Below are 56678 nucleotides of genomic sequence, written 5' to 3'. Positions count from 1 at the left end.
AAAGCACGGTGCCCGACATTCACATGGACGCCTTGGCGAGAGAGTCAGGCCTGGCGCTGGCAGGCCCGCTCTACATCGATACGCTCAGCGAGGCCGATGGCCCTGCCTACAATTACCCTGCCTTGCTGCTGCACAACGCCGAGCTGCTTCATGAGGCGCTGGGGGGCGCCCGCGCCGATCACTGACGCCTAAGCGTCAGAGCCGATCAGCTCAGCCAAGGACTCGATCAGCACATCCGGCTGGCTCTGTTCGATGGGGTCGCCGTGATTGTAGCCGTAAGGCAGCGCCACCGTGGCAAAACCCGCCGCTTTGCCGGCCTCGATATCGTGGCGTGAGTCTCCGACCATCACGCAGGCACTCGGCGCAACGTCCAACAAACGTGCGATATGTAGCAGCGGTGCGGGGCTGGGCTTTTTCTCTGGCAGCGAGTCGCCACCCACGCAGTGGGCAAACAGCGCCAGCAGTTCGAAATGCTCCAGAATGGGCGCAATGAAGCGCTCGGGCTTGTTGGTAATGAGTGCCAGCGTGAAGCCTGCGTCATGCAACTGCTGCAGCGCTTGCGCCACGTGCGGGTACAGCACGGTGCGTGCGTTGGGCGCCGCCGCATAATGGCGCATGAACGCCGCCAGCGCAGCCTCGACAAGCCCCGGCTCCGGCGCTGACGAAGTCGCCCAACTGAGTGCGCGCTCCACCAACACCTGTGCACCGTTGCCTACCCAGTGGCGCACCTGCTGCTCTTCGGGCAGCGGCAGCGCCATCTCCCGCATGGATTGCTGTACGGCCACGGCCAGGTCGGGCACGGAATCGATCAAGGTGCCATCGAGGTCGAAGGCGATAAGTTGCTTCTGCTGCAGAATGGTATGCACACGGGCTCCTTGGTCATGGCACTGGACGCGATAATCTCGATCAATTTTATCATCTTATCGGCCTGCGATTACCCATACCGCGTGGAAGCTTCTATGCTGAGGCTATATTAGCCAAGGAGAGAGTAATGGCCACTCCCCGAATCGTGATTGTGGGCGGCGGCGCCGGAGGCCTGGCCCTCGCCACCAAGCTGGGGCACACGCTGGGCAAGAAAAAACGCGCCGAGATCGTGCTGCTGGACCGTAACGCCACCCATGTCTGGAAACCGCTGCTCCATGAGCTGGCTACCGGCGTGTTGAACTCGAGCATGGACGAAGTGGACTATCGTGGCCACTCCACCGCCCATCACTACCGCTACCAGCGGGGCTCGCTGAGCGGGCTGGATCGTGAACAGAAGGTGATTCACCTGGCGGCCATCGTCGATGAAGAGGGCGAAGAAGTGCTGCCCGCTCGGCAGATCACCTATGACTACCTGGTGCTGGCACTGGGCAGCGTTTCCAACGACTTTGGCACTCAGGGCGTGGCCGAGCACTGCCACTTCATCGATTCGCCCCAACAGGCCAAGGCGTTCCAACGGGACATGATCAACACCTTCCTGCGTTACACCGACCCATCGCTGCGCCAACATACCCAGCTCACCATCGGTATCGTCGGCGGTGGCGCCACAGGGGTAGAGCTGTCGGCGGAGCTGCTGGATGCCTCACGTCTGTTGAACGCCTACGGGGTGACGGCGGTGGACCACCAATCCATCAGCGTACACTTGATCGAGGCCGCGCCGCGCCTGCTGCCGGGTTTGTCCGAACGCATCAGCGGCACCGTACAGCAGGAGCTGGAAAGCCTGGGCGTCACCGTGCACGTCAACACGGCCATTCAGGAAGCGAAGGAGTATCATCTGGTCACCAACGATGGCGAAGTCATCGATACCGACCTGAACGTCTGGGCCGCGGGCATCAAGGCGCCCGAGTTCCTCAGCGAGCTGGGGCTCACTACCAACAAGCGCCATCAGGTCGCCGTGCACCAAACCCTGCAAAGCGTCGATGACCCTGCCATTTTTGCTCTGGGCGACTGCGCCAGCTGCCCACAAGGCGAGGATGCCACCGTGCCGCCCCGCGCCCAGGCCGCCCATCAGCAGGCCAAGGTACTGGCGAAGAACATGATCAATTGCCTGGAACAGAAACCCCTGGCCGCGTTTCACTACCGTGACCACGGCTCACTGGTATCGCTGGCACGCTACGATGCGGTGGGCAACCTGATGCGCAGCTCCGCTTCTCGCGGGCTGTTTCTGGAGGGCTGGCTGGCGCGCCAGGCGTATGCTTCCTTGTATCGTATGCATCAGCTGTCGATACATGGCGCGCCAAAGACGGGTCTTGCCTGGCTGGTAGATAAACTGAACCGCTACCTCAAGCCACGCATGAAGTTACATTGAGCGCCTGCCTCGATCAGCGGACGCTGGCCAACGCAGCTCGCATCTGCTGAATGACGCTATCGTATCCGTGGGGGTCGCTGGCTTGGTGCGCATTGAAAATGGCCGAGCCAGCCACGAATGTATCGGCACCGGCAGCGGCAATCTCGGCGATGTTATCCACCTTGACGCCCCCATCGATCTCCAGGCGGATCGGCAAGCCCGAAGCATCGATCCTTGCCCGCGCCTCGCGCAGCTTGTCGAGGGTCGTCGGGATGAACGACTGCCCACCAAAGCCCGGGTTGACGCTCATCAGCAGCACCATATCCACTTTGTCCATCACGTAATCGAGATAGGAAAGCGGCGTTGCCGGGTTGAAAACCAGCCCGGCCTTGCAGCCGCCATCGCGGATCAGCTGCAAAGAGCGATCGATATGCTCGGAGGCTTCGGGGTGAAAGGTGATGTAGCTCGCGCCCGCGTCGATGAAATCACTGATCATGCGATCCACCGGCTTGACCATCAGGTGCACATCGATGGGCGCGGTCACGCCATGCTGGCGCAGCGCCTTGCAGACCATTGGGCCAATGGTCAGGTTGGGCACGTAGTGGTTGTCCATGACATCGAAGTGCACCACGTCTGCACCGGCGGCCAGAACGTTGTCTACCTCTTCCCCCAAACGGGCGAAGTTGGCCGACAAAATGGAAGGGGCAATCAAGAAATCCTGGGCAGTGCTCATCATGGGGTCCTTAGCGCGGATTAACGGTATCGCGCTATCTTACCAGAGCGCCGCGCCCAGCCCCACGCAAGGATGATGCCCTTAGGCGGCATGAAAGGCATGTATCATTGCCTAACCTTCCTCATATATTCACAAATAGAATATAAAACACAATTGTAATTCCACAATGACAGGTTTAACCTTAGCACCATCGCGACTATGTCGCCCCCTGCTATCAGGAGCCTGCCATGACACGCCATACTCTACTCCGCACCAGCCTGCTTCGTAATGGACTGCGCCGCAGCCTGCTGGCCGCTGCCGTCGGCACCGCCGTTGCTGGCATGACGCTCTCCACCAGCGCCGTGGCCCAGGAGCGTGAGCTGCTCAACTCTTCCTACGATATCGCCCGTGAGCTTTTTTCGGCCATCAACCCTGAGTTCCAGGCCTGGTGGCAGGAAGAGCACGGCGAAGAGATCGGCATCAGCCAGTCTCACGGCGGCTCCTCGGCTCAGGCACGGGCCATTCTGCAGGGTCTGCGCGCCGATGTAGTGACCTATAATCAAGTCACCGACGTTCAAGCGCTGGCGGATGCAGGCCTGGTCGCGGAAGATTGGCAGCAGGCGTTCGACAACAATGCGTCACCCTACTATTCCACCACCGCGTTCCTGGTGCGCAAGGGCAACCCCAAGGGCATCGAGAGCTGGGACGACCTGGTACAGGAAGACGTCCGCATGGTCTTCCCGAACCCGAAAACCTCCGGCAATGGCCGCTACACCTATTTGGCCGCCTGGGGCTTCGCCGATCAGGCTTTCGACGGTGACGACGAGCAGATTCAGGACTTCATGCGCACCTTCCTGCGCAACGTCGCGGTATTTGACACCGGCGGTCGTGGTGCCACTACCAGCTTCATCGAACGCGGCATTGGCGATGTGCTGATCAGCTTCGAGTCCGAAGTCAACAATATCCGCACCGAATACGGCAGCGACGATTATGAAGTGATCGTGCCGCCGGTCAGCATCCTGGCCGAATTCCCGGTCGCCGTGGTCGGCCCCAACGCCGAGCGCAACGGCAACAGCGATCTGGCACAGAGCTACCTCGAGTACCTCTACAGCGAAGAGGCTCAGCGCCTGCTGGCGGGCTTCAACTACCGTGTGCATAACGAGACCGTGGTGGCCGAGTTTGCCGACCAGTTCCCCGAGACCGAACTGCTTCAGGTCGAAGACGTGTTTGGTAGCTGGGAAGAAGCCATGGAAGCCCATTTCGAAGGCGGCGCACTGCTCGATCAACTGCAACGTCGCTAACGGAGCCCCATGAGCCAACTTGCATTCTGGCGATCCGGCAGCACACGCGTGCTGCCGGGTTTTGGCCTTTCCATGGGTATCAGCGTGCTGTTTATCTCGCTGGTACTGCTGCTGCCCATCACCGGGTTGTTTGGCCAACTGGCGGGGCTCAGCCTCAGCCAGTACTGGGCCATCATCACCGATGGCCGCGTGGTGGCCAGCTACACCGTGACCATTGGCGCTGCCGCCGTGGCCGCGCTGGTCAACGCCGTTTTCGGGCTGCTGCTGGCCTGGGTGCTGGTGCGCTACGAGTTCCCCGGCAAGCGTCTGCTGGATGCGCTGATGGACCTGCCCTTCGCCCTTCCCACGGCGGTGGCGGGCATCACCTTGGCCACCCTGTATGCCGGCAATGGCTGGATGGGCCGCCTGCTCGAACCGTTAGGCTTTCAAGTCGCCTATACCTGGGTCGGCATTGCCCTGGCCATGGCTTTTACCAGTATTCCTTTCGTGGTGCGCACCGTGCAGCCGGTACTCGAAGACCTGCCCGCCGAGATCGATGAAGCCGCCATGTCGCTGGGTGCTACCGACAGCGTAGCATTTCGCCGGGTGATCATGCCCCACCTGTGGCCAGCGCTGGTCACCGGTACGGGGCTGGCGTTCGTGCGCTCTCTGGGCGAGTTCGGGGCGATCATCTTCATCGCGGGCAACATGCCCTACGAAACGGAGATCACGGCATTGATGATCTTCGTTCGGCTTCAGGAGTACGACTACGCAGGCGCTTCGGCCATCGCCTCGGTGGTCCTCTTCGTGTCGCTGGCACTGCTGCTGGTCATCAACATCTGGCAGGGGCGCTTCGTGCGCCGCTTGCATGGAGGAAAAGGCTAATGCATCGCGTAGGGGATGCGCCGCTGGTGCGGCGCGTACTGATCGTCAGCGCCCTGCTGCTGTCGGCGCTGTTTCTGCTGCTGCCGCTGGTCGCCATTTTTGCTCAGGCCTTTTCTCAGGGCGTGGCGGTGTTCTGGGCCAACGTGACCAATACCTTCACCCTGCACGCCATCGGCCTGACGCTGGTCATCGCGCTGATGACCATTCCGGTCTGCCTGGTCTTTGGCGTCGCGCTGGCCTGGCTGGTGACCCGCTTCAGCTTCCCCGGCCGCCGCATTCTGCAAACCCTGATCGACATACCCTTTGCCGTTTCGCCAGTCGTGGCCGGTTTGATCTACCTGCTGCTCTACGGCCGCAATGGCTGGATCGGCAGCTGGCTGGATACCCATGACATTCAGCTCATGTTTGCCTGGCCCGGCATTCTGATGGTCACCATCTTCGTCACCTGCCCCTTCGTCGCTCGGGAACTGATTCCATTGATGCAGGCCCAGGGCTCCCGCGAAGAAGAAGCCGCCGTGACCCTAGGCGCCTCAGGCTGGACCACGTTCTGGCGCGTGACGCTCCCCAACATCCGTTGGGCACTGCTGTACGGCATCATCCTCACCAACGCTCGCGCGGTAGGTGAATTTGGCGCGGTCTCCGTGGTCTCAGGGGCTATTCGCGGGCAGACCAATACGCTGCCCTTGCACCTCGAACAGCTCTATCAGGATTACAACGCCGTGGGGGCATTTGCCAGCGCGGCCTTGCTGGCGCTGATTGCCCTGTTAACCCTTGCGGCCAAGGCAGGCCTGGAATGGCGCGCATCGCGCCGGGAGGCACTCGTATGAGTATTCGCTTAGAGAATATTGCCAAGCATTTTGCCAATACCCAGGCCCTCGAACCCATCGACCTGGACATTCATGAGGGCGAGCTGGTCGGCTTGCTGGGCCCCTCCGGGTCGGGCAAGACGACCCTGCTGCGTATCATTGCAGGGCTGGAGAGCGCTGACCGCACGCCAACGCCCGGTAAAATTCTGTTTGGCGATCGCGATGTCACCCATGTGCACGTGCGTGACCGGCGCATCGGTTTTGTATTTCAGCACTATGCGCTGTTTCGCCATATGAGCGTCTACGACAACGTGGCCTTTGGCCTGACCGTGATGCCGCGCAAGCGTCGCCCCTCCAGCGGCGAGATTCGTGCACGAGTATTTCGGCTGCTGGAAATGGTTCAGCTCCAGCATTTGGCCAACCGCCTGCCTGCGCAGCTCTCGGGCGGCCAGCAGCAGCGTGTGTCGCTGGCCAGGGCACTGGCCGTAGAACCCGACGTGCTGCTGCTGGACGAGCCCTTCGGCGCGCTGGACGCCAAGGTACGTCAGGACCTTCGCCGCTGGCTGCGTCGCCTTCATGATGAGCTGAACTTCACCAGCGTATTCGTGACCCACGACCAGGAAGAGGCGCTGGAGCTTTCGGATCGCGTCGTGGTGATGAGCAATGGCCGTATCGAACAGATCGACACGCCGGAAACCCTCTACCGCTCGCCGAAGAACCGCTTTGTGTTCGAATTCCTCGGTGACGTGAACCACCTGGAGGGCAGCGTGCAGCAAGGTGTGCTGACCTGCGGAGATGCGCGCCTGCAGGTAGACCTGCCAGACGGTGACGAAGAGCTGCTGTTGCGCCCCCACGAAGTGCGCCTGGCTGAAGCACCCAGCCCGGAAAGCCACCTGCCTGTCACGGTCACCGCGCTTTCCCCTGTGGGGGCCGAAGTACGAGTCGAGCTGGAGGCGGACTGGCTTGCCAAGCCCTGGCTGGCCACCGTGCGTCATGCCGACTTCGAACGGCTGAACCTGCAGCGCGGCCAGCGGCTGTTTGCGCATCCGCGCCAGTGGCATCGTTTCAAGGAAGAGACCGCGCCCCAGCCGCAGCCTAGCCGGGTCACGTAAGCCGCTGGCCTCGCCTGTCGCAGCAGGGCTATACTGTACCGACCCTGGACAGCAATGCCTTGTTACGACAGGCTTTTACTATCCAGGCAAGTGACTACCCAATCAGGTTACTATCCAAGCAAGTTACGCCCCAAACAAGTAGAGTGTGGAGAGTTGTATGCGTCGGCGTCATTTTTTACGTATTTCCGGTGCGCTGTTGGCCACCGCCCTGCTGGCCGGCTGCGCCAGCCCCCAGTTCCTGCAGCTGAACCCTTCCCGCACGGCCAACGTGCCGCAGGTAGGCTCCGGGCAGCAGGTGACCGTGGTGGCCGTGGATGCCCGGCCCAGTGAAGTCATTGGCACACGGGCAGGCGGCAGCATGTCGACGGCGCAAATCACCGTCAACCGACATGAATTGATTCCGAAACTTCAGGCCGAAGCAGAGCGTGCGGTGCGCGACATGGGCTTCAACCCCACCCGGGAAACCGCCCAGGGCCGCCCCACTCTGACGCTGGAACTCGCCAGCCTAGCCTACCTGCGGGGCGATAGCGGCCAGCCGCTCATCGACGAGGCCCGTATCGAGGGTGTCTTCCGCGCCATCGCGCAGCATCAGGGCACGACCTACACCGGCACCTATACATCACGCCGTACGCAGGGCTACGCCATCAAACCTGGTGAAGACAGCAATACCCGCATGCTGAACGACCTGTTGAGCGATGGTTTGAACCGCGCCTTCAGCGACCCGGAACTGGGCCGCCTGCTGGCGCGCTGATCTGGGTCAACTCACACGCGAGGGCCGCGCCGCTCCAATGCCCAAAGGCTCTCGCGACGGCCACGCTCATCGGCGGGCTCCGTAGAGAGCCGATCAACGCGAAAATTGGGCGCCAGCAGGCGCTCTATTTCTTGGTCGGGCACGTTGAAGGGCGGCCCTGCTTCGCCTGCCTGATGGGTCAGCGCGACGAGCAATCCCTTGGCACCAGGCGGTATCAGCTGTGCCAGATGGAACGCATAGCGCTCACGAGTGGCGGGTGGCAGGGCAATCAACGCCGCCCGGTCATAGAAGGCCCCGACTTCGGCAGCCTGTTTGATATGCAGATGAAAGAAGTCCCCGCACCAAAGCTCGACACTCCCCTGACGAAACACCTCGAAACCTGACTGGCGGTAGCGTGAAACGCCCTCTTCCCGCTGAGCCAGAAACTGCTCGATGGCTTCCGGGGCCAGCTCGACGCCCAGCACCGGATGACCCTGCTCGGCCAGCCAGCGCATGTCCAGGCTCTTGCCGCACAGCGGCACCAAGACCTTGGCGCCCTCCTCCACCCCCAGCTCGGGCCAGTACTGCGGCAGCGCGGCGTGCGTTGCCGCCAAATGAAAGCCAATGCGCCCTTCCTGCCAGCGCAACCGCCAGGGGTTGTCCATGTTACTTACCTCGTCAGGCCGTGATGGATGATGACCAGCAAGACGCTTAGAACCAGCGGTCACGTTTCTTGCGGCGACGCGGCAAGTGCGGCACGACCAGCCCCACCAGCAGGCCTGCACCGGCCACACCCCCGCCGTACATGAAGTAGCGCATCAACAGATCCTCTTCCTGGGTATCCAGGCGGGCCTGCAGCGCACGCACCTGGCGGCGAGCCTGCTCGGATTGGGCGTCCAGTTCGTGATTACGCGCTTCCAGCTCGGCAATGCGCTGCTCACGGACATCCAGAGTTTCCGTCATCGAAGAGACCCGCTGCTCCCAGGTATCGTTGATGCCGTCAAGCTCCTGGGTCAGCTCTTCCACCTGCGCCTGAAGCTCAGGCAACTGCTGACGAGCACTAGGCGTTTGCTGCAGTTCGCTGCTCAGCACCCACACGGTATCGCCGCTGTTGCTGCGCACTCGGGTGTAGTTCCCGCTGGTTTCCAGTACGTCTACCTGCTCACCCGCATTCAGAGTTCCCACAATGCGATAGCCATCCGTGGGCCCACTGCGCACATAGGTGCTCAGCTCGTCACTGACCCAGGCTTGGCTATCGGATTGAGCAAACGCTGAATGACCACTGGCACTCAACAGCACGCCCATGGCGGCGGCGTAACAATTCCTGCGAAATTTCTCTACTTGCATGACGTCATGTCCTGATCATAAAAACGCAGCTGACCGACGAAGCCAGCCTGCGTATCGCTATAGCGTTGCGCGTTCTTGGGCGCTTACCCTTCCCCCCTGGGCGGTAACGGGAAGGGACGAGGAAACTCTGCGACGCGAGCATCACTTTTCACTGCCTTCAAGGGGCCTTCACGCTCTACTTCGTCAATGCGCACAATGGCATTGAGCGGCAGGTAGCTGCGCTTGACGCCTTCGAAGGTACGCTGCAGTTTTTCCGCTCCTGGATCCACCACGACTCGCGACGCATCGTCAAAGACAAACTCCTCGACTTCAATAAAGCCCCAGAGTTCGCTCTGAAAGATCTCTCTTACGTATAAATCCCAAATTTCACCATGCTGGTGAACCACCACACGGTAGATCGGCTTGGCCGCCATCTTGGCCTGTTCCTCTTGACGCTTGAACGTATCCAACAACGGGGTAGCCTACCACACTCACAGGGCAGCCCCTTAGCAGACATCATCAATGCCCACTAATTCCCTCCCGCCCTTCAGTGGGTGCTAATTAGCCCCGGGTCGCTTGGGTCGTGTATGGTGAGGTGAGTGGTTGGCACGATCATTCATCTACCCAACAGGAGTCACCACCATGCAGAAGGATCCCAACAAGGGCTATATCGCCCTCCTCGGCTGGAGCCTCAATGCAATCGAAGCAGCCGAGCAATTCGACCGGCGCTACATCGTGGTTGCCCCCGACTGGGCAGAAGAGCACTGCCAGAAACACGACATCCCCTACGTTCCCTGGAACTTCGAGCGCCTAAACGATCGCTCCATGGAGATTGCCGAAACCCTCAAGGAAAAAGGCGTGGATGTCGCCATCCCGCTGTTCGAGGAGACCGTCGAATGGGCCGGTGCCATCAACTCCGTGCTGCTCGACAACCCCCGTCTTTACGGCCAGTCCCTGCTCCTGCGTGACAAGGCGCTGATGAAGCGGCGAGCCCAACTGGGCGGGATCCGCGTGGGCATTTTCGAAGAGGCCCACGACAGAGACGATGTCATCCGTTTTCTGAAGCGGGTCAACCAGACCCTGCTCAAGCTGGACGGCGACCCCAACGATCCAATCCACCTGAAGGCCTTCGACAAGGCGGGCTGCCTGGGGCACCGCGTCATCCGCACCCCGGACGAGGTGGATACCATTCCGGACGAAGAGTTTCCCGTGCTGATGGAGTCGCACCTCGATGGCTGGGAATTTGCCGTGGAAGCGTGGATTCACGATGGCAAGATCGCCTTCCTGAACATTTCGGAATACGTCACGCTGGGCTATTCGGTGTTCGTTCCCGCCTCGCCGGAGCTCGAGCAGTATCGCCAGCAGATCACCGCCCAGATCGAAAAACTGATCAAGGCCTTCGATATCGAGTTTGGCCTGATCCATCCGGAGTATTTCGTCACCAGCGATGGCGAGATGTACTTTGGTGAAGTCGCCTATCGTCCGCCAGGGTTCAAGGTGTTCGAACTCCTTGAGCGCGTCTATGGTTTCAACGCCTATCAAGCGTCGATGCTGGTCTTCGACCCCAAAGCCACGGCAGAAGAAGTGGCCGAGTTCTTTCCCAAGGAGATCGTCGATGCCAACGGGTTTGCAGGCTGCTTTGGCGTCTATCCACGCCGCCGCGTGGTCAGCCGCCTGGAGATACCCGAAGAGACCGAAGATCATGACTACTTCGAGTCCCATGAGCTGACCCCACCCGTCGAAGAGACCGTCACCAAGCGCACCGCGTTTGGCACCCACTGGGGGCTGGTCTATTTCAAGGGTGACGATGCTCATACGCTTCGCGACCTGCTCAAACGCCAGGAAGCACTCGACTTCTATGTTTAACTCTCCCCCTTGCCGGGATAAGGAGTCAGCGTGACCAATCAGCGTTCCACCCCTGAGGGGAAAGAAGGCAAACTCGAGGGGCTGCTGAGCAAGTTCGATGAAGCCGTGGCGCTGCTTGCCCAGGCTCCCGCCGTCTCCAAGCTGGCCAAGCTACCCCGTGTGATGGACACCGCCAGGCGCATCCTGATGCTCAGCGGAGGCTGCGCAGCGCTGGAAGCACGCGCTGCCTGCTTCGAAGCCGCAGGCGTGTTTGCCGGCTCGGACTGGGACACACCGCAGTACCTGATCCCGACCCTGACGCCCTTTGCATTGAAAAGCGCCGATGCCAATGTGGTGGTGATCGAGACGCTGAGTGAACTGCGGCTGCTGGCGGTAGCCAAGGGAGGCTACGAGCATCCACAGGTATCGCCAGAACACGCCCATCACTACCTTACCCAGGTCATGGCCATCAACTTGGGCCTGCTGTTCAACGCCCCCAGCGAGGCCGAGCGCGAAACCCAAGGGCGGCTGGCGACCATTCCACGCCAGCTGTTTCAGCACCTGGCCGAGCGGGTCGGGCACGAGCACGTCATCGATCAACTGATCGATGAAATCTGGCGGATTCTCAAGCAGCGGCCCATCCAGGTCGACTCGATCAAGCAGATGATCACCCAGATCGCGCTGTGCCAGGCCAACCCGGAGATCGACCTGGGCGCCAGCGGCCAAGGCGCCGACCGGTTGGTCAGCTCGCTCTATGGGCCCACCCAAGCCTGCCGAGAAGACCCTGGCATCGAGATATACCAGGCACGCCTGGAGCGCATGGACCACGCGACGCTTCAAGCGGAGTCCACCGGTTTTGCACGCGCCATGCACGATACCGGCCTCGTATCGCCCTACCATGCCGTGCTGCTGCGCTTCCTGCTGGAAGAAGCCGACCAGCTGCTTTCCGAAGCGCTGGGGCTTTCGTCCACGGGGCGCGACTGCCTGCTGTGCTATCGCGAATTGGCGCACACCTTGATTCGCAGCGGCGTCTACCCTGCCACCGCCCAAGCCGTCTATGGTCTGGCGTTACTGCTGGAGCGCGGGATTCTCTATCAACCGCCGGTGGCTCCCGCCATGTGGCGGCAGCTTAGCCTGCCGCTCTCCGACTGGGCCATTTCGCGCTTGACGCTGGCGTATGGCGATACGGCATCGCCCAGAGCACGCTTGATCGAGGGCGTGCTGTGCATGCTGGGGCTACCGCTGGGTGTGGGCCAAGGCAACAACCCTACCTGCCAATCGGCGCGAGCGCTGTCGATGTGGGCCTACAACGACCCGGACTACCTGCTCCAGATGGTGACCTGGGCCGCCCGAGACGATGAAATCATCATGCATTTCGAAGGCCAGCCCATCTCCTCCCAGGAGAGCGTGGCAGGCCTGGCCAGCGAACTGCCCCTCGACCTCGACCCTGTGTCATTGGTCGTCGTCCCGCACCTGGATCGCATTTATGCGGAAATGGGCCGACGCTGCATCGGCCGGGAAGGCGACCCGCACCGCTGGGTCAACCCTGAGTTTCACGGCTGGTGGTCTGGCCGAGGGTTCAGCATCAATGTGGACGTGGCCACCGGGCAGTTGGACGACGTCGACACCTTCATTCGCCACTTCTACGCCAGCTATCACCCTTTCTACAACGGTAATCAGCCGCTGATCCACCCCCAGCCTGCCGGCATTGCGGTCACGGACAGCGCTGCGCGGTTCATCGGTTGGCACGCCATCACCATTTTGCGCGCCTCGCTCGACCCCAGCGATGTCATGCGCGTCTACTTCTACAACCCCAACAACGATAGCGGCCAGGACTGGGGAGACGGGCTGAAGGTCAGCACGGCTGGCAACGGCGAGCGCTTCGGTGAGGCGTCACTGCCCTTCGAGCAGTTTCTCTCACGGCTATACATCTACCACTACGACCCTCTGGAGAGCGGCAAACTGGCCACCGTCAGCGAGGAGGAGCTGGAGCGCGTCAAGGGCTATCTGCATCGTAGTTGGGGGGCCACGCGAATCCCACCCACCGAGCTGCAGGCAGAGCCAGGCGCAACATGACATAATGCGCGGTCTTTCAAAGATCCTGATACCCCGCCATGATACGACTCGATCAACTGCTGGTCAGCCAGGCGCTGGCCAGCTCACGCACCCGCGCCCAGCGCCTCATCAAGAACGGGCGTGTCTTCTTGGCCGACGGCACCCCGCTCACCAAGCCTTCCGAAAAGTGGCCCGCCGACACATCACTGCGCGTCGAGGAAGACCCCGAGGAGCGCTACGCCTCCCGGGCCGGGCTCAAACTCGAGGGGGCGCTCTCCACGCTGGGTATGCGGCTGGAGGGCAAGGGGGTGCTGGATGTGGGTCAGTCCACCGGTGGTTTTACCGACTGTGCCCTACGCTACGGTGCCCGCCATGTGGTGGGTGTCGAGGTAGGCCATGACCAGTTGGCCGAAGCGCTGCGCCAGGACCCGCGGGTAGTGTGCCTGGAAGGCTTGAACGCACGCCACATGAGCACCTCGGCCGCCTTGCGGGAGGTACTGCAAGCATTTCCCATCGAGATGGCCATCATGGACGTGTCGTTTATCTCCCAAACGCTGATCCTGCCGGAAATCGCCGCCCTGCTACCGGCCCAGGGCCAGCTTATCTCTCTGGTCAAACCGCAGTTCGAGCTGGAGCCCAGCGCGCTGGACAAGCGCGGCGTGGTGCGCGATCCAGCCCGCTACAGCGAGGTGGAGCACAAGATACGTATGGCCTGCCAGGCCTGCGGTTTGCGCATCGCCCACTGGCAGGAGAGCCCGATCACCGGCGGGGACGGCAATCGGGAATTTCTCATGCTGGCCTGCAAATAGACGCCTTAGCCCAGGTTTTCAGGAGGCAGCGGCTTGCGGGTCTGTACTTTCACCGACTCCCCCTGATCTCGGTGAAGCCATACGTCCATCTGCTCGAAGGCCACCCGCACGCCCGCTTCGCGGAACAGCTCATCCACACGGCAGTTCACTTCGTCGGCTGCAAACAGCCGGTCCAGCAAGTCGTTGACGAAGATGCGCAGCTCGAAATTCAGGCTGTGCGGGCCATAGTTGAGGTAGAACACCTGAGGCTCCGGGTCCGCCAGCACGCGTGGGTTTTCATCGGCGGCCTGGCGCAGCAGCTGATGCACCAACGGCAAATCAGAGCCGTGCGCCACGCCATAGGTCAGCACCACCCGGGTGACATTGTCCGACAGCGACCAGTTGATCAACTGGTCGGTGACGAACGTCTTGTTGGGTATGATGATCTCCTTGCGATCGAAGTCGGTCACCGTGGTGGCACGGATGCGGATACGGCTGACGGTGCCATGCAGGTTGCCCAGCGTGATGGTGTCGCCAATCCGAATCGGGCGCTCGAACAGAATGATCAGGCCAGAGATGAAGTTGGCAAAGATCTCCTGCAAACCAAAACCCAGCCCCACGCTCAACGCGGCCACCAGCCACTGCAGCTTGTCCCAGGAGACCCCCAGGGTGGCCAGCGACATGACGACTCCCGTCCCCACGATGGTATAAGAGAGCAGCGAGCTGATGGCGTAGGCGCTGCCCTGTTTCAGGGCTAGCCGCGACAGCACCATGACTTCGAGCAACCCTGGCAGGTTGCGCGCCATGATGAAGGTGATGGCGACCACCAGCAAGGCCGTGAAAAAATCAGAGAGCGAAAGCGAATTGTCCACCAGGTCGCCTTCATCGGCATCCCACAGCGCCACCTGATCCAGATACCCCAACACCGCCAGCAGGTCCGACCAGACCAGATAAAGCAGCAGGCTGAACCCGATCAGCAGAATGAGCTTGGAGAGCCGCAGCGACTGGGTGTTGATCTTCTCCATGTCCAGGGGTGGCTCTTCGACCACTTCCAGCCCGCCCTCGGCCCCCTCCTGTACCTGGGCTCGCCGCCGCGCCAGGGCTCGGCGATACGCCAAGCGGCGAGCGGCCACTGCCAGGCTGCGAACCACCGTGGCTTCCACCACGACCCACAGCCCCAACAGGTAAAGCGTCATCGCAAAACGTGCCACCAGCCGCAGCGCCGTGTATTCATACCCCCAGGCCACCAGCCCCAGCATGACCAGCGGCACGCTGGCCATGGCCAGTCCCAGGACCAACCGGAACAGCCGAACCCCAAAAATCGGCACGTGAGCCAGAATCAGCTGCATCAACCACCACGCCATGGCCAACAGCCCCAGCATGAATAGCCCCATGGCTACCGGACGCATGGCCAGCGGGGTTTCCATCTGCTCTGACATGGCCGCGATCCCCACCACAGGCACCAGCGCTATGCCCAGGCCCCCCAGCAGTTGACGTAGCCGCGCATTGTAGGCAGGCGCCCAGGTAAAATGACGCTCAGCAACGCCATCGGGCACCAGCAGGCGGCGCCCCAGCGCGACCACACCCCAGCTCAGGCTCAATTGCAGCAAGGCCGGTGCCAGCCCCATCGCCAGGGCACCTTCTGCCGTCCGCAGGGCAACGCCCGCGCCCGCCAGCGCCAGCGGGCCTGGCAGCGCCAGCAGCGCATTCATCAGAACCGCTTTGGGCGTATGCAGCTGCGTATCACTCTTCAGACGACCTATTTGCGAGTGCAGCCGCGCCAAGGCGGCCTTGATACGAGAGCGCAGCCCCAGCAAGGTCAGGCTCAGCAGCAGTAGCGGCGCACCGACCAGCATGTCCCAGCCAAGGCCCTGCCAGCGGTTGGGCAGCACGGCTCGCCATTCGCCCTGCTGCCACTCCTGCTGCAGGTAATTGGGTAACTGGCGCACCCAGTTGAGGTCCAGCGGACGACTGTTGGCTACCCAGAAGAGCTGTTCATCGATGGTGGCGCGCAGGTCGTGGGTGGTGGTCAAGAGCTGTTGCTGGTTCAGCTGAAGCTCGATGGCGGCGCTCAACAGGCTGCCATAGGACTGCTCGAGCTGCTCCACCAGCTCACGGCGAGATTGATAAAGCCGCGTCAGGGAGTCCACCAACCCAGGCGTCACCTCGACACCCGCTTCCTGCAGCCGCTGGGTGGCCAATCGCTCCCCCTGGCGCAGCTGATCACGTTGACGTATCAGATCGAACTGCTTGAGGCGCAAGTCGGCAATTTCATCCTGCAGGTCCCGGCGCGGCACGATTACCGGCAGCGATTGACGCTGCTCACGGAGTATCCGCGATAGCAGCTGGCTGCCGCGAATGGCTTCCAACTGCTCATTGAGACTACGCTGCAACTGACGCACCAGCTCCAATTGACGCTGGGCTTCGATATTCTCGCGCACGATGCTGTTGGCGCGGTCAGTGGCCCGCAGTAGCTCGAGACTCAAGGTCTGGTTCATCTGCTGGGCGCGCAGCACTACCGGATGCCCTTCGGCGATCAGCGGGTCATCCCGCGCGGCATCGGCAATCGCCTGCTCGGACTGCAAGCGCCGCTGGCGATCGATGACCCCTTGCAGCAGGTTAAGCCGCTGCTCCTGATGATCGATCTGCAAAGCCAATAGCTCACGCCGCTGCTGAGCCAGTTCCCGCAGTCGGCTGTTGGCACTGAGCTCACGTTGATTGAGGGAGACTTCCTGCTCGGCCAGGGAGCGTTCCAGACGCCACTGAATCAGCTGTGCATCCTCGCGAGCCGAGAGCTGGCGGTCGGCCAACAGCGCTTCGCGGGTGTCGTGCTCGCGGCGCAAGGTCTCGGCCCGCTGCAGGGCTTCGGAGATGGCCTGCTGGGCACGTTCGGGCAAGGTTTGCGCAGCCAACAGCTGTGAGTTGACTTCGGCCAACTGGCTCTGCAACTGCTGGAGCTCGATCACCGCGCTGCCCTGCTGCGCCTCCAAGGCTTCCAGCGGCATGTCGCTGAGGCTATCCACGGAGAGCTGTTGGCTCTCTTCCTCGGCTTCTCGCAGCTCTCGTTCGAGTTGCAGCAGCTGCTCAGGGGCCTGGCTGACACGCTGCTCCAGCGCCCGTTGGCGCTCTTCCAGCGCCGTAAGCCGCTCATAGGCTTGCAACGCGGCACTCAGGGCCGCCTGCTCACGCTGCTGTGCGGCGGTAAGCTCCCCTTCCTGGGACTCGAGCGCAGCCAATCGCTCGTTCAGGGCGCTTTCAGAAGGCGCCCGCTCACCATCTTCTGCCCACCCCATGGGCGACACGCACAACAACACGACACACAGCAATATTCCTAGCGCGCCGCTCACCGCCTTCATGGCATTCTTCACCACGTATAGAAGCCTCATTGACTGGTCGACCCGTATCATCGGGCAAGGCATCATTGTCAATCGTAAGGCCCGGCGGCGCAATCCAGCCCGGCACGAGAATATTGGCAGTTGACTTACCTCATCCGCCTGTATAGAACGTCGCTAACATTTATCTACTTTTCATTGCGAGCCATATCAATGGTTATCCGACCCCTGATGTTCACAGGCCTGCTGGTTGCCTTGGCCACACAGTCGGCCATGGCCGAGACGCGTGGCGATATCGAAGCGCGTATTCGCGCCTTGAATACCGAGCTCTATCAGCTCCGCCAGCAGCTGCAGCAAATTGACGCACCCGAGGCTGCCGCCCAGGGTATTCCACCGACGCCGCTGCCAGAAGAAGTGGCCCTGGAGGACCTGTCCGAACGCCGCCAGCTGGAACAGCAGTCGTCGCGGAACCCGTTCTCCATCACGACGCATCGCACCAATTACCTGTTTCCCGTGAGCTACAACACCAATCAGGACTCCAACAACTTTCGTGAAGTGACCGATGCTTCAGGCCCCAACAACAACGAAGTGAAGTTTCAGTTCAGTGCCAAGTTCAACCTGGCCGAAGACGTGTTTGGCGACATTGGCGACGTCTATTTCGCCTATACCCAACGAAGCTGGTGGCAGGCCTATAACACTGATGCCTCTTCCCCTTTCCGGGAAACCAACTACGAGCCCGAGGTGTTCATCGATTTCGATAACGCCTGGAGCGCCTTGGGCTGGGTGAATACGCGCAATCGTATCGCCTTCAACCATCAATCCAATGGCCGCTCGGACCCGCTGTCACGGAGCTGGAACCGCGTTTATCTGGAAAGCACGCTGCAGCGCGGCGACTGGGCACTGACCCTGGCACCCCACTGGCGCGTGCCGGAGTCCGACGGTGACGACGACAACCCGGATATCGAGCGTTACATGGGGTATGGGGATATTCGTCTGGCCAAGCGCCTGGACAACAATCACGAAGTCGCCGGACAGCTGCGTGGCAATCCTAGCCCCGGCAACCTGGGTACTCAGATCGATTACAGCTGGCCAGCCTTCAATGGGGTGCGAGCACACGTACAGTATTATTACGGGTACGGCGAAAGCATGATCGATTACGACAACCGCGTGCATCGCCTGAGTCTTGGCTTCAGCCTCAACCCGCTGTTCAGCGCCACGGGCCTGAACCGTTGATGCGGAACCACTAAACTTTGGGGTTGTCTATGGAGTGACGGCTGCTATGCTGAAGCTGTCACTCATTCATTCGTCAAAGGAAGACATCATGGCTAAACGTAACACAGACGCCTCCGCACGTGCCGACCAGCTGAAAGAAGACCTGCGCCATCTCAGCGAGACGGTCGAAGAGCTGATGAACGCCACATCGAAAGATGCCAGCGGTGAAATGCGCGACCTGCGTGAGCGTGCCGAACGTCGTTTGAAGGATACTCGTGCCCGCCTGGAAGCCCGCGGCGAGCGCATCTATGAAGACACCCGCGAGTCACTGGCTCAGCAAGCCGATTGCTGCGACCGCTATGTACATGAGAACCCCTGGACCAGCATCGGTATCGGTGCCGCAGCTGGCCTGGTGGTAGGTATGCTGCTCGGTCGTCGCTAATGGCATTGGGGCCAACCCAACGCGTCTTTTCTGCCGCCAAACGCTTGTTGAGGTCACTGTTAGCCAACGGTGAAACCCGCCTGCGTTTGGCGGTGTTGGAATTGGAGGAAGAGCGCGCTCGTTTATTGGTACTACTGCTGTTGGCTGGCGCCAGTTTGCTGCTGCTGCTGTTGGGCGTTGCCACACTGACGGCGCTGGTAGTCGTTCTGTTCTGGGATACCTATCGGCTGACGGCCATTGGCGTGAGTGCTGGCGTACTGATGGCACTCAGTCTGCTGCTGGCAGTGATTGCCATACGTCAGGTAAAGCGGCACTCGCTGCTCAAGGAAACCTTGAAACAGCTGGCAGCCGATCGCGCCCTGCTGGAGGCCAATGATGAAGAACTCACCGACCGTCGACGTTAAGACCACAGACAAGCCGTTGAGTCGCCAGCAACGCAAGGCGGCGTTACTGGCCGAGCTGGAGCAGCAGCGTATCGATATACTGGTGAGCAGCGATACGTTGCAACGCACTTCCGCGCCGCTCGATCGGCACTGGCGAAGCCTGCGCTTACCGCTGTACGTCGTGGGCGGGCTCGCTGCCCTGCGGCTGGTTCGCCATCCTGGTGGCGCCATGGCCGTCGGCAAACGCGCATTGGCAGGCTATATGCTGCTTCGCAAGCTGAAACTGCTGGCCAAAGTCGCCAGCTGACGAGGCGTTTGCCTGTTCAAAGCCGTCGGATGCCTTGCATCAGGCGGCTTTTTCAATGGTGATCAACACGCTTGGCCACAGGCGACGCCACTCGCCCAGGCCCACTGGAAGTTGTAACCACCCAACTGGCCAGTGACATCCAGCACTTCGCCAATGAAACGCAGCTGGGGTAAGCCTCGTACTTCAAAATTCTTCGACGAAATGGCCTCGGTACTGATCCCGCCCATGGTCACCTCTGCCGTACGCCAACCCTCTGTGCCCGCCGGTTTCACCTGCCACTCATTGAGGTACTGTGCCCAGCAGTCGATCGCCTCGTTGCTGTACTGTGCCAATGGCATGGCGGTGGCGTGCTCGGGGTACCACTCCATTATCGCCTGTGCCAGACGTTTGGGAAAACGCTCGCCCAGCCAGGTAGACAGCATGCGCTTGGGAGTTTGCTCACGCGCATGACGCAGCGAAGCCGCCACCTCCTCACCCGGCAATAAATCAATCGTAATGGCGCTACCGGGCTGCCAGACGCTCGAAATCTGGAGCATCGCCGGCCCCGACAGCCCCCGATGGGTAAACAGCATGGGCTCATTGAAGCGCCCTTGACCACAGCTGACCGATACCGGCACGCTGAGCCCTGACAGCGTTTCAGCACGCGCTTTCCAGACATCACTGAGCGTGAAGGGCACCAACCCAGGCCGGGTAGGCAACACCTCAAGACCAAATTGTCGGGCGAGTTCGTAACCAAAGCCCGAAGCCCCCATGGTGGGGATGGAGAGCCCCCCCGTGGCCACTACCAACACGCCACAGCTGATGGTGCCCATCGAAGTAGTCAACTGCATTCCCTCGCCCAGGCGCTCCACCTTGGAAATGGACGTCTTCAATGCCAGTTCGACACCGGCCCATTCACATTCGGTCAGCAGGACTCTCACGATCTCCTTGGCGGAGTCGGCACAAAAAAGTTGCCCCGGCGCTTTTTCCACATACTCCACGCCATGGCGCTCCACCAGAGATACAAAATGTTCTGGACGGTAACGTTTCAACGCAGAAATGCAAAAATAAGGATTTTCCGAATAAAAATGGCTTGGTGAGGCATCAAGGTTGGTAAAGTTACAGCGGCCTCCTCCCGACATGAGGATTTTCTTGCCCGGTTTATTGGCATGGTCAACCACCAGCACGCGCCGCCCTGCATAACCTGCTTGAGCCGCACACATCAACCCGGCGGCACCTGCGCCAATGACGACGACGTCGTAAACCATCTTGGAAGCCCTACATGAAAAGCTGACTATCTTAGCAGCAGTGAGGCTGCTCAGCACTTTACAAACCCAAAATAGATGTACATATAATGTACAACAAATATCTTTTCATTCCGTTATCTTGCCGTTTGCCCTTATCACGGCAGTCGATTTCAGGATAATGCAGGTCACCTCTGTTTACGTTGAGACGCCAATGCTTGTTTACAAACGCCTCTTCTGCTGTCTGCTGCTGGCCGCCTTGCCGCCATACGCCATAGCACAAACCCCGCCACCCGTGATCGGTCACTACGCCACGGCCACCGCCTGGTCCGACCCATTAGAAGCCCTGGGCACCCTGCGTGCCGACGAGAGCGTCACGCTGTCAGCCACCGTGACCGATACCATTGCCGAAATCACCTTCGAAGATGGTGCCCAGGTCGAACAGGGCGAGCTGCTGATACGCCTTGAAGATGCCGAGGAACAGGCGCTGCTGAGGGCAGCACGGGCGATCACCGATGAGCGCCGTAATGCGGTGGGCAGAACGTCTCAACTTCAGGAACGCAACTTGGCCCCCCGCGCCGAACTGGAAGATACCCAAGCGCGGCTGAGGCAGGCAGAAGCCGATGTCCAGGCGTTAGAGGCACGCCTGGCCAACTACCGGGTAGTGGCACCGTTCAGTGGTCGCGTCGGCTTTCGTAATGTCAGCGCTGGCGCACTGGTGACCCCGGGCATGGAGCTGGTGACCCTCGACAAGCTGGATATCATGAAACTGGATTTTACCGTACCGGAAGTGTTTCTGGGCCGCCTGTCGGCAGGGCTGGCGCTGAGCGCGACCACCGCCGCCTACCCGGATGATGTCTTCCGCGGTGAAATCGCCAGTATTGGTACCCGTATCGACCCGGTGTCTCGCAGTATCAGTGTGCGGGCCGAGCTGGCCAACCCAGAGCTGCGCCTGCGCCCCGGCATGTTGATGGAGGTGGTCGTGCAGCAACGCGTGCGCAATACGTTGGTACTGCCGGAAGCCGCTATCGAGCCGAGCGGCAATCGCCATTTCGTGATGGTCATTCACGAGGAGGAAGGAGAGCATCGCCTGGAGCGCCGAGAGGTCGCCTTGGGTGAGCGTCGCAGTGGCGAAGTGGAAGTGCTCGAAGGCGTGGCAGATGGCGAGCTGGTGGCAGTACACGGTCTGCAGCTGGCACGAGATGGCCAGCAGGTACGTTTACTGGGCATCACCGATGAAGAGACCAGCATCCGTACCCTGCTGGAGGCTGACCGCTGATGCGCTTATCCGACATCTCCGTACAGCGTCCGGTGCTGGCCATGGTCATCGCCGCGCTGATCGTGGCCTTCGGCCTGCTGGCGCTGAATCGCCTGCCGCTGCAGGAGTATCCCACGGTCGACCCACCGGTCGTCAGCATCGATACACGTTACCCCGGTGCTTCGGCCAGCGTGGTCGAAACCCGCATTACCCAGGTGCTGGAAGATCGTATCGCCGGGGTAGAAGGTATCGAGCTGATTACCTCCCAGAGCGAAGATGGACGATCGCGCATCCAGATCGAGTTTGCCATCAGCATGGATATCGACGCGGCGGCCAACGATGTGCGCGACCGCATATCGGGTGCCTTGCGCAACCTTCCCGATGATGCCGACAATCCTGAAGTCACCAAGGCCGACAGCAGCGATGAAATCGTCATCTGGCTGAGTCTCTCAGGGGCGGACTACTCGATCACCGAGCTCACCGACTACGCCAACCGTTTTCTGGTAGACAGCCTGTCGGTGCAGCCGGGGGTAGCCAGGGTGCGCGTGGGCGGTGGCCGCGACTATGCCATGCGTGTCTGGCTGGACCGCAACGCGCTGGCAGCACGAGGCCTCACCGTGGGTGATATCGAGGATGCCCTGCGCGCCGAAAACGTCGAGCTGCCCGCCGGCTCCATCGAGTCCGATGATCGCCAGTTCATCGTACGGCTGCCGCGCAACTTTGCCACCGCCGATGACTTTCAGCGGCTAGCGGTTACCCAGGGCAGCAACGGGTACCTGATTCGTCTGGCCGATGTGGCCCGAGTGGAAGTGGGCTCGGTGGAAGACCGTTCGGTGTTTCGTGCCAACGGCGTGCCCATGGTGGGGCTAGGCATGATCATGCAGTCCACCGCCAACGTGGTGGAGCTTTCCGAAGCGGTGCAGCAGGAGCTGGAGCGCTTGCAAGGCACCCTGCCCGAGGGCATGTCATTGACGCTCAACTACGACGCCTCGGTGTTCGTGTCGGGTGCCATCGACCAGGTGGTCATGACGCTGTTCATCGCCATGGGCCTGGTAGTCATCGTGATTTTCCTGTTCCTGGGCAACCTGCGAACTACCATCGTGCCTGCCGTGACCGTCCCCATCGCCGTGATTGGCGCCTTCACCGCGCTGGCTGCCATGAATTTCTCGATCAACCTGTTGACGCTGCTGGCGCTGGTACTGGCCATTGGCCTGATCGTCGATGACGCCATCGTGGTGTTGGAAAACATCAACCGCCGCATGCACGATTACGGTGAAACGCCGCTGGTGGCGGCCTTCCGCGGCACTCGACAGATCGCTTTTGCGGTCATTGCCACTACCCTCGTGCTGGTAGCCGTATTCGTACCCCTGAGTATGCTGCAGGGCGATATCGGCCGACTGTTTTCCGAATTTGCACTGACCATGGCCGCCGCGGTGGTCGTCTCCACGCTGCTGGCCCTGACCCTGACCCCCATGATGGCTTCCAAGATCCTCAAGCCGGGGATGCACGATAGCCGCATAGGTCAAGGGGTGCAGTGGCTGCTGGACGGTGCTCGGAAACGTTACCAGCGTGCGCTGGAAGTCGTGCTGGCATTCAAATGGGTAGTGGTGGCCTTGTTTGCGCTTCTGGTGGCGGGCACTGCCTGGCTGGCCTCGGCACTGCCCAGCGAGTACACACCTCAAGAAGACCGGGGCAACTTCATCGTGCTGGTCAACGGGCCCGAAGGCGCCACCTTCGATTACATGATGGATTACATGGATGAGATCGAAGCACGCCTGACACCCTTCGTCGATAGCGGTGAGCTGGAGCGCGTGGTAGTAAGGGCACCGCGGGGGTTCGGCAATATCGAAAACTTCAACAGCGGCTTCATCATCGTCAACATGGCCGACTGGGGCAGCCGTCGCAGCGCCTGGGAGATCATGGCAGACGTGCGTCAAACTCTGGGATCCCTGCCTGGAGTCCAGGCCTTCCCGGTCATGCGCCAGGGGTTTGGTCAACGCACCCAGAAACCGGTCCAGTTCGTGTTGGGGGGTGGCACTTACGAGGAGCTGGCCAGCTGGCGGGATACGCTGGTCAACCATATTCGCGAGCACAACCCGCGCCTGACCGCCGTTGAGAGCAACTACAACGAAACCCAGCCGCAGCTCAGGGTCGACATCAACTACGAACGGGCCGCCGCGCTGGGGGTCACCGTCACGGAAATAGGCCGGACGCTGGAGGTGCTGCTCGGTGGGCGCAACGTGACCCGTTACGTGGATGACGGCGAAGAGTACGATGTGATTCTGGAAGGCGACCGTGGCCGCCAGAATAGCCCGCGAGCGCTGGACAACATCCAGGTACGCTCCGCGCGGTCCGGTGAACTGATTCCGCTGGCCAGCCTGGTGACGCTCTCTGACTTCGCGGGTGCCAGCACGCTCAACCGCTTCGACCGCGTGCGCGCCATTACCATCGAGGCCAACTTGGCCGATGGCTACCCCCTGGGTGAAGCGCTGGCCTACCTGCAAGACACCGCGAATACCATTCTGCCAGAAGAAGTGCAGACCAATCTGGCAGGCCCCTCTCGAGACTTCCAGCAGGCCAGTGGGGCGACGACCTTTCTGCTGGTGCTTGGCGCCGTGGTGGTATTCCTGGTGCTTGCCGCCCAGTTCGAGAGCCTGATTCACCCCTTCGTGATCATGCTGACGGTGCCGCTGGCCATGAGCGGTGCCCTGCTGGCCCTGCTGATGACCGGCCAGTCATTGAATATCTACAGTCAGGTGGGGCTGGTGCTGCTGATAGGATTGGCGGCCAAGAATGGCATACTGATCGTCGAGTTCGCCAACCAGCTGCGCGATGAGGGGCAAGCCTTTCGTTCGGCCCTGATCGAAGCATCGGTCACCCGCCTGCGGCCCATTCTGATGACGGCAGTCACCACCATGGCCGGGGCGATCCCGCTGATCATCTCCAGCGGCCCTGGCGCAGAGTCTCGCCTGGTGATTGGCACGGTGATCATGGCGGGTGTAGGCGCGGCCACGGTGTTTACGCTGTTCGTGGTACCCGTGGCCTACGATTTGCTGGCACGCTACTCAGGCTCCCCTGGCGCCGTGAAGCGACAGCTGGAAGAAGAAATTGCCAATGCGCCGGAGGCCGACCACGAACCGCTGGCTACGCCCGAGCGCTAAGCAACCTCTTCTACCGAGCAGACAGACAACCAGGGCGCCAAAAGGCGCCCTGGTTGTTAAAGAGTGCTGTTGAAGACTGCGCTTGAAGATCGCTAACGCACTGTACGCGATTACTCGCAGTCGCCGATGCGCTCGCCTTCGATCACGGTGTTCATGGTCAATTCGCCCATGGGTGACTGGGTGAAGATATCCACGCTGCCTTCGATACGCTCACCCATGAAGCGCATTTCACCGTCGATATTGGCTTCGCCGCCTTCAGCACGACATACCATGCTGTACGAGAGGCCATCGGCATTCATGTCTTGATGCTGCAGCTCGCAGCCCTCTTCTTCTTCGATGAAGCCAAACTCTGCGCCATCCAGCTCTTCTTGAGTGATGCACTGACGCTCGGTTTCGGTCTGATCGGGAATCTGCATGTCACCGCTGATACTGGTTACGCTGACGAACTCCCATTCGCCAGGCGTCACGTTCGGTGTTTCCGCCAGAGCGACCATCGGGAAGGCCAATAAGGCCGCTACTGCCATGTGACGTTTCATCATCGTTTTTTCTCACTAGGTTAATTGGGCAAACCCGCTCATATCCTACCTGATTCGTTCCGCTTGTGCCCGCCCCAGGCAGGGCTGTTACACTGGATATCCTTTTTTCACCTGGCAGGGCAACCGCCATGCATGACGACGCGCTGGTTCCTCACGACTTTTATTGCCCTTACTGCGACACGCCGCTGACCTTCGTGATCGACACGTCACAGGGCAGCCATGATACCTGGGAAGACTGTCATCAGTGTTGCGCGCCGATACGACTGCAGGTGGTGGTATCGCCTTTCACAGGCGAACTCGACGCCGTCATCACGGGTAGAGACGACGACGTCTTGTGAGCCATGATCAGGCCGCGTCAGCCTGCTGCATCTGAGCAACCCGCTTGGCCTCGCTGCGGCGCATGAAGTACCACGCCAGCAGCGTCGCCAACGAAACGGTCAGAATGATCAGCGTCGCCAACGCGTTGATCTTGGGAGATACGCCCATGCGCACGGAGGAGAACACCACCATGGGCAGCGTATTGGCTCCTGGGCCTGACACGAAGCTGGCGATCACCAGATCATCCAGCGACAGCGTGAACGCCAGCAGCCAGCCTGCCGCCAGTGCTGGTGCAATGACCGGCAGCGTCACGCAGAAGAACGTCTTGACCGGCGGCGAGCCAAGGTCCATGGCCGCCTCTTCGATGGAGCGATCCAGTTCCCGGAGCCGCGCCGACACCACCACGGCCACATAGGCACTGCAAAACGTGGTATGGGCAATCCATATCGTCGCCATCCCCCGGTCAGCGGGCCAGCCGATCAGCTGAGCCATCTGCACGAACAGCAGCAGCAAGGAAAGCCCGGTGATCACTTCGGGCATGACCAGTGGTGCCGTCACCATGCTGGAAAGTGCCGTCTTGCCTCGAAAATGGCCATAGCGGGTCATCACGAAGGCGGCCACCGTGCCCAGGCACACCGCCATGCTGGCAGCGAAAAAGGCGATCTTGAGACTGGTCCATACCGCCGAGAGAATCTGCCGGTCACGGAACAGCTCGCCGTACCAATGAGTCGAGAAACCCGCCCACACCGTCACCAGGCGCGATGAGTTGAACGAGTAGAACACCAGCACGAACATCGGCAGATAGAGAAACAGCAGGCCAAGCACCAGCATCACCGTGGTAAAGCTGGGGCGCCGAGAGGACGTCATCATTGTTCGAGCTCCCGTGACTGGTAACGGTGGAACCATACGATCGGGATCAACAACAGCAACAGCATGACCATCGCCAACGCCGCGGCCACCGGCCAATCACGATTCAGGAAGAACTCTTCCCAAAGCACCTTGCCGATCATCAGGGTGTCAGGCCCTCCCAACAGCTCGGGGATCACGAACTCACCCACCGCAGGAATGAATACCAGCATGGAACCCGCCACGATGCCCCCCATGGAAAGCGGCAAAGTGACTTTCAGGAAGGTATTCACTTTACGCGACCCCAGGTCTGAGGCCGCTTCCAATAACGACGTATCCAGACGCGTCAGATGGGCATACAGCGGCAGCACCATGAACGGCAGGTAGGCATACACGATGCCCACGACGACCGCAAACTGGGTATTCATCATGCGTAGCGGCGAGTCGATGAGGCCGATGCTCAGCAGCAGATTGTTGATCAGGCCATTGTTGCTGAGTATGCCCATCCACGCATACACGCGGATCAGAAACGACGTCCAGGAGGGCAGCATCACCAGCAGCAGCAGAATCAACTGCCAGCGACCCGGGGCACGAGCCATGGCATAGGCCATGGGATAACCGAGCAGCAAGCACACCACCGTGGCGGTAAATGCCGTCTTGATGGAGCCCCAGTAAGCCGCGACATACAGCGAGTCGGTCAGCAAGAACAGGTAGTTGCCGACATTCAGAAAGATACTCAGGGTTTGATCGGCATACTCGACCAGCGGCCCGTAGGGAGGAATGGCAATCGCCCCTTCGGAAAGGCTGATCTTGAGCACCAACGCAAACGGCAGCAAAAAGAACAGCGTCAGCCAGGCCAGCGGGAACGCAATCACCGCGCGCCGCCCCAGCTTCATACGCTTGATCATGCCGGTAAAGCCAGATGGCATCATGGTAGGCAATCTCCTTCAAGAGACCGAATCATCAGCGATTCAGCACGATAGCGCTGTGATCTTCCCAGTAAACGTAAACGCTATCCTCCCAGGTGGGACGATCACCGCGACGCTCCGTGTTGGCCATGCTCACCTTGATCAGCTTGCCCGAGGCCGTGCGCACGTAATACAGCGAATACCCCCCCAGATAGGCAATGTCGTCCACCTTGCCAGCTTCCCAGTTGTATTCGCCGGTTGGCTGTTCACGGGTCAGCCAGATTTTCTCGGGGCGCAGGGCCGCCCATACTCGACGGTCCACCGCCTGGGTAGTGATCCCGTGATCGAGATAGATAGGCCTTGAAAGCGAGGGGCTGGCGATGCGGCAATGGTCGGCCGCGTCCTCGATGATCTCCCCTTCGAACACGTTCACGGTACCGACGAATTCGGCCACCATGCGGCTAGCGGGGCTTTCGTAGATATCGACCGGAGAGCCCACCTGCTCGATCCAGCCATCGGCCATGATCGCCACGCGATCCGCCATGGTCATGGCTTCTTCCTGATCGTGAGTCACCATGATGCAGGTAACGCCTACCTGTTCGATGATCTCGACCACTTCCAGCTGCATTTCCGTGCGCAGCTTCTTGTCGAGGGCGCCCATGGGCTCGTCCAGCAGCAAGAGCTTGGGCCGTTTGGCCAGTGAGCGCGCCAAGGCCACCCGCTGGCGCTGGCCGCCAGAAAGCTGATGCGGCTTGCGCTTGGCAAAGCGTTCCATATGCACCAGTTTCAGCATCTGGGCTACCCGCGCCTCGATTTCCGCCTTGGGCAGCTTGTCCTGTTTCAACCCGAAGGCGATGTTCTGCGCCACCGTCATATGCGGAAAGAGCGCATAGGATTGAAACATCATGTTGATTGGGCGCTTGTGCGGCGGCATGTCGGTAATGTTTTCGCCACTCAGCAGGATGCGGCCCTCGCTCGGCGTCTCGAAACCCGCCAGCATTCGCAGCAAGGTCGACTTGCCAGACCCAGAGCCCCCTAACAGGGCGAAGATTTCGCCGCGTTTGACCTGCAAATTCACGTCATCCACCGCCAGCGCGTCATCGAAGCGCTTGCTCAGGCGTTTGACTTCCAACACGATATCTTCAGCAAAGCGCGGAGCTTTTCCCTGGGGCCTCAGAGGCGGAGGAATAGCAGGCGATGAAGATGAAGTGTCGTTCGACAGGGGCGTAGTGACCATTCGCCACTCCCATCAAAAGGCCCGAGAAGCCGGGCGATAAAAGACGAACAGCGAGCCAGGCAACTGCCCGGCTCGCTGTCAGACAAGGGTCGGTTTAGCGACCAGACTTGACGCGGTTCCAGATACGAGTACGCGCACGCAGTACGTCCTGCGGCTTTTCCGCCTGAACGTACAGGTTCTGCATGACGTCTGCATTCGGGTAAACCGCAGGGTCATTCAGCAGCTCCTCGGACAGGAACTCGTTAGCGGCCAGGTTGGGGTTGGCGTAGCTGACGTACTCGCTGATCTCGGCGGCAATTTCCGGGTCGAGAATAAAGTTGATGAACGCATGAGCGTTCTCGGGGTTAGGCGCATCGGCAGGCACGGCCATCATGTCGAACCACAGCGCAGCGCCTTCCTTCGGGATGCTGTAAGCGATGGTGAAGTCGCGACCCGCTTCTTCAGCTCGGTCTGCTGCCTGGAACACGTCTCCCGAGTAGCCTGCGGCGACACAGATCTCGCCATTGGCCAGGTCAGAAATATAGCGCGAGGAGTGGAAGTAAGTGACATGGTTGCGCACGGCCGCGATCACTTGGCCAGCGGCTTCGATGTCATCCAGGTTCTCGCTCAACGGGTCGCCGCCCGAGTAAGCAATGGCAGGCGAGAGCATTTCGTCCGCCGAGTCCATCATGGAGATACCGCAACCGGCCGCATGCAGAGCCGCGGTAATTTCCGGATCGAAGAGCAGTGCCCAGCTATCTACCGGGGCATCGTCGCCGAGAATCTCCTTCACCCGTTCGACATTGTAACCAATGCCATTGGTGCCCCACATGTAGGGGATGGAGTACTGGCTGCCCTCATCGATGGCTTCCAGGTTGGCCATCAACTCCGGATTGAGGTTTTCGAAATTGGGCAGTTGCTCGTGGTCGAGCGGCTGGAACACACCTGCCCTGGCCTGACGAGTAAAGTAGTAGTTGGAGGGCACGACGACATCGTAGCCCGAGCGGCCAGACAACAGCGCCGCATCGAGGATCTCGTTACTGTCGTAGACATCGTAGGTCACGGAGATACCGGTACGCTCGGTGAATTTCGCCAGCGTTTCCGGCGCAATGTAGTCGGACCAGTTATATACCCGCACTTCATTGGCGTGGGCAGCGGTGGCCGCTACGGCAAAAGCGATTGCCGTAACGGCCACTGAACGTTTTGGGATGTTCCCCATCTAGCTACTCCTTATCTCGAAAGTCCACTTGTCTTGAAAGTGCCCGTCGAACAGGCGCACCGGGCCTGGCAACGGTTAGCGCTGACGCCGATACCTCTTTGTCTCATTTGCCGCTGCTGAGAAACAGCTTAGGACATTATCCTGACCGTGCGAATTTTGCGGTGCAGCGCTCTCTATCGCAAGTACAAGTGAAAAATTCTTGCATTACACCACTGGCGACCCCACATCCATGGGCGCGAGCAAAACATAGAGACTGGCTATTGGCAGCATCATTTTTTCCAATTTTAGCTATTAGTCGTAGTTCGCTAATATCAGCAACAACTTTTCCAACTACCATTCACTCACTGCGGAGATGTTTTCAATGTCTTTGATCAATACCGAAGTAAAACCGTTTAAAGCGACTGCTTACCTGAACGGCGAGTTCGTAGACGTGACTGAAGCGGACCTGAAAGGTCAGTGGTCTGTCTTCTTCTTCTACCCCGCCGACTTCACCTTCGTATGCCCCACGGAGCTTGGCGATCTGGCCGACAACTACGAAGCCTTCAAGAAGCTGGGCGTCGAGATCTACAGCGTCTCTACCGACACCCACTTCACTCACAAGGCTTGGCACGACAGCTCCGAGACCATTGGCAAGCTCCAGTACCCGATGATTGCTGACCCGACCCTGCAGATTTCTCGCAACTTCGAAGTGCTGATCGAAGAAGCCGGTCTGGCCGAGCGCGGCACTTTCGTTGTCGACCCCGACGGCAAGATCCAGATCGTCGAAATCAACGCTGGCAACATCGGCCGTAACGCCGAAGAGCTGCTGCGCAAGGTCAAGGCTGCCCAGTACGTTCGCGCCAACCCGAACGAAGTATGCCCGGCCAAATGGAAAGAAGGCGAAGAGACTCTGGCCCCGTCTCTGGACCTCGTAGGCAAGATCTGACGCCTACCGTTGCCGACTCGACTCGTGTCGGTCGGCAGCACCACACCCGGGCATGCCCCGGGTGTCTTTTTTTCAGCACCCTGTTAACGCATCCCTGTTTTCCCACACGCTTGTCCCTTACTACACCAAGGCTGGCGTGCCTGGTCGAGAACGTTCTACTGCTGACTACGAGGAACCACTGTCATGCTGGACGCCAATTTAAAGAATCAGTTGAAAGCGTATCTGGAAAAAGTGACTCAGCCCTTCGAGATCGTTGCGTCCCTCGATGACGGTGCCAAGTCGCGTGAGCTGCTGGGCCTGCTGGAAGACATCAGCAGCCTGAGCACTCAGATCACCCTCAAAACCGACGGCCAGGATGCGCGCAAGCCCTCCTTTGCCCTAAACCGTGCCGGAGAAGAGACAGGCGTCGTGTTTGCGGGCATTCCCATGGGCCACGAATTCACGTCGCTGGTACTGGCGTTGCTGCAGGTCGGTGGACACCCGCCCAAAACGTCGCAAGAGCAGCTCGATCAAATCAAGGCGCTGGACGGCGAGATGCTGTTCGAGACCTACTACTCGCTCTCCTGCCAGAACTGCCCGGACGTCGTCCAGGCACTCAACCTGATGGCCATCTTCAACCCCAAGGTGCGCCACGTCGCCATCGACGGTGCCCTGTTCCAGGAGGAAGTCGAGGCCCGCGAAATCATGTCGGTGCCCAGCATCTACCTCAACGGTAAGCCCTTCGACCAGGGTCGCATGACGCTGGAGCAGATTCTGGCCAAGGTGGATACCGGCGCAGCCGAGCGTGAAGCCAAAAAGCTGAGCGACAAGGCAGCCTTCGACACGCTGGTCATCGGCGGCGGCCCGGCGGGCGCGTCAGCGGCCATCTACTCTGCGCGCAAGGGCATCAATACCGGCGTTGCCGCCGAACGCTTCGGTGGTCAGGTGGCCGACACCATGGGGATCGAGAACTTCATCTCGGTGACCCATACCGAAGGTCCCAAGCTGGTCAGCGCCCTGGAAGAGCACGTCAAGCAGTACGAAGTGGACGTGATGAACCTGCAGCGTGCCACCTCTTTCAAAGCAGCAGAAACCGAAGGTGGCCTGCACGAAGTGACCTTCGAATCCGGTGCCAAACTGAAGAGCAAGACCCTGGTACTGGCCACAGGCGCCCGCTGGCGGGAAATGAACGTGCCCGGCGAGCAGCAGTATCGCAACAAAGGTGTGGCCTACTGCCCCCACTGCGATGGCCCGCTGTTCAAGGGCAAGCGTGTCGCGGTCATTGGTGGCGGTAATTCAGGCGTCGAAGCGGCCATCGACCTGGCGGGTATCGTCGGCCACGTGACCCTGGTGGAGTTCATGGGTGAAATGCGCGCCGACGCCGTACTGCAGAAGAAGCTCAAGAGCCTGCCCAACGTGGATATCGTGCTGAACGCACAAACCAACGAAGTGACCGGTGATGGCAGCCGGGTCAACGGCCTGACCTACAAGGACCGCCAGACCGACGAAGTCAAGAACATCGCTCTGGAAGGTATCTTCGTGCAGATCGGCCTGGTGCCCAATACCGAGTGGCTGAAGGGCTCTCCCATCGAGATGTCACCGCGTGGCGAAATCATCGTCGACGCCCACGGCATGACCTCGGTACCCGGTGTCTTTGCCGCAGGCGATGTCACCACCGTGCCCTACAAGCAGATCATCATTGCCATGGGCGAAGGCGCCAAAGCGTCGCTGGGCGCCTTCGACTACCTGATCCGCAACTGATTCATCCGCATAAAAAAGCAAAAGACCGTGACCAGGCCCGCCTATTCAGGCGGGCTTTTTCATGCTTGCCGGAACAGGCGGACTGGGCACGATAGACCCATTCACCGTGGCACCGGCATGGCACGCCAGCTCACCGGCCGACAGCAGCCCCTGGACAGATGCCAGTGACGTGAGGGTGATGCCGTGAGTGGTATGGACCTCCCCCTGAACACTGCCGCTGATCGAGATATTCTCTTGTGCCGTCACGATGCCATGAATTCGCGTGGCAGCGCCCACATGACTCCCTACCACCGCATTATTGGCACATTCGACGGCGACCTCAACCATCAGCGCTTCAGGCTCGGGATGGGTGATCACCGCCACGCCGAGACGACGCTTCTTGCGCCGACCATCCATCACGATGATCGTCATGACCACAACGCCCACGATGATCAGCCATGTTTCCATCTGCATGGCACTTTCCCCTGCTCGAACCAGCGTTGTTTATAGCCGTAGGGAGGCGCCAGCGGTAGCCGGAATATCGCACAACCACAGACGTATCTTCACGCTTTGCAAGCCCATCCCGAAGCGTACATTAACGTCATTCGGTCTATTTTGGTGAAGCCTGCCCAAAGGGTGGCGTTTCGCTGCACGGCGACCTTGCCCTACTCCGCAGGCATAGCTCATGTTCAAAAAAACCAAACCTCACGCTGAACACCCCGCCCTTCCCACCACTGACCTTCAGCCTGCGCCAAGCGAGCTCAAGAGCCTGCCTGGTGCCCGCCAGAGCACGTCGGTGATCGGCGGCAAGACACAGCTTCGTGGGGACATTCAGAGTGACGAGGACCTGACCATCGAAGGCCAGGTCACCGGCACCATCCTCTGCAAACAGCATACCGTCAAGCTCGGCGCCACGGGGCACTTGCAGGGCGATGCCTACGCACACACGCTGAGAATTTCCGGTACCGTAGAGGGCAATCTCGTTGCGCTGCACAAGGCCACGATCCACGGCGGCGCCAAGGTCACCGGCACGATCACGACGCCCTGCCTGGTGCTGGAAGATGGCAGCACGTTCCACGGCACCATCGACATGAACCCCGACAACGAGGTGTTCAAGAGTGTCTTTGCTGACAAGCCTGCGCCCAGCTCCGCGCCTCGTCAGAAGAAGACATCGGAGGCGACCAAGGCGGAGGACTCCACCGCCAGCGCGTAATGCAGGCGGTGGGCGACGTCAGTCACGCCCACCGCACACCGGGCACGCCGGGTCACGCGGCACCTGAAAATGACGCCACTGCCCGCTGAGCCCGTCGAAGGCCGACAGCCCCTGATGTGCCTCACCCGCACCGCTCAGCAGTTTGAAGGCCTCGACGGCTTGAAAGCAGCCAATCAAGCCTACCAAAGGGGCCATGACGCCACTCTCGGCACAGCTGAGGGCTTCGTCGTCGCCCTCCTCAGGGGGATAGAGGCAGGCGTAGCAGGGGCTATCTGGCTGACGCGGGTCGAATACCGCCAGCTGGCCGGAAAAGCGAATAGCCGCTCCCGAGACCAGCGGCACACCGGCTCGCTGCGTCGCGGCATTGATGGCATAACGGCTGGAAAAACGGTCGGTACAGTCCAGCACCACCTGAGCCGAGGCCACCAGCTCTGCCAGCAGCTCACCTTCGGCGTGACGCTCGATAGCCACCACCTGGCATTCAGGGTTCAGTGCTTCAAGGCGCTGCTGCGCCGAACGCGCTTTGTTGAGGCCCAGGCTGGCCTGCTGGTGGGCTATCTGGCGCTGCAGGTTGGAAAGCTCCACATGGTCGGCATCTACCAGGGTAATCCGCCCCACTCCCGCCGCCGCGAGATACAGCGCGGCTGGCGAGCCCAACCCGCCAGCCCCGATAATCACGGCGTGGGCGCCGCGCAGTCGCTCCTGACCCTCGATATCCACTTCGGGCAGCATGATTTGGCGGCTGTAACGCAGCAGCGCCTGATCGTCCATCATTGGCTTACTTATCCTCGAATTCCTCGAAATCAGGAATGTGGAGATTGAAGCTCTCTTTCACTTCTTCCATCACCACATAGCTCTTGGACTCTTTCACCCCTGGCAGGGTCAAGACCACATCCCCCAATAGTTGGCGATAAGCGGCCATTTCCGGGATGCGGCATTTCAGGATGTAGTCGAACTGCCCGGACACCAGGTGGCACTCCTGAATTTGCGGCAGCTTTTCCACCGCGCGCCGAAACTCATCGAAGACCGCAGGCGACTGGGTCTCCAGGCTGATCTCGACGAACACCAGCAGGTTCGCCTTCAGGGCGCGAGGATCCAGAATGGCCTGGTAGCCACGAATGATACCGGCACGCTCCAGGCGCTTGACCCGCTCCAGACAAGGGGTTGTGGATAACCCAACTTCTGCGGCGAGATCCACGTAGGAAATACGCGCATTTTCCTGCAAACAGCGAAGGATCTTGAGGTCGATACGGTCCAGCGTTCTATTTTTTGGTTTCATGGCAGGATCCAATACAAATGAATCAGGCGGTCAATAAAGGTGCCCCAGAGTAACCCGTTCATGGCCCCCCATGTCTTGCACACTTTCAACGTTCTGATAGCCCGCCGCCAACAGTGCCTCACGCACACTGGCCGCCTGCTGGTAGCCATGCTCCATTGCCAGGCAGCCACCAGGGGCCAGGTGGGCCTTGGCCGCCTCGATCACATGAAGCAGGTCTGCCATGCCGTTGGCATCGGCAACCAGCGCCGAGTGCGGCTCGAAACGCACGTCGCCCTGGCTCAAATGCGGATCATCGGCCGCAATGTAAGGGGGGTTACTGACGATGATATCGAAAGGCGGCTCCTCTGCCGGAGGCACGAACGCGCTGAGCCAATCACTCAACACAAACCGGGCATTGGTGATCCCCAGTGCGTCGGCATTGCGCTCGGCCAGCGTTACGGCTCCGGGGCGAATGTCGGCACCGATGACCTGCCAGCCCGGCTTTTCACTGGCCAGCGCCAGCGCAATGGCGCCCGTGCCCGTTCCCAGATCCAGTAGCCTGCCCACCGGGGCAGCGGCGCGAGAAAGCGCCACCTCCACCAGGGTTTCCGTGTCGGGCCTGGGAATCAGCGTGTCGGGAGAAGTCGCCAGCCGCAGCCCCCAGAACTCTCGCTCACCGGTAAGATACGCCACCGGCTGCCCCTGGGCACGCGCGGCTACCAGCGCCTCGAAACGGGCTCGCTCCCAGGTGGGGCATTCGCGATCGCCCCAGGTATAGAGCCACGTGCGGCTGCACTGGGCAGCGCAGCCCAGCAATACCTCGGCATCCAGGCGCGGCGTGGGCGAGCCTGCCTGCGCCAACCGCTGGGCCGCCTGTGACAGCAAGGCGTCGAAGGTCATCAGCCGTCCTGCAGGGCCGAGAGCTGCTCTGCCTGATACTCATGGATCAGGGGCTCGATCACGTCATCGAGCTGCTCGCCGCTGACCACTTCGGTCAGCTTGTAGAGCGTCAGGTTGATGCGGTGGTCGGTGATGCGACCTTGAGGAAAGTTATAGGTCCGAATCCGCTCACTGCGGTCTCCCGAGCCGACCAGCGAACGGCGTGCATCGGCCTGCTCCTGGCGCTGTGAATCCACGGCATTGCGCTTGAGCTTGGCCGCCAGCAAGGACATGGCCTTGGCACGGTTCTTGTGCTGGCTGCGCTCTTCCTGGCACTCTACCACCACGCCGGTGGGCAAGTGGGTGATGCGAATCGCCGAGTCGGTGGTGTTGACGTGCTGGCCACCGGCACCGCTGGAGCGGTAGGTGTCCACCCGCAGGTCGGCGGGGTTGATGTCCACATCGCCCACTTCATCCACCTCGGGCATGACCGCCACGGTACAGGCAGAAGTATGGATACGCCCCTGAGACTCCGTCGCGGGCACGCGCTGTACCCGATGGGCGCCCGACTCGAACTTCAGCCGTGCGTAGACGCCGTCGCCCTTGACCCGGGAGATCACCTCTTTATAACCGCCCTGCTCGCCATGGCTGGCACTGACGATTTCTACCCGCCAGCCGCGCTTCTCGGCGTAACGAGAGTACATGCGGAACAGATCACCGGCAAAAATCGCCGCTTCATCGCCACCGGTGCCCGCCCGCACTTCCAGAAACACGCCACGGCCATCGTCAGGGTCCTTGGGGATCAGCAGACGTTTCAGCTCGACGTCCAGCGCTGCCAGCTGTTCGCGGCCATCGCTGATTTCCATTTCTGCCAGTTCACGCATCTCCGGATCACTGTCACGGCTCAGCTGTTCGGCCTCGGCGATGCTGTCTTCGACCCTGCGGTAACGTTGCCAGGCGGCCACCAGCTCTTCCAATTCAGCATATTCCCGCGAATAGTCACGGAAGCGCTGCTGATTGTTGATCACCTCGGGATCGGACAGCAGCATGGCCAGCTCCTCGAAACGGTCGGAGAAGCTATCCAGGCGTTGGCGCAAAGTCTCTTTCATGCGGGTGTATCATCCTTCTGGCGTTTTACCGGAGGCGCAGGCTGCTCGAAGGCAGGTTTGGGCGGCAGTAACAGGCGCGGCGCGGCGTTGAGCAATTCATGGTTTTCCTGCGAAGCAGCGTCACGAATGGCAAGCGTGGGTTGATGCATGAAGCGGTTGGCCAGCTGATGAGCCATCCGCTCGATGACTTTGGCCGGGTCTTCCCCCTTGGCCAGACGTTCCAGCGCCTGCTCCCGCGCTTGATCGCGCAGCGCTTCGCCATGACGACGATAATCTCGAATCACTTCGCCGCCATTGCGAATGCGGCGCTCATGCTGCCAGCTGCCGACGCCGTGTTCAATCAGCGACTCGGCCTGGTCGGCGGCCACTTGGCGATGGCGGCGATTCTCTTCGATGACCTCTTCCAGGTCATCCACGGTATAGAGAAACACATCGGCCAGCTCACCCACCTGTGGCTCGATATCCCGTGGCACTGCAATATCGACCATGAAGACAGGCCGATGACGGCGCTTCTTCAGGGCACGCTCGACCATCCCCTTGCCCAGAATCGGCAGCGGGGAAGCCGTGGACGAGATCACGATATCGGCATGCTCCAGCGCATCCGGAATCTCGGGCAGGGTGATGGCCGTCCCGCCCAGCGCCGCAGACACCTGTTCGGCACGCTCCCGGGTACGGTTGGCCACGGTGAGCTGACGCACGCCCGCCTCATGCAGATGGCGCGCCACCAGCTCGATGGTTTCTCCGGCACCGATCAAAAGCGCCCGTGCACGACTGAAATCATCGAAGATACGGCTGGCCATGCTGACCGCCGCGTAAGCCACCGACACGGGGTTCTTGCCGATACCCGTTTCGGTGCGCACCTGCTTGGCCACGGCAAAGGTGTGTTGAAACAGCCGTTCCAGCTCTCCCCCCAAGCCCTTTGCCTGGCGCGCCTGCTGATACGCGTCTTTCAACTGCCCCAGAATCTGCGGCTCACCCAGCACCATGGAGTCGAGCCCGACCGCTACGCGCATCAGGTGGCGAGCTGCTTCGTTGTCATGATAGTGGTACGCACAGCGTGCCAAATCATCGACCCGCAGATTGTGAAAGCGTCCCAGCCAGTCCAGCACGGTTTGCTCGCCTGCGGCATCGGTCACGCAGTAGAGCTCGGTACGGTTGCAGGTCGAGAGCACCGCGGCTTCGTGGATATGTGGCAGGCCACGCAGCTCGGCCAACGCGCTTTCCAGCTGCGTTGGCGTAAAGGCCACCTGCTCACGCACGGCCACGCTGGCAGTACGATGATTAATTCCCAGGGCAAGAAGCGTCATGCGGTCTGCGTCTTCGCTAGTGGATCGGTCGTCACGTCACTGTTCGTCGTTATCGCTTGGAGAGGAGCCGAACAAGGCAGCTTTACGGGTGAATTGTGCTGACTCGGCCCGCTTTCAAGGTGGAACATTCTATCACAACACTGCATGTTCTGGCGCACACCACTTTGCCGCAGGCAGCCAAGCCGCTATGCTGAACACTCGGCCACTTGATCGAGATACGCATGCCCCACCGCGCAACACTTCCGGGTTTGTCCCGAGCACTATCGGGTCTCCCTCTGTTACCGCTGGCCGCGACGCTGCTGTTGAGCGGCTGTCAGCTGTCCTCCACGCTTCCAGATCGCGGGTTCATGAGTGCTAGCCGCGACCCCATGCTGACGGCCCCGCCGGTCACACGCGGCCTGGATGCGGCAGGGCTCAGCACGCTGCTGGCCGCCGAGCTGGCTGGCCAGCGCGGCGACTATCGTTATGCAAGCCGTGGCTACCTGGAAGCCGCCCAGCGCTACAGCGCGCCCGGGCTGGCCGAGCGCGCCACCTTTGCAGCACGCTTTGGCAACGACGCCGCGTTGATGGAAGCATCTGCGCTACGCTGGCGCGAGCTGTCGCCCACCGCGGAAACGCCCAACCGGCTGCTGGCCGCCCTGTCACTGCAGCGCGGTGACTGGCTGGACAGCCTGGAACAGCGGCTGGTGATTGCCGAATCGGGCGGCTACGGCGACATATCGAGTTTCGCCGAGCTTGCGGTGGCGGAAGCAGCGCCACTCAATGTCCTGGTACAGCCGTTACGCACCTATCTGGCGCAACCGGTTGCTGCCGAGCGCGACTCCTACAGCGATGTGCTGCTGGGCACCGCGCTCATCGAAGCCGCCCTGGGCGAGACACAAACCGCTCAGCAGCACCTCGACCTGGTCGAGCAGCGCGAGCCCGAGTCCGCAGCACTATGGCTGGCCAAGGCACGCCTGGCGCTGGAAAGCGGCGACCACCGCGCAGCTCAGCGGGCGGCCCAGCAAGGGCTGAGCCTGTCACCCGATGACGTGCGCTTCATTCTCATGCTGGCCCAGGCCGAAATCCGCCTCAACAACATTACCGCCGCCGAAACCCAGACCAACGCCCTGCTGGAAACCCACGGAGGCAATCAGGAACTGCGCATCGCCCTGGCTCAGCTCTATCTCGAAGAGGGCCACAGTGAGCCCGCCTATCGGCTGCTGCAGCCTCTGATCGGCCAGGACAGAATTCCCAATATTGCCTACTTTCTGCTGGGCGCCATTGCACAATCTCAGGGCGATATCGACAACGCCCTGCTCTATTACCGCCAGGTGCGCGATGGCAACGAGTTCCTGCCTGCGCGAGCAGCCGCCGCTCGTATGCTGATCGACGACGACCGCCTGCTGGACGCGCGCGCCTTCCTGCGCATCGAGCGCATGCGCCACGACACCTACTTTGGCGATCTGGTTCTGCTCGAAGTGCAGCTGCTGGACGATCTCGCCATGGAGCAAGAGGCAAGCGCCCTGCTGGACCGAGAAATCACCCGCACGCCCGACGACACGCGACTGCTGTACCTGCGTGCCATGCGTGGCTGGGAGATGGGCGACCTGGCCGCCATGGAGCGCGACCTGCAGCAGATCCTGCGCACCGAGCCCAACAACCCCGATGCCCTGAATGCGCTGGGCTATACCCTGGCCGACCTGAACATCACCGAGCGCCTGGAAGAAGCCCGGGACCTGATCGAGCGCGCCTATGAAGTCGATCCCGACAACCCGGCCATCATGGATAGCCTGGGCTGGGTATACTTCCGACTGGGCAAACTGGATGACGCCCTGGCGTGGCTGGAAAGCGCCTATTCGCGACTCCCCGATCAGGAAGTATCCGCCCACTTGGCCGAAGTGCTGCATGCCTTGGGGCGCAGCGACGAAGCGCGTCAAGCCATCGCCCGAGCCATGCGGCGTGCCGACCATCACCCCCAAATAGACGAACTGCTGGAACGGCATCCTGAACTAACGCCCGCCAGCACGCCCTAATAGTGCACTCTTCTGGATCCAGACCCTACTGACATGGAGCTTCTAATGTTGACTACGTCATTTCCCTTCGCTCGTTCGGCAAGCCCCCGACTGTCTGGTCGCCTGCCTACTGCGCGTCTATGGGTAGCCGCCCTTGCTCTCTTGACCTTGGCCGGCTGCGCCAACCAGGCACCAGTCGACGAAAGCGGTCGTCAGGCAGGCCAGTGGGAGCGCCAGCAGGCGCAGGTCGAAGATTTCGATAGCTGGACACTGGTGGGCAAAGCAGGCTTGCGCACCCCCCAGGAAAACATCAGCGCCAACCTCGACTGGAACCAGACACCGTTCTACTTCCGCATGCTGATCAGCGGTCCCTTTGGCGGCGGACGCAGCGTACTGGAAGGACGTGAAGGACGCTTTTCGCTGAGCACCAGCGATGGCCGCTTCGAAGCCGAAACTCCGGAAGCCCTGATGGAAGAGCAGTTGGGCTGGTCACTGCCGGTACGCGCCATGCCCGACTGGGTGCGCGGCTTGCCCGGCGACCACGCCAGCTATCAGCTGGAAACCGACGAGCTGGGCTTCCCCCGCTTCCTGCAGCAGGATGGCTGGGAAATCGACTACCGTGACTGGGAGCGGGTAGAAGAGATGTGGCTGCCCCGCCGTCTGGTGATGAACTACGGCGAGGTACGCATCACCCTGGTAGTCAACCAGTGGCAAGCTGCCAGCCGCACGGCCGAATAAGCGCCGCTTCATCGCCCTGCACTTTCATTTTAGAGAACCGGCATGTCCGCAACACCCCATTCGCTGATTCTACCGGCTCCGGCCAAACTGAATCGCATGCTGCATATCGTGGGCCGTCGACCAGACGGCTACCACGAGCTGCAAACGCTGTTTCAGCTGATCGACCTGTGCGACACGCTGACGCTCACGCAACGCCAGGACAGCCGTATCGAGCTGACCACGCCGCTGGCAGGCGTTGCCGACGATGACAATCTGATCGTCCGTGCCGCACGCCTGCTACAGCAGAAAAGCGGCCATCACAACGGCGTATCGATCTCCATCGACAAGTGCCTTCCCATGGGCGGCGGCCTCGGTGGCGGCAGCTCCAATGCTGCCACCGTGCTGGTGGGTCTCAATCAGCTGTGGCAGCTTGGCCTGGATCGCCAGACCCTGGCCACGCTGGGGCTGAGCCTGGGCGCCGATGTGCCGGTGTTCGTGCATGGCCACAGCGCCTGGGCAGAAGGCGTTGGCGAACGGCTCACTCCTGTCACGCTGGACACCCCCTGGTTTGTGGTGATTCACCCCGGCGTGAGCGTCTCGACGCCCGCCATCTTCCAGGATGCGGAATTGACACGCGACAGCCTCCCCATTACTATGGCGCGCGCACTGCAGGGGGGAGCGGCCGAATGGCGCAACGACTGCGAGGCAACGGTCAGGAAAGGCTACCCGCTCATTGCGGATGCACTTGACTGGCTCGCACAGTATGCACCGTGCCGATTGACCGGTACGGGCGCTTGTCTGTTTGCCGCCTTCGACACACAAGAGGCAGCACAGGCAGTGGCCAAGCAAGCCAACCAGCGCTGGAAAGCCTGGGTGGCCAAAGGGCTCAACACCTCTCCCCTACAAGATGCTCTGGGCTGCTGAAAGCGCCCGGTCGTCGCATCAGGCTGTTTGCTGGGGTATCGCCAAGTGGTAAGGCACCGGTTTTTGGTATCGGCATTCCCAGGTTCGAATCCTGGTACCCCAGCCAATCCTGATGTTGATCTGCGTTTTCTCCCCTGATCCCCAACACTGCAAAGGTGGCTGCGCGTGTCAAAATTGATGGTCTTCACCGGGAATGCCAATCCCGAACTCGCTCAAAAGATTGCCGAGAGCTTGGACAGCCGCATGGGTAATGCCACGGTGGGTCAATTTAGCGACGGCGAAATCGCGGTCGAGATCAATGAGAACGTGCGTGGCAAGGATGTCTTTATCCTGCAATCCACCTGCGCGCCGACGAATGACAATCTGATGGAACTCATTCTGATGGTCGACGCCCTGCGTCGTGCATCGGCTGCTCGTATCACGGCAGTGGTTCCCTACTTCGGCTATGCCCGCCAGGATCGTCGTGTACGCTCCGCCCGCGTCCCCATCTCGGCAAAAGTAGTGGCCGACATGATGGTAAAAGCAGGCGTCGACCGCGTCATGACCATGGACCTGCATGCCGACCAGATTCAGGGCTTCTTCGATGTGCCGGTGGACAACGTCTATGGCTCTCCGATCCTGCTCGACGACATCGAACGTCAGAACTACGACGATCTGGTGGTGGTATCCCCCGATGTCGGCGGCGTAGTACGTGCTCGCGCCATCGCCAAGCAGTTGAATGCCGACCTGGCCATCATCGACAAGCGCCGCCCCCAGGCCAACCAGGCGCAGGTCATGCACATCATCGGTGAAATCGAAGGCCGCACCTGCGTGGTCGTCGATGACATGATCGATACCGCAGGCACCTTGTGCAAAGCGGGTGAAGCCTTGAAAGATCATGGCGCGGCGCGGGTCGTCGCCTATGCCACCCACCCGATCCTGTCGGGCCCGGCGGTAGACAACATTACCAACTCCGTACTGGATGAAGTCGTGGTGACCGACACCATTCCGCTGGCCGACCATGCACGTCGCAGCGGAAAGATTCGCCAGTTGAGCGTTGCTGGCCTGATTGCGGAAGCCATTCGCCGCGTCAGCAACGAAGAATCCGTCAGCGCGATGTTCCACTGATCGCCTGATGTGACAAGCCCCCTTCTGGGGCCATGGGAACGTCGTCGTCTGGTCGCGGGCGGCGGCGTTTCCTTACTTAAACCAAGAGGCAATTAACATGTCTGATTTTATCCTGAAAGCCAGCGTTCGTAACGACCTGGGGAAAGGTGCGAGCCGCCGCCTGCGTCGTGCGAACCAATTCGTACCGGCCGTTGTGTACGGCGGTGAGAAAGGCGCGCAATCCATCTCTGTCGAAAAGACCGCTTTCTACAAGGCGATCGAAGACGAGTCATTCTTCTCTTCCGTCATCAAGCTGGTCGTCGACGGCAGCGAAGAGCAGGTCGTTGTTCGTGATCTGCAGCGCCACCCCTTCAAGCCGCTGCTGACCCACGCCGACTTCATGCGCGTCGACGCGACTCACGCCATCACCATGAACGTGCCGCTGCACGTGGTGAACGAAGAGAAGTGTGTGGGCATCAAGGACCAGGGCGGTGAACTGCACGTACTGGCCAACGAAGTTGCCATCAGCTGCTTGCCGAAAGATCTTCCTGACTTTCTGGAAGTGGACATCAGCAAGGTCGAGCTGGGCACCACCCTGCACCTGTCTGACCTGACCTTCCCGGCGGGCGTCACTTCCGTTGACCTGTCCCACGGTGAAGAGCACGACAACGCCGTACTGAGCATCACTGCTGTCAAAGTACGTGTTGAAGAAGAAGGCGAAGGCGACGCAGAAGAAAGCGCCGAGTAAGCCGCCGAGTAAGCCAAGGCGCAGCGGTATTGCGCCCCGAGCCATGCCCGCATGGCTCGGAAATGATAAAATCAAGCGCCTCGGCGCTTGATTTTTTTTTGCGACTCGAGACACGCTGCCATTTTCATCCTACTGGAGCTGAGCACATGAGCCAGGTAACGGCCATTATCGGGCTGGGCAACCCCGGCGCTGACTATGATGCAACCCGCCACAACGCCGGTTTTTGGCTGGTCGAGGCCCTTGCCCGCAGCGCCCACAGTGAACTGCGCCCGGAAAAGAAGTTTCTGGGGCTTTATGCCAAGGTACGCCTGGGCGAGCACGAGCTGCACCTGCTGAACCCCTCGACCTTCATGAACCGCAGCGGCGCTGCGGTGGCTGCGCTGACCCAGTTCTTCAAGCTCACTCCAGAGAACCTGCTGGTCGCCCATGACGAGCTGGACCTGCCCCCCGGCCAGGCACGCTACAAGACCGGTGGCGGGCACGGCGGCCACAACGGCCTGCGCGACATCATCAGCGCGCTGGGCAACCAGAAGCAGTTCCACCGCCTGCGTATCGGCATCGGCCACCCCGGGGAAGCACGCCAAGTGGTCAATTACGTGCTGGGCCGCCCTGGCAAAGCCGAACAGGAAGCCATCGCGCACGCCCTGGAGGAGAGCCTGGCCACGCTGCCGCTGGCACTTTCCGGTGATTGGGCTAAAGCCATGAACCGCCTTCATAGCGTAAAATAGCAGCACGTTTGATCAGTCGTGTGATCGCACACGTTTATTCACTGTTGGCCAGCGCCTCACGAGATAGCGCTGGCCTAGCGGCCAGGAAGTAATGTATGGGCTTTAACTGCGGTATTGTCGGCCTACCCAACGTAGGCAAATCCACCCTGTTCAATGCACTGACGAAGTCAGGTATCGATGCCGAGAACTTCCCGTTCTGCACCATCGAACCCAACGTCGGCATCGTTCCCATGCCAGACCCACGCCTGGATAAGCTGGCAGCCATCGTCAAGCCCGAAAAAGTCCTGCCGACCACCATGGAATTCGTGGATATCGCCGGCCTGGTAGCGGGTGCTTCCAAGGGCGAAGGGCTCGGCAACAAGTTTCTCGCCAACATTCGTGAAACCCAGGCCATTGCCCACGTGGTGCGCTGCTTCGACAACGACAACGTGATCCACGTGGCCAACCAGGTAGACCCCCGCGCCGACATCGAAACCATCAACCTGGAACTCGCTCTGGCCGATCTGGATACGGTCGAAAAAGCCAGCCAGCGCCTGGTGCGCGTGGTCAAGGGTGGCGACAAGGACGCCATGGCCACCAAGGCGGTGCTGGACAAGATTCAGCCCCACCTGGCAGAAGGCCAGCCACTACGCAGCTTTGGCCTGGATGAAGACGAGAAACGCCAGGTCAAAAGCTTTGGTTTCCTGACGCTCAAGCCCACCATGTACATTGCCAACGTCAATGAAGATGGTTTCGAGAACAATCCCTACCTGGACATCGTCAAGGAGATCGCCGCCGAAGAAGGCGCTGTGGTCGTGCCGGTGTGCAACCAGCTGGAAGCCGAAATCGCCGAGCTCGACGACGATGAGCGCAGCATGTTCCTGGCCGAAATGGGCATGGAAGAGCCGGGGCTGGACCGCGTCATCCGCGCAGGCTATGCCCTGCTGGGCCTGCAGACCTACTTCACCGCAGGCGTCAAGGAAGTACGTGCCTGGACCGTCAAGCAGGGTGCCAGCGCCCCGGAAGCCGCCGGGGTCATTCACACCGACTTCCAGAAAGGCTTCATTCGCGCCGAAGTAATCGCCTATGACGACTACGTCTCGCTGGGCGGCGAACAGGGTGCCAAGGATGCCGGAAAATGGCGGCTGGAAGGTAAGGACTACATCGTCAAGGATGGCGACGTGATCCACTTCCGCTTCAATGTGTAACGAAGCAAACAATCAATGCTTGACGAATGACAAAGGGGTGGGTAATATTCGCCCCCGTTGCACGGCTACGTAGCTCAGCTGGTTAGAGCACATCACTCATAATGATGGGGTCCCCTGTTCAAATCAGGGCGTAGCCACCAACACCGAATCGAGCTAGCAATAGCGAAGGCCCGCTGATTTCATCAGCGGGCCTTTTTCGTTCTGGTTCGCTTTGGTCCGTTCTGGTTCGCTGACGGGTGATCAGTGCAGCGTCACGCGATTCAGGAACTGAACCAACGCGCGAGTCAGATACTCGACGTCGCGAGTGCCGGACGTTTCACGAATGGAGTGCATGGCCCACTGCGGTAAGCCCACATCGATGGTCGGCACGCCCACTTCGGTCGCCGTGATCGGACCGATGGTGCTGCCGCAGCCCATGTCCGCCCGGGTGACGAATGACTGCACAGGCACATCGGCTTCTCGACACACATCGCGAAACAGTGCGCCGGTCACGCTGTTGGTGGCATAACGCTGGCTCGCGTTCACCTTGATGACCGGCCCGCCGTTGATGGCCGGGCCATGGCGCTCATCGTGCTTGTCACGGAAATTGGGGTGCAACGCGTGGGCGTTATCGCAGGAGATCATCAGTGACGATTGAATCAGCTGAATCAGCGACTCTTCACTACCCCCGCCCACTTGCCCATTCAAACGCTTGAGCACGTCTCCCAGAAACGGCCCCTGTGCACCGCAGGCGCTGGCGCTACCAACCTCTTCATGGTCGTTGGCCACCAGTAACGCCCCCTGCTCGCCATCGCACGCCAGCAGCGCCTCCAGCCCGACGAAGCACGACAGCAAATTATCCAGCCGGGCACTGGCCAGCAGCTCCTGACGCAACCCCACCAGCGCAGGCGGCTGTACGTCGTAAAAACCCAGCTCGAAATCGACGATATCCACGGCACGTAGCCCGTGCTGCGCTTCCAGCCACTGCGCCAACAGATCGTTGAGCTTGAGATCGTTGCTCTGCAGCAGTACCGGCGCCATCTGGGTTTGCGGATTGATCGAACGACCGCCGTTGACGTCACGGTCCATGTGAATCGCCAGGCTCGGAATCATCGCCACCGGCTGCGCCACGTTCAGCAACACGCTTTCCAGCCGACCATCGGCGTGGCGCACGTGCACCCGCCCCGCCAACCCCAGCTCACGGTCGAACCAGGGCGCCAACAGCACGCCGCCATATACCTGCACACCCAACTGCAGCCAACCCGCCGAATAGTGCGTTGCGTTGGGCTTCAGGTGCAACCCAGGGCTGTCGGTATGCGCGCCCAGCATACGCAGGCTGGACAACTTTCCGGCGGGCAGTTGAAAGGCGATCAGCGACGAGTCATTGCGCGTCACGTAGTAACGCTTGCCAGGCGCAAGCTGCCAGTTGGCGGTTTCTTCCAAGCGCGTAAAGCCCGCCTGCTCCAAACGCTTCGCCATGTTCTGGGTGGCGTGCCATGGCGTGGGCGACTGCTGCAAGAAATCGCACAGTCGCGTTAAACGTTCTGCGTTGAAAGCCTCGGACATGGAAATCCTCTTTACAGTAATGATTGAGTCTCACAGGGTAAATGACCTGCTACAATGCTCCCTCGGCCTACGCAACTCATGGGCTAACTGCGTGTCTAGGGAAGAATGAGTGTACACAAATCCGGGAGAGCTTGACTGATGAGCTTGTTTGCAACGCTTTCGCGCTCGGTCGCCCTTGCTGTCATGCTGGTGGTGACCAGTCCGGCGGCGATGGCCCAACTGGCGCCGACAGACGAACAACGCCAAGCGGCCGTAGAAATTGCGGACTCGCTCCGCTATGGCCACTACGCGAACATTAATTTTGACCCGCAGTGGTCCGAGGAGGCTTTCCAGCGCTACCTGGACATACTCGATGGTCAACGCGCCTATTTGCTCAACCGTGATATTGAACCCTATCGTCATCTGGAAAACGATATGGCCGAGGCGCTGTTCGAAGGAGAACTCGACGGCGCCTTTGCACTCTACAACCGCCTGAGCGAGCGCCACACTGCTCGCCTGGAGTGGCTGCTGGCACGCCTGGACGAAGGCCTCTCGCTGGAGTTCGAAAGCGACGAGCGCCTGGAAGTGGACCGTGAAAGCGCCCCCTGGGCCAGCCGTGAAAGCGAACTCGATGAACTGTGGCGCAAGCGCCTCAAGAACGACGCTCTGACCCTGGCACTCACCGGCCAGGACGATGAGCAGATCGAGAACAACCTGCGCCAGCGCTATGAAGGCCAGCTGACCCGCCTGAGGCAGACCGAATCGGAAGACGTATTCGGTCTACTGATGGCCGCGGTGTCCAGCACCATCGACCCACACACGGGCTACCTGTCGCCCCGCCAGGGTGAATCCTTCGACATTCAGATGAGCCTTTCGCTGGAAGGTATCGGCGCCCTGCTGCAAGCCGACGGCGAGTACGTCAAGGTCTCCAGTCTGGTGCCCGGCGGCCCTGCCGACCGTGCCGGAGTGCTGGAGCCTGCTGACCGCATCATTGCGGTAGGCCAGGAAGATGGCGAGATGGTCAACGTGGTGGGCATGCGCCTGGACAACGTGGTCGATTTGATTCGCGGCCCCAAGGGCTCGGTGGTTCGCCTGGACGTCGTGCCCGCTCAGGCGGTGGACATGACCCGCTCACAAATCGTGGAAATCACCCGCGACACTGTTAGCCTGGAAGACCAGGCCGCCAAGGGCGAAGTCATTGAAGTCATGCGCGATGGCGAGCCGCACCGTATCGGCGTCATCACCGTGCCGACTTTTTACGTTGACTTCGACGCCTGGCAGGCAGGAGAAGACGAGTATCGCAGTACCACCCGCGACGTGGCTCGTGAGATCGAGAACCTCAAGCAAGAGGGCGTCGAGGGCATCGTGCTGGACCTGCGCAATAACGGCGGCGGCGCCCTGCAGGAGGCCAACTCACTGATCGGCCTGTTCATCGATCGCGGCCCCACGGTACAAGTGCGTGACGCCCAAGGCCGTATCCAGCTCTACGGCGACACCGAAGCAGGCACGCTCTACGACGGCCCGCTGACCGTCCTGGTCAACCGCCTGTCGGCCTCGGCCTCCGAGATTTTCGCGGGCGCCATTCAGGACTATGGCCGCGGCATCGTGGTGGGTGCCTCGACCTTTGGCAAAGGCACGGTACAGACCCTCAACGACCTGAGCCATGGCCAGATCAAGCTGACACGCGCCAAGTTCTACCGCATCTCTGGCGACAGCACCCAGAATCGCGGCGTAGAGCCGGACATCGCCTTCCCCAGCCTGATCGATCCCGAGCGCATTGGGGAGAGCAGCCTGGACAACGCCCTGCCCTGGGACACCGTCCAGAACGTTCAGTATCGTCGCTACGGCTCGCCGGAAACGGTCCTGCCCACCCTCATCTCGCTACATGAGGAGCGCGCCAAGGGTAACCCCAATTTCCGCTACCTGGAGCGCCAATCCACCCTGGCCCGCCAGCTGCGCGAACAGCACACCAGCGTCAGCCTGAACCGCGAACAGCGCCAGCGCGAGCTGGAAGCTCAGGAAGCCGAGCAGCTCTCGCTGGAAAACCAGCGCCGCCGCGCACTGGGTCTCCCAGAGCTGGAAGAGTGGATGGATGCCCGCAGCGACGGCACCCAGGATGACGAGACCGACACCGAGCGCGACGAAGCCGCTCCCGTCGACCGCGCTCATGTGCTGGAAGCCGCCGAAATCCTGCTCGATTTCGCACACCTGGAGAAAGCCCAGCGCATGGCACGCCGCTGAGCAGCCCCTGCCCCGACGCCTGACGGCGACAGGGCAGCCTGTCCAGGCAAAACGACCTGCACAGAACACTCCATGCAAAACGCCAGCCCCTGGGCTGGCGTTTTGCTATATGAACGCATCGACTGATGGAACCACCCACCCCGTCAGCACAAGGCCGCACGCCGAGCTGGCCGATCGCCCATCTTCAACAGGCGCTTCGTCAAGCCTGCCAACTGAACTTCGCTGCCTTTTGCCCCCGCCTCGATGATCTCCATGGCCCATGCAGGCAGCTGAGGCGCAAGGTGGTAATACACCCACTGCCCTTCGCGCTGGTCGATCAGCAGACCACACTGGCGTAACTGCGCCAAGTGACGCGACACCTTGGGCTGCGACTCCTCGAGCGCATAGGTCATTTCGCACACGCACAGCGACCGCTCCTGGGCGATCAGCAGTACCAGCATCAAGCGTGTCTCGTCGCTCAAACATTTAAAGACCTGCAGCGCCTGCAAGCCAGTTGCATCCTTCACGCGCTTCTCCAACGTTCGTTACCGTTCTGATGCTCATGCTACCGAAAAAGCTGGCGACAGGGCATCATTAAACGCCCCGAGCAAACGCAACGGACGCAACAAAGCCTTGCCATGCACCAGAGCTTGATAGGCATTAGAGATAGAGAAAAAGGAAATACGGCGTACTACGAAAGGGAGAAAAATTGATCGGCTAGATCGATCATACATGGAGAAATGAAATGGCTCCTCGAGCAGGACTCGAACCTGCGACCCAATGATTAACAGTCATTTGCTCTACCAACTGAGCTATCGAGGAACATCTGTGCGTCAGCAGCGAAACGTGCGTCGGCAATAAAAGCAGAAGAGCGAATTGGCTCCTCGAGCAGGACTCGAACCTGCGACCCAATGATTAACAGTCATTTGCTCTACCAACTGAGCTATCGAGGAACATCTGTATCGCTATTGCGTTTGAGCGAGAACCTTTACCAACCTGTTAACTTTTCAGCCATTTGCCGAGAGTTCGGGTTGGTGTTTGGCTCCTCGAGCAGGACTCGAACCTGCGACCCAATGATTAACAGTCATTTGCTCTACCAACTGAGCTATCGAGGAACTGCTCAAACACGGTGCGTAGTATACTGATAGAAACGCGCGGGTCAAGTCTCGATTACAAGTGGAGTGCTAGCCGCTGGTTCGGTGTGTCCGTATAATGCAGCCATTCAGCGGCAGACGACTGCCCAACGATTTTTTCATTCATCCCTCGTCTCTTCAGAAAGACGACCCATAGACGACAGGTACCGATGGCGAAGAAGCTCTTCATCAAAACGCACGGCTGCCAAATGAACGAGTACGACTCCTCTCGGATGGCAGACCTACTCGGCGAATCCCATCAGCTGGAGCTCACCGACAACGAGAAGGAAGCGGACGTCATTCTGCTGAACACCTGCTCGATTCGTGAAAAGGCACAGGACAAGGTCTACCACCAACTGGGCCGCTGGAAGAAGCTCAAGGACGCCAACCCGGAACTGGTCATTGGCGTAGGAGGCTGCGTGGCCAGCCAGGAAGGCGAAGCGCTGCGCAAACGCGCACCTTACGTGGACATGATCTTCGGGCCGCAAACCCTGCATCGCGTTCCCCAGATGCTCGACGCCCGCAAGAACAACCAGATTGCGGCGGTGGATGTCACCTTCCCCGAAATCGAAAAGTTCGACCACCTGCCCCAGCCCAAGTCGGATGGTGCCACTGCGTTCGTGTCGGTGATGGAAGGCTGCTCCAAGTACTGCACCTTCTGCGTGGTGCCCTACACCCGCGGCGAAGAGGTCTCGCGCCCCTTCGAAGCCGTGATGGATGAGGTCATCCACTTGGCCGACCAGGGTGTACGGGAAATCAACCTGCTGGGCCAGAACGTCAACGCCTACCGCGGCGACAATGAGGATGGCGACGAGATCGACCTGGCCGAACTGATCGCCTGCATTGCCGCCGTGGACGGTATCGACCGTATCCGCTTCACCACCTCGCACCCGGTGGAGTTCACCGATAGCCTGGTCGATGCCTTTGCCGATATCCCGGAGCTGGTGAGCCACCTGCACCTGCCGGTACAGTCTGGTTCCGACCGTATCCTGAGCGCCATGAAGCGCGGCCATACGGCGGAAGAGTACATCGAGAAAATGGAGCGCATCCGCGCCAACCGCCCGGACATCAGCTTTTCCTCCGACTTCATCATCGGCTTCCCCGGCGAGACCGAAGAGGATTTTGAAGCCACCATGGACTTGATCCATCGCATCGGCTTCGACCACTCTTTCAGCTTTGTCTACTCGGCGCGTCCGGGCACCCCCGCTTCGGGCCTGCCCGACGACACCCCGGAAAGCGTCAAGAAGCAGCGCCTGGCCATTCTGCAGGAGCGCATCCTGCAGCAGGCGGCGCAAATCAGCCGCCGCATGGTGGGCTCTACCCAGCGCATTCTGGTAACCGGGTTCTCGCCCAAGGACCCCGGCCAGCTCTCCGGGCGCACCGAGAACAACCGAGTCGTCAATTTCCGTGCCGCCAACCCCACCGAGCTGATCGGCTACTTCGTCGATGTCGAGATCACCGAAGCGCTGCCCAACTCGCTGCGTGGTGAACTGGTCTCCGCCGAGCGTTATTGAGCCTTCTCTTATCCTGGGTAATTGCCCCGACCCCGTCGGGGCATTAAGCTGAAACGTACACACACCAACGAAAGGGTTTCCTACTCTTGAGCCAGCCATCACCTCAGGCCAATCGCATCATTACCCTAAGCCTTGAACCCAATGACCCGCAGCGCCTTGCTAGCCTCTGCGGCCAGCAGGACGAGCACCTAAAGCTGATCGAGAGCCGCCTGGACGTGACGTTGCGCAACCGTGGCAACGTTTTTCAGCTGGCCGGTGCAGCCAACCGCATCAAGGCGGCTGCCAATGTCCTCGAGCACCTGTACCGCGAAACGGCGGCCGCCGAGCTATCGGCAGATACCGTCCACCTGTTCTTGCAGGAGTCCGGGCTAGAGGCTCTGGAGGAAGAGGAGGACGGTGAAGGCGGCAGCGACGAGGTGATCATGCGCACCCCCCGTGCCATGATCAAACCCCGCGGCCTGAACCAGCAGCGCTACGTGCAGAGCATCCGCGAACACGACATCAACTTCGGCATTGGGCCTGCGGGTACTGGCAAGACCTACCTGGCAGTGGCCGCGGCGGTCGAAGCGCTCAACCAGCAGGAAGTGCGCCGCATCCTGCTGGTGCGCCCGGCCGTGGAAGCAGGCGAGAAGCTGGGCTTCTTGCCCGGCGACCTGGCGCAGAAGATCGACCCTTACCTGCGCCCGCTATACGACGCGCTCTATGAGATGATCGGCTTCGAGCAGGTGGCCAAGCTGATCGAGCGTCAGGTGATCGAAATCGCGCCGCTGGCGTACATGCGTGGCCGTACGTTGAACAACTCCTACATCATTCTCGATGAGAGCCAGAACACCACGCCGGAGCAGATGAAAATGTTCCTGACGCGGATCGGCTTTGGCTCGACGGCGGTGATCACCGGCGACATTACTCAGGTGGACCTGCCGCGTGGCCAGCGCTCGGGGCTTTCCCAGGTGCTGGACGTGCTCAAGGAGACCCCCGGCATCGGCGTGACCCATTTTGCTGCCAAGGACGTGGTGCGTCACCCGCTGGTGCAACGCATCATCGAAGCCTATGACGAGTTCGAGTCGCAGCAGGAAGTAGCCGAACGCGCCCGCCGCGAGGCGCGTCAGCAAGAGCGCGAAGCGCGCATGCTGGCCCTCGAACGCCAGGGCAATCGCGCTGGAGACGGCGACCAATGAACGAGCCGATGATCGATCGGCAAGCGGCCATCGACGAACCGCTGCTGCCCTCTCTCGACCAGCTCACCCAATGGGTGAGCTGCGTGTTTGCTCGCCATCCAGACGACGACCGCCAGGAGCTGACCATCCGCTTCGTGGATGAAGCCGAGAGTCAGGCGCTGAACCGCGACTACCGAGGCAAGGACAAGCCCACCAACGTGCTGTCGTTTCCTTTCGAGAACCCGCCTGGCATCACGCTGCCCCTGCTGGGCGATCTGGTCATCTGCCACGCGGTGGTGGCCCGGGAAGCCCATGAGCAGCACAAGCTGCTGGAGCACCATTACGCACACATGGTGGTTCACGGCACCCTGCACCTGATGGGCTATGACCATATCGAAGAGCAGGAAGCCGAAGAGATGGAGCAGCTCGAGCGGGAGCTGCTGGCGACCCTGAAGATCGATGACCCTTATCAGGCGTGAGCGGTTTTGTTGCAGAAAGCTGCCGCTAGCGGTGGTGTCTGCCGCCACTCAGTGATACAACGATGAGCGGTCATCATCCCCCTTTATCGAACTACCTTGCCCGTAACTGAGAGAACTGACGCAATGAGCGAAGACCGATCGAGCAATCCCAATCAAAAATCATGGCTCGAGAAACTCTTTGGCGCCCTTTCCGGAGACAGCGACGAACCCAGCTCACGAGATGAGCTAATGACGTTTCTACGCCACACGGCCGGCAAGCTGAAACTGGATCAGGACGCTATCATGATCATTGAAGGCGCCCTCGAGATCAGCGCCCAGCAGGTTCGCGAAATCCTCATCCCGCGCTCTCAGGTCACCGCCATCGCCCTGGATCAGACCAGTGACGACTACCTGCCGCTGATTCAGGAGACCGGCCACTCCCGCTACCCGGTGGTGGGTGAAAATCTCGACGACGTCAAAGGCATTCTGCTGGTCAAGGACCTGCTGCCGCTGCTCTCCCAGACCCAGGCACAGCGCGACGCCTTCAAGCTGGAAGACGTGCTGCGTCCGGCCATGTTCATTCCCGAATCCAAGCGCCTCAACAGCCTGCTCAAGGAGTTCCGCGACACCCATAACCACATGGCCATCGTCGTGGACGAGTATGGCGGCACCGCGGGCATTATCACCATCGAGGATATCCTCGAACAGATCGTGGGGGATATCGAGGACGAGCACGATACCGACGAAGAGGACGATATCCGCACGCTGGAAAACGGCCACTTCGCCATCCGTGCCTTGACGCCCATCGAAGACTTCAATGAACGCTTTGGCACGGCCTTTTCCGATGATGAGTTCGACACCGTGGGGGGGCTGGTCATGCAGCAATTCGGCCACCTGCCCGGCCGTGGCGAGCACACTACGCTAGGAGGTTGGCGCTTTATCATTCTGAATGCCGATAACCGGCGCATCCGCCTGCTCGAGGCCTATCGTGAACGCGATGCCGACGACGAGACCGACACCGACTAGCCACCACTGGCGCTGCGTTACCGTTGCACCCTGCTGACAGGATATTGCTATGAGGTTGACTCCCACGTTACCACTTCAACTGCTGGCCGCCCTGGTGGCCGGTGGTTTTACCACGCTCACCGCCTCCCCTTTCGAACTCTGGTGGCTGGGGCCTGTCGCCATTGGCCTGCTCTTTCTGGGCCTGCATCAGCTGAGCCCGGCTCAGGCCGCGCTGAAGGGCTGGCTGTACGGGGTCGCGCTGTTTGCCAGCGGCACCTCCTGGGTATACGTCTCGATCCATGATTACGGCTATACCGGCATGCCCTTGGCGGTCTTTCTCACCGCGCTGTTCGTGACCGTACTGGCGCTGTTTTTCGCGGGTACGTTCTGGCTCTATCGACGCTTCGTCGGCCCCCGTTGGGCAGTAGTGACCTTCGCCGGTGCCTGGGTACTGGGTGAGGTACTGCGCACCTATCTGTTTACCGGGTTTCCCTGGCTACTGGTGGGGTCGAGCTACGTCGACTCGCCCTTGGCCAGCTGGGCTCCGGTCGGCGGTGTCTATTGGCTCTCATTGCTGGTCGTTTTGAGCGGCACCCTGGGTGTGGCCTTCCTGTGCCGTCAGTGGTGGGCAGCGCTGCCGCTGGCGGCCATCTGGCTCACGCCTCTGGCACTGCCCCAGCACTGGACCACGCCGGTGGACGAACCCACTCGCGTGGCCCTGCTTCAGGGCAACCTTCCGCAGCTACTGAAATGGACACCGGAAGGCCAGCGCAGCGCTGCCAACATCTACAGCGACCTGACCCGTCAGGTCGCAGACGATGCTGACCTGATCCTGTGGCCAGAGACCGCGCTGCCTATGATCGACAGTCAGGCGCGCCCGGTACTGGAGCGCGTGCAGAGCAACCTGCCACCTGAAACGGCGCTGCTCACCGGTATCGTGCAACTGGACGAGGCCAATCGCTACTTCAACAGTGTGATTGGTATCGGCAACGTGGAAGGCAGCTACCAGAAAGAGCATCTGGTACCGTTCGGTGAGTACTTGCCGCTGGAAAGCGTGCTGCGCGGGGCGATCAACTTCTTCGACCTGCCCATGTCCAGCTTTAGCAAGGGAGCATCTCATCAGGTGCCCATGCAGGCCGCCGGGGTCACCATCGGTAACGCGATCTGTTACGAAATCATCTATCCGCAACTGGTGGCACGCCGCGCCATGGATAGCGATGTCATCGTCACGATCTCCAACGACACCTGGTTCGGCGCCTCCATCGGCCCACACCAACACCTGCAAATGGCGCGCCTGCGTGCGTTGGAAAATGGCCGCTACGTGGTGCGTGCCACCAGCAACGGCATTACCGCCATCATCGACCCCCGCGGCAGGCTCGTCGACCGTGCACCGCAGTTCGAAACCACCTACCTGACCGGCGAGTTCCACGCCATGCAGGGGCTCACGCCCTTCACCCGCATGGGTAGCTGGCCCACCTGGCTGCTGGCAGGCCTGCTGTTGCTGCCTGGGGTTGTACGTCGCCGCGCAGGATAACGCACCTTGCTAGCCCTGCCTGCTGCCGAGCCCCCGCATTGACGCCGTTGACCGGCGAGCGGGGGCCTTGCTTTTAGCGGGCCGAGGGGGTTTCCCCCAGCACTTCTGGAATGGTCATTTTCACATAGCGGCCTGGGGCGGGCTCGATCACCTTTAACTGCCCCTCTCCG

General features: G+C 60.8%; 54 protein-coding genes and 5 tRNA genes (2 of these 59 cut by a window edge). 35 read left to right on the top strand and 24 right to left on the bottom strand.

Translation table 11 applies throughout. The features are described from left to right. On the top strand, positions 1 to 185 hold the 3' end of the coding sequence (locus FEU76_RS13925; RefSeq protein WP_144983783.1) for a metal ABC transporter solute-binding protein, Zn/Mn family. The gene continues 733 nt to the left of window position 1, outside the view; 185 of the gene's 918 nt are visible here — the last part of the coding sequence; the start codon falls outside the window, past its left edge; its stop codon occupies positions 183 to 185. Positions 186 to 188: 3 nt separating this feature from the next. Here the strand turns inward: FEU76_RS13925 and FEU76_RS13920 are convergent, their stop codons facing one another. Beyond that, a complete protein-coding gene (locus tag FEU76_RS13920; protein ID WP_144983780.1) occupies positions 189 to 866 on the bottom strand; it encodes a phosphoglycolate phosphatase in 678 nt (225 codons plus the stop codon). Between the two features lie 125 nt (positions 867 to 991). Here FEU76_RS13920 and FEU76_RS13915 point away from each other — a divergent pair, with 125 nt between their 5' ends. Next, positions 992 to 2290 carry an NAD(P)/FAD-dependent oxidoreductase gene (locus FEU76_RS13915; protein WP_144983777.1) on the top strand — a complete coding sequence of 433 codons (1299 nt, stop codon included), beginning with the start codon at positions 992 to 994 and terminating at the stop codon, positions 2288 to 2290. Positions 2291 to 2303: 13 nt separating this feature from the next. On the opposite strand, the gene rpe is transcribed toward FEU76_RS13915, so the two are convergent. Continuing rightward, entirely contained in the window at positions 2304 to 3002 is a 699-nt protein-coding gene (gene rpe, locus FEU76_RS13910) for a ribulose-phosphate 3-epimerase (protein ID WP_016914397.1), read from the bottom strand. 227 nt (positions 3003 to 3229) lie between these two features. On the opposite strand from rpe, the gene cysP reads away from it, so the two are divergent. From cysP to FEU76_RS13885, 5 genes are all read left to right on the top strand, one after another. After that, entirely contained in the window at positions 3230 to 4282 is a 1053-nt protein-coding gene (gene cysP / locus FEU76_RS13905) for a thiosulfate ABC transporter substrate-binding protein CysP (protein WP_052196450.1), read from the top strand. Positions 4283 to 4291: 9 nt separating this feature from the next. Beyond that, positions 4292 to 5146: a sulfate ABC transporter permease subunit CysT gene (gene cysT / locus FEU76_RS13900; protein WP_081137609.1), complete on the top strand. Its 855-nt coding sequence runs from the start codon at positions 4292 to 4294 to the stop codon at positions 5144 to 5146. Continuing rightward, positions 5146 to 5973 carry a sulfate ABC transporter permease subunit CysW gene (gene cysW, locus FEU76_RS13895; RefSeq protein WP_016914400.1) on the top strand — a complete coding sequence of 276 codons (828 nt, stop codon included), beginning with the start codon at positions 5146 to 5148 and terminating at the stop codon, positions 5971 to 5973. Before cysT ends, cysW begins: the two co-directional genes overlap by 1 nt. Next, on the top strand, positions 5970 to 7064 hold the full coding sequence (locus FEU76_RS13890; protein WP_096922664.1) for a sulfate/molybdate ABC transporter ATP-binding protein: 1095 nt from the start codon (positions 5970 to 5972) through the stop codon (positions 7062 to 7064). The genes cysW and FEU76_RS13890 overlap by 4 nt, the downstream gene beginning before the upstream one ends. A 157-nt stretch (positions 7065 to 7221) precedes the next feature. Then, entirely contained in the window at positions 7222 to 7815 is a 594-nt protein-coding gene (locus FEU76_RS13885; protein ID WP_016914402.1) for a YajG family lipoprotein, read from the top strand. 11 nt (positions 7816 to 7826) lie between these two features. Here the strand turns inward: FEU76_RS13885 and FEU76_RS13880 are convergent, their stop codons facing one another. The 3 genes from FEU76_RS13880 to FEU76_RS13870 all read right to left on the bottom strand — a co-directional run bounded on the left by FEU76_RS13880 (position 7827) and on the right by FEU76_RS13870 (position 9554). Then, on the bottom strand, positions 7827 to 8459 hold the full coding sequence (locus tag FEU76_RS13880; RefSeq protein WP_144983774.1) for a thiopurine S-methyltransferase: 633 nt from the start codon (positions 8457 to 8459) through the stop codon (positions 7827 to 7829). Between the two features lie 46 nt (positions 8460 to 8505). Beyond that, complete coding sequence (locus FEU76_RS13875) at positions 8506 to 9141, bottom strand: TIGR04211 family SH3 domain-containing protein (RefSeq protein WP_039181012.1); 636 nt, start codon at positions 9139 to 9141, stop codon at positions 8506 to 8508. Between the two features lie 83 nt (positions 9142 to 9224). After that, positions 9225 to 9554 carry a DUF1820 family protein gene (locus FEU76_RS13870; protein ID WP_144983894.1) on the bottom strand — a complete coding sequence of 110 codons (330 nt, stop codon included), beginning with the start codon at positions 9552 to 9554 and terminating at the stop codon, positions 9225 to 9227. 208 nt (positions 9555 to 9762) lie between these two features. Here FEU76_RS13870 and FEU76_RS13865 point away from each other — a divergent pair, with 208 nt between their 5' ends. Genes FEU76_RS13865 through FEU76_RS13855 form a run of 3 tightly spaced genes read left to right on the top strand, consistent with a single transcriptional unit; the run spans position 9763 to position 13829 of the window. After that, positions 9763 to 10986, top strand: a complete 1224-nt coding sequence (locus FEU76_RS13865) for an ATP-grasp domain-containing protein (protein ID WP_144983771.1) — start codon at positions 9763 to 9765, stop codon at positions 10984 to 10986. Positions 10987 to 11016: 30 nt separating this feature from the next. Continuing rightward, positions 11017 to 13041 carry a hypothetical protein gene (locus FEU76_RS13860; RefSeq protein WP_144983768.1) on the top strand — a complete coding sequence of 675 codons (2025 nt, stop codon included), beginning with the start codon at positions 11017 to 11019 and terminating at the stop codon, positions 13039 to 13041. 38 nt (positions 13042 to 13079) lie between these two features. Next, the gene (locus tag FEU76_RS13855; RefSeq protein WP_039181021.1) at positions 13080 to 13829 is read left to right on the top strand and encodes a TlyA family RNA methyltransferase; all 750 of its coding nucleotides are present in this window, start codon (positions 13080 to 13082) and stop codon (positions 13827 to 13829) included. 5 nt (positions 13830 to 13834) lie between these two features. Here FEU76_RS13855 and mscK read toward each other — a convergent pair whose 3' ends face one another. Further along, positions 13835 to 17179, bottom strand: coding sequence for a mechanosensitive channel MscK (mscK, locus tag FEU76_RS13850; protein WP_096922658.1), 3345 nt, complete (start codon positions 17177 to 17179; stop codon positions 13835 to 13837). A 174-nt stretch (positions 17180 to 17353) separates the two neighbouring features. On the opposite strand from mscK, the gene FEU76_RS13845 reads away from it, so the two are divergent. From FEU76_RS13845 to FEU76_RS13830, 4 genes are all read left to right on the top strand, one after another. Beyond that, entirely contained in the window at positions 17354 to 18373 is a 1020-nt protein-coding gene (locus FEU76_RS13845; RefSeq protein ID WP_144983765.1) for a phospholipase A, read from the top strand. An 88-nt stretch (positions 18374 to 18461) separates the two neighbouring features. Beyond that, the gene (locus tag FEU76_RS13840) at positions 18462 to 18794 is read left to right on the top strand and encodes a DUF883 family protein (RefSeq protein ID WP_016914410.1); all 333 of its coding nucleotides are present in this window, start codon (positions 18462 to 18464) and stop codon (positions 18792 to 18794) included. Next, positions 18794 to 19198 (top strand): phage holin family protein, encoded by a 405-nt coding sequence (locus FEU76_RS13835; protein WP_144983762.1) that lies wholly within the window; start codon positions 18794 to 18796, stop codon positions 19196 to 19198. Before FEU76_RS13840 ends, FEU76_RS13835 begins: the two co-directional genes overlap by 1 nt. Next, entirely contained in the window at positions 19170 to 19484 is a 315-nt protein-coding gene (locus FEU76_RS13830; RefSeq protein ID WP_016914412.1) for a YqjK-like family protein, read from the top strand. Before FEU76_RS13835 ends, FEU76_RS13830 begins: the two co-directional genes overlap by 29 nt. 62 nt (positions 19485 to 19546) lie before the next feature. On the opposite strand, the gene FEU76_RS13825 is transcribed toward FEU76_RS13830, so the two are convergent. Then, positions 19547 to 20731, bottom strand: coding sequence for an NAD(P)/FAD-dependent oxidoreductase (locus tag FEU76_RS13825; RefSeq protein WP_144983759.1), 1185 nt, complete (start codon positions 20729 to 20731; stop codon positions 19547 to 19549). 190 nt (positions 20732 to 20921) lie between these two features. Here FEU76_RS13825 and FEU76_RS13820 point away from each other — a divergent pair, with 190 nt between their 5' ends. Both FEU76_RS13820 and FEU76_RS13815 read left to right on the top strand, forming a co-directional pair. Next, positions 20922 to 21986 carry an efflux RND transporter periplasmic adaptor subunit gene (locus FEU76_RS13820; protein ID WP_039181036.1) on the top strand — a complete coding sequence of 355 codons (1065 nt, stop codon included), beginning with the start codon at positions 20922 to 20924 and terminating at the stop codon, positions 21984 to 21986. Then, the gene (locus FEU76_RS13815; RefSeq protein ID WP_144983756.1) at positions 21986 to 25126 is read left to right on the top strand and encodes an efflux RND transporter permease subunit; all 3141 of its coding nucleotides are present in this window, start codon (positions 21986 to 21988) and stop codon (positions 25124 to 25126) included. The genes FEU76_RS13820 and FEU76_RS13815 overlap by 1 nt, the downstream gene beginning before the upstream one ends. Positions 25127 to 25236: 110 nt before the next feature. Here FEU76_RS13815 and FEU76_RS13810 read toward each other — a convergent pair whose 3' ends face one another. Then, positions 25237 to 25665 carry a DUF3617 domain-containing protein gene (locus FEU76_RS13810; RefSeq protein ID WP_016914416.1) on the bottom strand — a complete coding sequence of 143 codons (429 nt, stop codon included), beginning with the start codon at positions 25663 to 25665 and terminating at the stop codon, positions 25237 to 25239. Positions 25666 to 25790: 125 nt separating this feature from the next. On the opposite strand from FEU76_RS13810, the gene FEU76_RS13805 reads away from it, so the two are divergent. Next, positions 25791 to 26000, top strand: coding sequence for a CPXCG motif-containing cysteine-rich protein (locus FEU76_RS13805; RefSeq protein ID WP_039181041.1), 210 nt, complete (start codon positions 25791 to 25793; stop codon positions 25998 to 26000). 7 nt (positions 26001 to 26007) lie between these two features. Here the strand turns inward: FEU76_RS13805 and FEU76_RS13800 are convergent, their stop codons facing one another. From FEU76_RS13800 to FEU76_RS13785, 4 genes are all read right to left on the bottom strand, one after another. Next, a complete protein-coding gene (locus tag FEU76_RS13800) occupies positions 26008 to 26850 on the bottom strand; it encodes an ABC transporter permease subunit (protein ID WP_186299150.1) in 843 nt (280 codons plus the stop codon). Next, positions 26847 to 27758 (bottom strand): ABC transporter permease subunit, encoded by a 912-nt coding sequence (locus FEU76_RS13795; RefSeq protein WP_039181044.1) that lies wholly within the window; start codon positions 27756 to 27758, stop codon positions 26847 to 26849. Before FEU76_RS13795 ends, FEU76_RS13800 begins: the two co-directional genes overlap by 4 nt. A 31-nt stretch (positions 27759 to 27789) precedes the next feature. Then, positions 27790 to 28971, bottom strand: a complete 1182-nt coding sequence (locus tag FEU76_RS13790; protein ID WP_039181047.1) for an ABC transporter ATP-binding protein — start codon at positions 28969 to 28971, stop codon at positions 27790 to 27792. A gap of 94 nt (positions 28972 to 29065) precedes the next feature. Then, complete coding sequence (locus FEU76_RS13785) at positions 29066 to 30169, bottom strand: polyamine ABC transporter substrate-binding protein (protein WP_039181048.1); 1104 nt, start codon at positions 30167 to 30169, stop codon at positions 29066 to 29068. 361 nt (positions 30170 to 30530) lie between these two features. On the opposite strand from FEU76_RS13785, the gene ahpC reads away from it, so the two are divergent. After that, positions 30531 to 31094, top strand: a complete 564-nt coding sequence (ahpC, locus tag FEU76_RS13780) for an alkyl hydroperoxide reductase subunit C (protein ID WP_026001768.1) — start codon at positions 30531 to 30533, stop codon at positions 31092 to 31094. A 183-nt stretch (positions 31095 to 31277) separates the two neighbouring features. Next, entirely contained in the window at positions 31278 to 32834 is a 1557-nt protein-coding gene (gene ahpF, locus FEU76_RS13775; protein WP_096922653.1) for an alkyl hydroperoxide reductase subunit F, read from the top strand. 45 nt (positions 32835 to 32879) lie between these two features. Here ahpF and FEU76_RS13770 read toward each other — a convergent pair whose 3' ends face one another. Further along, positions 32880 to 33287 (bottom strand): polymer-forming cytoskeletal protein, encoded by a 408-nt coding sequence (locus FEU76_RS13770; RefSeq protein ID WP_144983753.1) that lies wholly within the window; start codon positions 33285 to 33287, stop codon positions 32880 to 32882. A 211-nt stretch (positions 33288 to 33498) separates the two neighbouring features. Between FEU76_RS13770 and FEU76_RS13765 the strand changes: the two genes are divergently transcribed. Continuing rightward, positions 33499 to 34026 (top strand): bactofilin family protein, encoded by a 528-nt coding sequence (locus FEU76_RS13765; protein ID WP_039181058.1) that lies wholly within the window; start codon positions 33499 to 33501, stop codon positions 34024 to 34026. Positions 34027 to 34044: 18 nt separating this feature from the next. On the opposite strand, the gene FEU76_RS13760 is transcribed toward FEU76_RS13765, so the two are convergent. Genes FEU76_RS13760 through hemA form a run of 5 tightly spaced genes read right to left on the bottom strand, consistent with a single transcriptional unit; the run spans position 34045 to position 38579 of the window. Next, on the bottom strand, positions 34045 to 34800 hold the full coding sequence (locus tag FEU76_RS13760; protein ID WP_144983750.1) for a molybdopterin-synthase adenylyltransferase MoeB: 756 nt from the start codon (positions 34798 to 34800) through the stop codon (positions 34045 to 34047). 4 nt (positions 34801 to 34804) lie between these two features. Next, complete coding sequence (locus FEU76_RS13755; RefSeq protein WP_016914425.1) at positions 34805 to 35305, bottom strand: Lrp/AsnC ligand binding domain-containing protein; 501 nt, start codon at positions 35303 to 35305, stop codon at positions 34805 to 34807. Positions 35306 to 35335: 30 nt separating this feature from the next. Next, positions 35336 to 36184: a peptide chain release factor N(5)-glutamine methyltransferase gene (gene prmC / locus FEU76_RS13750; protein ID WP_081195661.1), complete on the bottom strand. Its 849-nt coding sequence runs from the start codon at positions 36182 to 36184 to the stop codon at positions 35336 to 35338. Beyond that, positions 36184 to 37272 (bottom strand): peptide chain release factor 1, encoded by a 1089-nt coding sequence (gene prfA, locus FEU76_RS13745; RefSeq protein ID WP_144983748.1) that lies wholly within the window; start codon positions 37270 to 37272, stop codon positions 36184 to 36186. The genes prmC and prfA overlap by 1 nt, the downstream gene beginning before the upstream one ends. After that, positions 37269 to 38579, bottom strand: coding sequence for a glutamyl-tRNA reductase (gene hemA / locus FEU76_RS13740; RefSeq protein WP_039181071.1), 1311 nt, complete (start codon positions 38577 to 38579; stop codon positions 37269 to 37271). Before hemA ends, prfA begins: the two co-directional genes overlap by 4 nt. A gap of 347 nt (positions 38580 to 38926) precedes the next feature. Here hemA and FEU76_RS13735 point away from each other — a divergent pair, with 347 nt between their 5' ends. The 9 genes from FEU76_RS13735 (at position 38927) to FEU76_RS13695 (ending at position 46103) form a co-directional block, all read left to right on the top strand. Further along, positions 38927 to 40594 (top strand): tetratricopeptide repeat protein, encoded by a 1668-nt coding sequence (locus tag FEU76_RS13735; RefSeq protein ID WP_373294907.1) that lies wholly within the window; start codon positions 38927 to 38929, stop codon positions 40592 to 40594. Positions 40595 to 40639: 45 nt separating this feature from the next. Further along, complete coding sequence (gene lolB, locus FEU76_RS13730; protein ID WP_039181075.1) at positions 40640 to 41311, top strand: lipoprotein insertase outer membrane protein LolB; 672 nt, start codon at positions 40640 to 40642, stop codon at positions 41309 to 41311. 42 nt (positions 41312 to 41353) lie between these two features. Then, positions 41354 to 42214: a 4-(cytidine 5'-diphospho)-2-C-methyl-D-erythritol kinase gene (gene ispE / locus FEU76_RS13725; protein WP_096922650.1), complete on the top strand. Its 861-nt coding sequence runs from the start codon at positions 41354 to 41356 to the stop codon at positions 42212 to 42214. A gap of 31 nt (positions 42215 to 42245) precedes the next feature. After that, positions 42246 to 42320: transfer RNA gene (locus FEU76_RS13720), tRNA-Gln, on the top strand. Between the two features lie 59 nt (positions 42321 to 42379). Further along, complete coding sequence (locus FEU76_RS13715; protein ID WP_172416021.1) at positions 42380 to 43321, top strand: ribose-phosphate pyrophosphokinase; 942 nt, start codon at positions 42380 to 42382, stop codon at positions 43319 to 43321. Positions 43322 to 43418: 97 nt separating this feature from the next. Further along, positions 43419 to 44048, top strand: a complete 630-nt coding sequence (locus tag FEU76_RS13710; protein WP_016914433.1) for a 50S ribosomal protein L25/general stress protein Ctc — start codon at positions 43419 to 43421, stop codon at positions 44046 to 44048. Between the two features lie 146 nt (positions 44049 to 44194). Continuing rightward, positions 44195 to 44776 carry an aminoacyl-tRNA hydrolase gene (gene pth, locus FEU76_RS13705; RefSeq protein ID WP_016914434.1) on the top strand — a complete coding sequence of 194 codons (582 nt, stop codon included), beginning with the start codon at positions 44195 to 44197 and terminating at the stop codon, positions 44774 to 44776. Positions 44777 to 44871: 95 nt separating this feature from the next. Next, positions 44872 to 45963 (top strand): redox-regulated ATPase YchF, encoded by a 1092-nt coding sequence (ychF, locus tag FEU76_RS13700; RefSeq protein ID WP_016914435.1) that lies wholly within the window; start codon positions 44872 to 44874, stop codon positions 45961 to 45963. A 63-nt stretch (positions 45964 to 46026) separates the two neighbouring features. Continuing rightward, positions 46027 to 46103 (top strand) — tRNA-Met (locus FEU76_RS13695). Positions 46104 to 46203: 100 nt separating this feature from the next. Here FEU76_RS13695 and FEU76_RS13690 read toward each other — a convergent pair. Beyond that, the gene (locus tag FEU76_RS13690) at positions 46204 to 47508 is read right to left on the bottom strand and encodes a M18 family aminopeptidase (protein WP_144983746.1); all 1305 of its coding nucleotides are present in this window, start codon (positions 47506 to 47508) and stop codon (positions 46204 to 46206) included. A 138-nt stretch (positions 47509 to 47646) separates the two neighbouring features. On the opposite strand from FEU76_RS13690, the gene FEU76_RS13685 reads away from it, so the two are divergent. Further along, positions 47647 to 49728: a carboxy terminal-processing peptidase gene (locus tag FEU76_RS13685; protein WP_144983743.1), complete on the top strand. Its 2082-nt coding sequence runs from the start codon at positions 47647 to 47649 to the stop codon at positions 49726 to 49728. Between the two features lie 143 nt (positions 49729 to 49871). Here the strand turns inward: FEU76_RS13685 and FEU76_RS13680 are convergent, their stop codons facing one another. The 4 genes from FEU76_RS13680 to FEU76_RS13665 form a co-directional block, all read right to left on the bottom strand. Beyond that, complete coding sequence (locus FEU76_RS13680; RefSeq protein ID WP_237718591.1) at positions 49872 to 50168, bottom strand: metalloregulator ArsR/SmtB family transcription factor; 297 nt, start codon at positions 50166 to 50168, stop codon at positions 49872 to 49874. A gap of 285 nt (positions 50169 to 50453) precedes the next feature. Further along, positions 50454 to 50529 (bottom strand) — tRNA-Asn (locus FEU76_RS13675). A 55-nt stretch (positions 50530 to 50584) separates the two neighbouring features. Further along, positions 50585 to 50660: transfer RNA gene (locus FEU76_RS13670), tRNA-Asn, on the bottom strand. A gap of 86 nt (positions 50661 to 50746) precedes the next feature. After that, a tRNA-Asn gene (locus FEU76_RS13665) sits at positions 50747 to 50822 on the bottom strand. Positions 50823 to 51010: 188 nt separating this feature from the next. Between FEU76_RS13665 and miaB the strand changes: the two genes are divergently transcribed. The 5 genes from miaB to lnt all read left to right on the top strand — a co-directional run bounded on the left by miaB (position 51011) and on the right by lnt (position 56508). Further along, positions 51011 to 52354, top strand: a complete 1344-nt coding sequence (gene miaB, locus FEU76_RS13660; RefSeq protein WP_144983740.1) for a tRNA (N6-isopentenyl adenosine(37)-C2)-methylthiotransferase MiaB — start codon at positions 51011 to 51013, stop codon at positions 52352 to 52354. 86 nt (positions 52355 to 52440) lie between these two features. Next, on the top strand, positions 52441 to 53532 hold the full coding sequence (locus FEU76_RS13655) for a PhoH family protein (protein WP_100732010.1): 1092 nt from the start codon (positions 52441 to 52443) through the stop codon (positions 53530 to 53532). After that, positions 53529 to 53990 carry an rRNA maturation RNase YbeY gene (ybeY, locus tag FEU76_RS13650; protein ID WP_016914441.1) on the top strand — a complete coding sequence of 154 codons (462 nt, stop codon included), beginning with the start codon at positions 53529 to 53531 and terminating at the stop codon, positions 53988 to 53990. The genes FEU76_RS13655 and ybeY overlap by 4 nt, the downstream gene beginning before the upstream one ends. Before the next feature lie 123 nt (positions 53991 to 54113). Beyond that, the gene (locus FEU76_RS13645; RefSeq protein ID WP_026001772.1) at positions 54114 to 54995 is read left to right on the top strand and encodes an HlyC/CorC family transporter; all 882 of its coding nucleotides are present in this window, start codon (positions 54114 to 54116) and stop codon (positions 54993 to 54995) included. A gap of 49 nt (positions 54996 to 55044) precedes the next feature. Further along, positions 55045 to 56508, top strand: a complete 1464-nt coding sequence (gene lnt, locus FEU76_RS13640) for an apolipoprotein N-acyltransferase (RefSeq protein ID WP_016914443.1) — start codon at positions 55045 to 55047, stop codon at positions 56506 to 56508. 73 nt (positions 56509 to 56581) lie between these two features. Here the strand turns inward: lnt and phaC are convergent, their stop codons facing one another. Beyond that, a protein-coding gene (phaC, locus tag FEU76_RS13635) for a class I poly(R)-hydroxyalkanoic acid synthase (RefSeq protein ID WP_144983736.1) crosses the window boundary here: on the bottom strand, positions 56582 to 56678 show its 3' end. Its footprint extends 1757 nt past the window's final position; the window shows 97 of its 1854 coding nt (coding positions 1758–1854); its start codon lies off the right edge, out of view — the gene reads right to left on this strand; it ends in the stop codon at positions 56582 to 56584.

The sequence above is a fragment of the Halomonas sp. C22 genome (assembly GCF_007655045.1).
In the GTDB taxonomy this organism is placed as follows: domain Bacteria; phylum Pseudomonadota; class Gammaproteobacteria; order Pseudomonadales; family Halomonadaceae; genus Vreelandella; species Vreelandella hamiltonii.
This window is presented reverse-complemented; position numbering and strand designations above follow the sequence as displayed.

Coding starts and splice junctions, on each gene's coding strand:
- FEU76_RS13915 (WP_144983777.1), top strand. CDS start 992: ATGGCCACTCCCCGAATCGTGATTGTGGGCGGCGGCGCCGGAGGCCTG.
- rpe (WP_016914397.1), bottom strand. CDS start 3,002: ATGAGCACTGCCCAGGATTTCTTGATTGCCCCTTCCATTTTGTCGGCC.
- cysP (WP_052196450.1), top strand. CDS start 3,230: ATGACACGCCATACTCTACTCCGCACCAGCCTGCTTCGTAATGGACTG.
- cysT (WP_081137609.1), top strand. CDS start 4,292: ATGAGCCAACTTGCATTCTGGCGATCCGGCAGCACACGCGTGCTGCCG.
- cysW (WP_016914400.1), top strand. CDS start 5,146: ATGCATCGCGTAGGGGATGCGCCGCTGGTGCGGCGCGTACTGATCGTC.
- FEU76_RS13890 (WP_096922664.1), top strand. CDS start 5,970: ATGAGTATTCGCTTAGAGAATATTGCCAAGCATTTTGCCAATACCCAG.
- FEU76_RS13885 (WP_016914402.1), top strand. CDS start 7,222: ATGCGTCGGCGTCATTTTTTACGTATTTCCGGTGCGCTGTTGGCCACC.
- FEU76_RS13880 (WP_144983774.1), bottom strand. CDS start 8,459: ATGGACAACCCCTGGCGGTTGCGCTGGCAGGAAGGGCGCATTGGCTTT.
- FEU76_RS13875 (WP_039181012.1), bottom strand. CDS start 9,141: ATGCAAGTAGAGAAATTTCGCAGGAATTGTTACGCCGCCGCCATGGGC.
- FEU76_RS13870 (WP_144983894.1), bottom strand. CDS start 9,554: ATGGCGGCCAAGCCGATCTACCGTGTGGTGGTTCACCAGCATGGTGAA.
- FEU76_RS13865 (WP_144983771.1), top strand. CDS start 9,763: ATGCAGAAGGATCCCAACAAGGGCTATATCGCCCTCCTCGGCTGGAGC.
- FEU76_RS13855 (WP_039181021.1), top strand. CDS start 13,080: ATGATACGACTCGATCAACTGCTGGTCAGCCAGGCGCTGGCCAGCTCA.
- FEU76_RS13845 (WP_144983765.1), top strand. CDS start 17,354: ATGGTTATCCGACCCCTGATGTTCACAGGCCTGCTGGTTGCCTTGGCC.
- FEU76_RS13840 (WP_016914410.1), top strand. CDS start 18,462: ATGGCTAAACGTAACACAGACGCCTCCGCACGTGCCGACCAGCTGAAA.
- FEU76_RS13835 (WP_144983762.1), top strand. CDS start 18,794: ATGGCATTGGGGCCAACCCAACGCGTCTTTTCTGCCGCCAAACGCTTG.
- FEU76_RS13830 (WP_016914412.1), top strand. CDS start 19,170: ATGAAGAACTCACCGACCGTCGACGTTAAGACCACAGACAAGCCGTTG.
- FEU76_RS13825 (WP_144983759.1), bottom strand. CDS start 20,731: ATGGTTTACGACGTCGTCGTCATTGGCGCAGGTGCCGCCGGGTTGATG.
- FEU76_RS13820 (WP_039181036.1), top strand. CDS start 20,922: ATGCTTGTTTACAAACGCCTCTTCTGCTGTCTGCTGCTGGCCGCCTTG.
- FEU76_RS13815 (WP_144983756.1), top strand. CDS start 21,986: ATGCGCTTATCCGACATCTCCGTACAGCGTCCGGTGCTGGCCATGGTC.
- FEU76_RS13810 (WP_016914416.1), bottom strand. CDS start 25,665: ATGATGAAACGTCACATGGCAGTAGCGGCCTTATTGGCCTTCCCGATG.
- FEU76_RS13805 (WP_039181041.1), top strand. CDS start 25,791: ATGCATGACGACGCGCTGGTTCCTCACGACTTTTATTGCCCTTACTGC.
- FEU76_RS13800 (WP_186299150.1), bottom strand. CDS start 26,850: ATGATGACGTCCTCTCGGCGCCCCAGCTTTACCACGGTGATGCTGGTG.
- FEU76_RS13795 (WP_039181044.1), bottom strand. CDS start 27,758: ATGATGCCATCTGGCTTTACCGGCATGATCAAGCGTATGAAGCTGGGG.
- FEU76_RS13790 (WP_039181047.1), bottom strand. CDS start 28,971: ATGGTCACTACGCCCCTGTCGAACGACACTTCATCTTCATCGCCTGCT.
- FEU76_RS13785 (WP_039181048.1), bottom strand. CDS start 30,169: ATGGGGAACATCCCAAAACGTTCAGTGGCCGTTACGGCAATCGCTTTT.
- ahpC (WP_026001768.1), top strand. CDS start 30,531: ATGTCTTTGATCAATACCGAAGTAAAACCGTTTAAAGCGACTGCTTAC.
- ahpF (WP_096922653.1), top strand. CDS start 31,278: ATGCTGGACGCCAATTTAAAGAATCAGTTGAAAGCGTATCTGGAAAAA.
- FEU76_RS13770 (WP_144983753.1), bottom strand. CDS start 33,287: ATGCAGATGGAAACATGGCTGATCATCGTGGGCGTTGTGGTCATGACG.
- FEU76_RS13765 (WP_039181058.1), top strand. CDS start 33,499: ATGTTCAAAAAAACCAAACCTCACGCTGAACACCCCGCCCTTCCCACC.
- FEU76_RS13760 (WP_144983750.1), bottom strand. CDS start 34,800: ATGATGGACGATCAGGCGCTGCTGCGTTACAGCCGCCAAATCATGCTG.
- FEU76_RS13755 (WP_016914425.1), bottom strand. CDS start 35,305: ATGAAACCAAAAAATAGAACGCTGGACCGTATCGACCTCAAGATCCTT.
- prmC (WP_081195661.1), bottom strand. CDS start 36,184: ATGACCTTCGACGCCTTGCTGTCACAGGCGGCCCAGCGGTTGGCGCAG.
- prfA (WP_144983748.1), bottom strand. CDS start 37,272: ATGAAAGAGACTTTGCGCCAACGCCTGGATAGCTTCTCCGACCGTTTC.
- hemA (WP_039181071.1), bottom strand. CDS start 38,579: ATGACGCTTCTTGCCCTGGGAATTAATCATCGTACTGCCAGCGTGGCC.
- FEU76_RS13735 (WP_373294907.1), top strand. CDS start 38,927: ATGAGTGCTAGCCGCGACCCCATGCTGACGGCCCCGCCGGTCACACGC.
- lolB (WP_039181075.1), top strand. CDS start 40,640: ATGTTGACTACGTCATTTCCCTTCGCTCGTTCGGCAAGCCCCCGACTG.
- ispE (WP_096922650.1), top strand. CDS start 41,354: ATGTCCGCAACACCCCATTCGCTGATTCTACCGGCTCCGGCCAAACTG.
- FEU76_RS13710 (WP_016914433.1), top strand. CDS start 43,419: ATGTCTGATTTTATCCTGAAAGCCAGCGTTCGTAACGACCTGGGGAAA.
- pth (WP_016914434.1), top strand. CDS start 44,195: ATGAGCCAGGTAACGGCCATTATCGGGCTGGGCAACCCCGGCGCTGAC.
- ychF (WP_016914435.1), top strand. CDS start 44,872: ATGGGCTTTAACTGCGGTATTGTCGGCCTACCCAACGTAGGCAAATCC.
- FEU76_RS13690 (WP_144983746.1), bottom strand. CDS start 47,508: ATGTCCGAGGCTTTCAACGCAGAACGTTTAACGCGACTGTGCGATTTC.
- FEU76_RS13685 (WP_144983743.1), top strand. CDS start 47,647: ATGAGCTTGTTTGCAACGCTTTCGCGCTCGGTCGCCCTTGCTGTCATG.
- FEU76_RS13680 (WP_237718591.1), bottom strand. CDS start 50,168: ATGCTGGTACTGCTGATCGCCCAGGAGCGGTCGCTGTGCGTGTGCGAA.
- miaB (WP_144983740.1), top strand. CDS start 51,011: ATGGCGAAGAAGCTCTTCATCAAAACGCACGGCTGCCAAATGAACGAG.
- ybeY (WP_016914441.1), top strand. CDS start 53,529: ATGAACGAGCCGATGATCGATCGGCAAGCGGCCATCGACGAACCGCTG.
- FEU76_RS13645 (WP_026001772.1), top strand. CDS start 54,114: ATGAGCGAAGACCGATCGAGCAATCCCAATCAAAAATCATGGCTCGAG.
- lnt (WP_016914443.1), top strand. CDS start 55,045: ATGAGGTTGACTCCCACGTTACCACTTCAACTGCTGGCCGCCCTGGTG.